The sequence below is a fragment of the Dapis hubbardiae BLCC-M172 genome, assembly GCF_050016015.1.
Classification (GTDB): Bacteria; Cyanobacteriota; Cyanobacteriia; order Cyanobacteriales; family Microcoleaceae; genus Trichodesmium.
Genome location: NZ_JBNHEQ010000178.1, coordinates 9,100 through 66,770, shown reverse-complemented (window position 1 = coordinate 66,770; position 57,671 = coordinate 9,100). Strand labels below are relative to the sequence as shown.

Below are 57,671 nucleotides of genomic sequence, written 5' to 3'. Positions count from 1 at the left end.
CCACTTCCTCATTGGCGTATTCTGCTACATGGGTCGTGAGTGGGAACTATCCTACCGCTTAGGTATGCGTCCTTGGATCTGTGTTGCTTACTCTGCTCCTGTAGCAGCAGCAACAGCAGTATTCTTAATCTATCCAATCGGACAAGGTTCCTTCTCCGATGGAATGCCTTTAGGAATCTCCGGAACATTCAACTTCATGTTAGTGTTCCAAGCAGAGCACAACATCTTAATGCATCCATTCCACATGCTAGGAGTAGCAGGTGTATTTGGTGGTTCATTATTCAGTGCAATGCACGGAAGCTTGGTAACTTCTTCCTTAGTTCGTGAAACAACAGAAACTGAATCTCAGAACTACGGTTACAAATTCGGTCAAGAAGAAGAAACTTACAACATCGTAGCAGCTCACGGCTACTTCGGTCGTTTAATCTTCCAATATGCTTCATTCAACAACAGCCGTTCCTTGCACTTCTTCTTGGGTGCATGGCCAGTAGTAGGCATCTGGTTCACAGCATTAGGAATCAGCACAATGGCCTTCAACTTAAACGGTTTCAACTTCAACCAGTCCATCATCGATTCTAGTGGTCGTGTGGTCAACACTTGGGCAGACATCATCAACCGCGCTAACTTAGGTATGGAAGTAATGCACGAGCGTAACGCTCACAACTTCCCTCTAGACTTAGCTTCTGTTGAAGCTCCTGCTATCAAGGGTTAATTTATAACTGATTGATTAAAAAAAAGCTCTCCATTTGGAGGGCTTTTTTTTTATTTGTTTGATGCAAAATTTACAGCAATTTCACCAGGCGCGTGAGGTACAAAATTTTATTATTTTAGGACTTACGCGCCTGGTACTATATATAGAGTTCATAAACTATAACGATCTAGTTTTGAACTCTATATACATGGTCTCTGTCTAAGTTCTATATTTGTTAAAGGTTGGAAGTCTGGAGCGCTCTAGAGTGGCAGTTCAAGCATCCTGCTTCTGACAGGCTGGAAGCCTGAACTGCAAAGATAGAGATTAATCTTTAACTGTACCTCACGATCCTGAAAACTGCTGTAAGATAGCTTTCAGCAATTAACAATTAATAATTACCTCTGCCTTTTAAGGAGAGGATTGACCCACAAGGAAAAAAATTTATTTCCCTTGGTTGATTAGAGATGGCGAGGAAACCTCGCCATCTCTCGACCGCTTTTTCCCCTTGAAAGGGGAGGCTAATAAAGCTGAATTATTTAATTAATAATTATTCGGTAAGATAAAGGTCGGATAAATATAAAAATTACTAATAGAATTACAAAGCCAATATTTGTTAGTTGCACAGCTCTGGCATTAATATTTGCTTCTTTCACTAAAGAAGTAAATGCACAAAATGTAACATCTGCTCCAGGAGGTAGCACAGGTTGGGAGCCTGTTTCTACTACAAATGAGTCAGATTGTGCAGCTAAAGCAGTGCAGAAAATGAGCAGTTAGCAATAGGACTAATCAAAACTCTGACTGGTGCCTCTTCACGGTATGCAAGAGGCAATGCTGTTGTTAATATTGTCTGTCATAAGGATGGTAAGTATCTTAGGGTTGATATTATATGTTTTGGTACTTGTGTGAATGACACTTATGATATTCGTTTCCAGATAGAAAAAATGCTCAGAAATGGTTGGTAAGTCAAAGTTGAAATTCAAATTAAAATTCCAAAAAATCAAAAGTTTTTTAGAATTTGGTTTTTCCAACTCCTCAACTATTCTTACTTTTAAAGACTGTTTGTAAAATAAGTATTAAGCAAAAAGTTTCAGAACTCAATCAACTAGCTTGAATAAGGCAAGGGATTGAAATAACTCTACAGAGGGAGTAGGTGACTATTCATACTCAATCAGTTAGTTGTGAATTTCTTGATAACAAATAATTGTTTTTTTGCCTATTCCCTATTCCCTCCATACCAGTTAAGTGTTCCCTATCTTCTTTTTTTATATTTCCTGATACATTCAACCTCTTATATAACATATATAGGACTTACAACACAGAGACGATATATATAGCGTTAAAAACTATAGCGCTACAGTTTTTGAAGTCTATACATAGTGCCTTTGCGTAATCTAAAATCCAGTTGAACATTTGTCATCGCTATGATAGGAAGTAATATCCTCAACTCTTGAGATTACTATCCGTTCCGGAATGCTCCGCAAACCTTCCACTCCGTTCCAATCGCAATGACTTAGATATAGTAATTATCTGGGTTTTATACAAGTCCTGATATAATTCAACTACGAAATAAGACTTACATAAAAACACTATATCTAGTTAGTGGTAAATTAAAAAGGAATTACGCCCCAGACCATATATATAGAGTTTGAAACTATAGCGCTATAGTTTTTGTTCTCTATATATAGATAGTAAATTTTGTAAGTCTTATTAAAACTATAATACCTTAATAGATGTAGTGTTTAGAACTCAAAAATTGGTAAATTCTGTGTACAGCAGTTGTAATATGAGTAGACGACAGTAGGGATGTTCCATGGAACATCTCTAAAGAGTTCTGGTTATGACTTGAGGTTATCTATCTGAAATGCTATTAAAAAACTAGGCTTTCCGGGTTCTAGTCCAGAAGTGCTAATTCAATTTATGCTAAAAAATAAGATATTAAATATATAAACTGAATTTTTATGGAATCTACTGTCAATTTTCCCACTGAGGCAAAGACACCAGAAAAATTGCCAGTGATAGAAACTTCTAATTTAGGTAAATCATACCGCATTGGCTTTTGGATGAATCAAAAAATAGAGTCTCTTAAAAATTGTAATTTGACAGTTTATCAAGGGGAGACTTTTGGACTTTTGGGGCAGAATGGTGCAGGTAAAACTACCCTACTTAAAACTTTATTAGGAATTGTTCGCCCTACCTCTGGAGCGGGAATTTTATTAGGGAAACCAATAGGCGATCGCCCAGTTAAAGAAAAAATTGGCTACTTACCAGAAAATCCTTATTTTTATGACTATTTAACTGGATGGGAATTTCTGGAGTTTGTAGCAGGATTATTTCAAATACCAACATCAATACAAAAACAAAGAATTCCAGAGTTACTCGACTTAGTTGGATTATCTAAATCAACAGCTATTAGAAAACAACTACGTCAATATTCTAAAGGAATGTTGCAAAGAGTTGGCATGGCGCAAGCTTTGATTAATGACCCAGAATTAGTTTTTTTAGATGAACCTATGTCTGGTTTAGATCCAATGGGGCGTTATCAAATCAGAGAAATTATTGTCTCTCTTAAAGAACAAGGAAAGACTATTTTTTTTAATAGTCATGTTTTATCAGATGTGGAAAAAATTTGTGATAGGATAGCTATTCTTGCAGAAGGAGAATTAATTTGTATCGGTACTTTGGATGAAATATTAGGTACAAATGAAACCTATTATGTTAAGGGTAAAAGTGGTAATCTGGAAATACTTAAACAATGGATACCAGATTTAGAATTTGAGAATAATTTTTGGCAAGGTCATTTGCAGGGAGATCCTCAAGAATTTTTAGTTAGTCTGGGATTAATGAAAGCTACACTAATTACTATGAATATAGAAAGGTTTAGTCTGGAAGAGTATTTTATGCAGCAACTACGAGAAAGGGGAGTTTTTTCTAGTTATTAAAATTATCAAACAATGGAATAAATAAAAGAGTAAACCAATCTTTACTATACTATTTCTATTTTAGGTAAGCATTCAGGTATTACCCTTCACTTTTTCCTGCGGAATGCTACGCAAATAGCTTTTCCTTATTAATAATCCTATACCAAGTAATTAATAATAAAGATTAGATAATATGCTTTTATATAGAATCTGGATAATTAGTGATCGTATCACACTCGGAGTCAGGAGTCAGGAGTCAGGAGTCAGGAGTCAGGAGAAATAAAGAATTTGAATGACATGAATTTTAAAATTATTATTCAATAGAACATCTGTATTCAGAGAAAGTAATTTTGCGATTACTTTATAACCGGATTTTATATTAAAATAACTTTTAATTTTAGCTTCATTTTTCAACTCAGATTCTTCCTTCAAAAACAATAAGTTAATAGCTGAAAGCTAATAGCTGATAACTGAATGTTTACAATTATAGTTGCAACTCTTGTAATTTTGATTTATATTCTGGGCAAAAAGAAGTTACACCTGTAGCTATGACTTTACCTGTATAAAGAGCTGCCGTTTGTAATTGCTCTTGTGTTAAACCTAACTGAAGTAGTGATATAGCTGCCTGAGTTGAAAATTCTTGAACAGAATTACCTTTCTGTAGAAAAATACAAGCATTACGAGCTGTTTCTAATGCTTTTTTATCACCCATAATATTATGTATTTCTACCTCTGGTGGAGTTAATGAACTTTTTAATAAGTTTTCAAATGATTCTGCTTGAGCACGGCTAGATAATAATACGTTTAATATTACGGTTATGCTAATAGTTAAACTTTGATATATTTTGTTCCTTTTCATCATGTTGTTATTTTTTCAGAGAATAATTTCAAAAAAGTATAGATATTTATATCTAAAGTCAAAAGTCTTAAAATCGACTTTTGACTTGAAAATGACTGGGTATTATTAACTGAACTCAAAGAATAGCAAACAATAAATTATCCCAACCTTTTTACTCTATCTTTACTCTTGACTCCCTTACTTTTTCAATTTCTTCCCTACTCCCTACTCCCTACTCCCTATTCCCTATTCCCTAAACTAGAGAGATACATTTTTTAAATGATTGCGAGGGTCAAAAGTACGATTAGCTTTGATTTTTTCATAACATTCTCTTTCTAAAGAAGTAATATTTTTTGGAGCAGTAATAATAATTCTTACTAACTGGTCAGTACGTTCCCCTGATTTTGGTTTAGGCCATCCCTTGCCCCGTAACCGCAAAGATTGACCCGAACGAATACCAGCAGGAACATTAACATTAACTATGCCATCGGGAGTTGGCACTTCAATAGATGTACCCAATACAGCTTCATCAGGACTTATTGGCACTTCACAAAGTAAATTATCTCCCTCAAACTGGTAAAAGGAGTGAGACTGAATTTCTACCTTTAAATACAAATCTCCCCTTTGCTGAGTATATGGGTCTAATTGACCTCTACCCTTAACTCTAATTTTACTTCCCGATTTAACTCCAGGGGGAATTGAAACTTCTCCACCACCCACACGTTTTTGTGTTCCCCGAAAAGCTTCCGCAAAAGTCAGAGTAATGTCAGCTTCTAAATTTAGGGAAGTTGCTGACTTACGACCATCAAAACCAGAAGCACCATCAAATCCATTACCAAATCCTCCTGGCCAACCTGTATTTGTTTTGTAGGTGTAAGTTCGTCGTCCACCAGCATTACTACTACCAGGACTACCACTACGTCCCAATAAGGTATTGATAAAATCGTCAAAGCTGGCATACTGACTAAAGTCAAATCCACTAAAATCTACGGTACTACCACTTGTTCCACCAGGCCATCCACCACCACTAGAGCCTACCTGTTTCCAGTATTGACCAAATTGGTCATATTTTTTGCGTTTTTCTGGATCTGATAAAACTTCATAAGCTTCGTTAACTTCTTTGAAACTAGCTTCTGCTTTGCGATCGCCAGGGTTCATATCTGGGTGATATTTCCGAGCTAATTTACGGTAAGCTTTTTTTATTTCTTCTGCACTAGCACTTTTAGTTAAACCTAAGATTGAGTAATAATCTTTAAAATCAGTTTTAGCCATTTATTATCCTCCTTATCTGAATATTATATTTTTGAGCAACTACTTAATGTTAATATATGATTATTTTTAAGTTTACTAATAAGCTGTGATTGACATTTGAGAGATGAACATAAAGTTAAATATGTGAGAGATTATCTATAGTCAATCTTGGCAAAAGTGGAAAGTAATAAGATAGTTTTTAGTAGTAGAAAAAATGACACTCTAGTTTCAATTGATTTGGAAACACTATATTATATTATATTATATTATATTGACACCACTATTATAGTTTACTAGGCAATATGTAATATTTGTGACTGCGGTCTAATGGTTATAGTTTCTGTAGATATATATAGGTTTAAACCTATATATTGAGGTTTACGACACTTTTTATCTAAAAACTATCCCCTGATATTGGTGAGTAATCAAGCAGACTTGATATTAAGGTTTACTTCTTTACTTTACAAGTTATCAAAGATTAATATTTAGTCAAGTTCGGTTTTTCCTGAAATACTAATAGCAATTGCCGTACTCAATTTTTGAGTTATTAGTAACCAACTTGTTTGTTTCCCAGATTTTATACCATCTGGAAAAAAGATTGTCAGGGTAGAGACTTGGTTAGCAAAACCCTTTTTTCAGAACATTTAGCTAACTTTTTAAATTTTGGTATTAGTTATTTATAAAATTATTTTATTAAATTAATAATACCTTGGTTTTAATATAGCAATCCTCAATTCGTCGTGGCAGTTTTAATAATAGTTAAAAACAGCTGAAAACTTTGAAAATTATGACTTCTGAATCCTGATTCCTGACTCCTAAGTGCCACTAAAATATTGCAACCGATTAGAGGATTGCTATAGTAATTTATGTACTTAATTCAAACGAAATCTTCTAACTCCTCTATAAGTTCCATTTCTCCTAATTACTCCCTACTACCTACTCGCTATTTAGATAAAAATGTTATTTATGCAGTAATTCATGTAGTAATTCGTTTAAGTTCATCCAATCCTTCTTTACAACTTGGGGGAGCATCTGTTAACTGGCGGTACATTTTTATTATTACTTCTTCTGGCACCTGACGCTTTCGTTGTTTATTTCTTTGTAAGCATAATTCTAATGATTTGTCAAGCCATATACCAGTTATGTGGCTAAATCCAGTTTCTCTAGCAAGGTTAATCACTTCTTTTCGTCCCCCACGTTGGGCATTAGTAGCATCATATATGGCTAGAGATGTTTGGCTGACAGCTTCGTGAAACTGCTGCTGTACTTGCTGCCACACCTGTAGCCAAGGTCCCTGAATTGCTTCGTCACCAAATAATTGAGCACGGATAGCATCAGTAGAAACTAATTGACACTGAGGATATCTAGTAAGTATTTTCTTTGCTAGAGTAGATTTGCCACTAGCTGGTAGTCCGATCAGAATAATTAGTCTGGTCATAAATTAGCAATTAGTATTTAGTGATTAGCAGTATTTAGTCATAACTACTAACCAACTAAACTACTAATACTAAACATTTACTAAATTATTGTGCCATCTGGGATAATAGCATTTTTCAAGACAACAACAATACCACTGCGAATGATGAACCCTTCTTCCTCACGTTGGGCTTCTTCTATATGGTCTTTATTGATTATTTGGACATGGCGACCAATGCGGGCATTCTTATCAATAATTGCCCCACGAATAGTCGTTTCAGCACCAATACCTAATGGAACTTTACCCTGACTTAGGCCAGATTGGCGTTCAGCAAAAGGTTCATAAAAATCGGAACCCATCAGCAGAGAATCCTCAATTACACAGCCAGCTTCTACACGGGACCGGACTCCTAATACACAATGGTCAATCCGACATTGTTTCAAAATACAACCTTCTCCCACAATTGACTCTGTAATCTGGCAGTCCAAAAGTTTACTTGGAGGTAAGTAGCGGGAGCGAGTATAAATAGGAGCTTTTTCATCATAGAAGCTAAACGGAGGTTGAGGCTGTTGAGTCAAAGCCAAATTCGCTTCATAGAAAGACTTAATAGTTCCAATATCTTCCCAGTAACCTTCAAATGGATAAGCTTGAACATTGTAGTCTTTGGCGGAATTAGGTAGAATTTCCTTACCAAAATCTGGAGCTTGGGATTCTTCCAATAGTTTGACCATCACATCTTTATTAAAGACATAAATACCCATAGAAGCAATGTAGGGTTGTTCTTTAGCAACTTCTGGACTAACTCCTAAAACAGAGGTATCCACTGCCATAACTTTTAGGGCATCTCCTTTAGGTTTTTCACTAAATTCAATAATCCGACCAGAGTCATCAATTTTCATTAAGCCAAAGTCGGACGCCCGTGCTTCATCAATGGGTAAGACAGAAAGAGTAATATCTGCCTTTGTGTCAATATGGCGTTGGACAAACTCTCGGTAGTCCATACGGTAAAGATGGTCTCCTGAAAGAATTAGGTAATAATCAACGTCCCACTCTTTGAACAACCAGATATATTTACGGACAGCATCGGCTGTTCCTTGGAACCACTCTGGATTATCTTTAGTTTGTTGAGCTGCCAGAACTTCGACAAAACCTTCACTAAAACCAGGGAAATCATAGGCACGAGTAATATGACGGTTCAGAGAAGCGGAGTTGAATTGGGTCATAACATATATTTTCTGCATTTCTGAGTTGATGCAGTTACTGATAGGAATATCTATCAAACGATATTTCCCGGCTAGGGGTACTGCTGGTTTGGCCCGCAGCTTTGTTAATGGATAGAGACGGGTGCCTGCGCCACCACCTAGAATTATACTTAGTACGTTTTTCACGGTTGAACCTCACTGCCAATAATATTCACATTCTAAGTGTCCAACGGTTAGGGATCATTGGCAAGGGGTTAGATATTTAGATATAGTCAGGTTAAATTTTGGTTATGGGTTGGCGATCGCTGATTATCTTTATATTTAATAGGTTAAATACCCCACCATTTATTATTTATGATGCTGGAAATTCCTTGAGAATAATTTTTCCTTATTAGACCTGTGGTGGAAAAGAGGGAGTAGGGAGTAGGGAGTAGGAATTAGGGGGAAAGAATTGATAATTTCTACGGGATAATTGATTTTATTTTTGATTATCACGCCTAGGTCTATTAGAATCCGGTTGAACAATGAACAATGGTCATTGCGACGATAGGAAGCAATCTCGCGTCAGCCCTGAGATTGCTTCCTTCCACGGAGTGACCGTCGCAATGACTTAGGTAATAGTAATTACTCTGACTTTATATTATACCTTTTTCAATGTTCTTTTACAAATCCTACATACCACTAAAAATTAAAATTTTTATAAGCCAAGAAGTGTAGTGAGAGTTGGTAGATAATTTTTGAGAGTAGTTGCTAGTTTGCTAGCGTCTGTCATTGCTGCTGTTAAACCTTTAAGAGCATTCAAAGCCATTGAACAAAGTTTTAGGATACGTTCTCCTGGTGTTTTTTTAGCTTCTTCTGCTATGGTTTCTACAGCTTCAAGAGCTTGCTTTTTTTGAGCTTCTGAAAGTATAGAATCATCATTAATTGATTCTTGCAAGGCAGTTAAAATAGTTACTAAATCTTCGCCTTTTTCTGTTTTAATATCCTGAAGTTGTTGGATAGTGTTGTTAATCTGACCATTGAGGTTTACCAATGCCATACTTCCTGAATTTGTGAGAGTAACATCACTCAGATGAACATCTCCAGATGTGGTTTTATCTCCACTAATTAGATCGCCACTTACTGTAGGATTTTCATTTTTGTTTTCCATAATTTCTACCTTTTCTGAAGGGTTTAATAATATATTAGGTTTATGACCTTGAATTAATAATTCATGATAATAATTATTTGTAATGCTCTGATGAATTGCCGGTTTATCTGCGGTTGGTGAAACACCAATTTGTGCGAGAACTACATTCTCATCTTTTTGCTCTATTTTCCAGCGACTTTTATTGATTCCTTGATATTTATTTGCTGTTTTATCTAGAGCAGTACCTAGAGCTTGCCAACCACCAAAATCAAAATCGTGTAAAAGTACATCTACAGTTTCTTGAAGTTCATCTATCCATTTTTCAAATTCACCATCTTTAAATTCTCCACTGTCTGGTTTAGGTTCTAAAAAACCGTGTTTGCCTTGCTTTATATAAATTCTTTTACAGTCAACTTTATCAAAGCAAGTACGACTATTTATACTCCAATCTTCTATACAGGTTTCTGTTAGACTAGCTCCGGAAAAATTTACATCTAATACTTGAGCTTTAGATAAATTTGCTCCTTCTAAATTAGCATCTGTTAAGTCTGCACCGTTTAAGTTTGCTCCTATAAGAATAGCTTCTGCTAAATTAGCCCCTTTTAAGTTAGCACCACTAAGATTTGCTCCAGTATAATCTTTGCCAGTGCCATCTTCTGGATTTGTAAGTAGTTTTCTCACATGAGGATCTTCTAAAATTGTATCTTGCAGTCTAGATAATTCTAATCCTGTAACATTTTTAAAACTAGCGCCAGTTAATATAGCTTTTCTAAAATCTGTATGGGGTAAATGTGAATTATCAAAACAAGCATCTGTTAAATCAACACCGTAAAAAGATGTTCCACCTGTGGCAGATAAAAATATAGCTATTTTTTTTATCCATGCAAATTGTGGTGAACCTCTGATAGCTTTTCTACCAATAATATAACCTGTGAGAATTATAGTTATTATTAAAATGCTTATGGCAACTTTCTCTAGTGAAACTTTTTCATCCTTAGTTAAAAATATAGCTGCAAAGATGACACTAGCTAAAGTTAAAAATTGACTTAAAGTTCCACTGGTAGTATATACAGTAGTTATCAGTAATGCAATAATTGTTGTGCCTAAATATGCTAGAGTAATACTAAATCCAAGAAATGGCAGCGATTGAATTATTATATTAGTTATATTAGTTCCTTTTTCACTGACAAACCCGAATATATTGGGAACAACGGTCAATATAAAAATTATAGAAATTCCAACTTTTTTAAAACCATTAATTACTATATAATATAGGGAAAAAAGATAAGGTATTGAAGTCATTAAGATAGCTTCCTTTGTATTTATATTAAAATTACCTATCTTTTGTAACTCTCTCAAAATTTGACTGACCACAAAACCATAAATTAGAGGTATCAAACTTGATAAAATACCTACCAATATTCCCCATAGTGTTATTAGTAATTTATGGATGTTTTTATGTCCTGCTGATGCATTACTAAATTCTTTATTTTGAATACTACCCTTAAAAGTAATATTGCGAATATTCCTTGAGTCAAACTTATTCATTTACTTAATTCAGGGGTATTTTTGATTAACAACCAAATCCCACATATCTACACCATAAATCTCTGTATTGCCAAAATGAATGATACCTCTCGCTGTTATCGTCACTAATACTGTTATCGTCACTAATAAAAGATACGTCTATGTACTCATTTCTCAGAATCTCTATAAATTCTGCTGAAGTGCCTGTCTCTTTAATAAAGTGAGCTTCATTTTGATATTTTTTCTTGATATAAAAGTCTATGTCAAACTTAAATAGAGGTAAATCTACTTCTCTTTTCTTCAGAGTATCGATATTACAATCTAAAGCACTACAAATTTTGTCAAGTTGTTTCTTAGTAGATGGCTCTTTTAATTTTTCTTTACTTATAGGTTGAGTGCTATAAAAAGTTAATACTGATACATCTACTCCAGATTTTTGAGTCAACTCTTTCAACTTTTCAGATACATCACTATCTGGATACAACTCCTCTAGCCTGTATAATATCTTAAGTTGAATTGCTCCCTTTTCAATACTTTGTGGCTCATACTCATTATTAGAAATAATCATAGTTTTTGGCGCATCTTCACCCTCAAACCATCTTGTAGGAAATTCTTCTATCCAATCTTCTGTAGGGTTCTTTGGATAAGATTCAACTTTAACTTCTTCTATCGTACTATTTTGCTCCTTTAATTGTAGAGCTTTTTTTGTCAGTTTTAGCCATGTCATAATTACTTAACCCTCAGATTTTTTGAATTATTTATTGATAGTTATATAATTATTCATTCTAGAAAGCTTAAATATGGAAAAAAATAATATTGTTACATAATTTTACAACAAGTTCAATATCTGGTAACTTTGAGTAGAATAACTTAACTCAAAAGTTTATCTATGCAAATTCAAACACCAAAATGGGTAAAACACGCCGTATTTTACCAAATTTTTCCAGACCGTTTTGTTAAAGGTCAACCGCCGACTCAAACCAGAAAAGGAATAGACAAAGGTTGGTATCCCAGCATCCTAGAAGCTTGGCATGAGTCTCCCACTATTCAAGGTTACAAAGGAGGGAACCTCTGGGGTGTCATTGAAAAACTTGACTATCTTCAGGAACTTGGTATCACCGCCATTTACTTCACCCCAATTTTCCAATCAACCTGTAACCACCGCTATCATACCCATGACTATTATCGAGTCGATCCAATTTTAGGAGGCAATGAAGCTTTAAGGGTATTGATAGATGCTGCTCACGATCGCAATATTAAAGTAGTTCTTGACGGAGTTTTCAACCACGCTAGTCGTGGTTTCTATTTCTTTAATGACATCTTGGAAAACGGTCCTTACTCTCCCTGGTTACATTGGTTCAAAATAGAAGATTGGCCTCTGTCTGCTTATGATGGTAGTTTGCCTGCTAATTATGTGGGTTGGGTAGGCAACCGTGCTTTACCTGTATTCAATCACGATAACCTAGAAGTGAAAGAATACATTATGGAAATTGGGGAATATTGGTTAGAATTTGGCATTGATGGTTGGCGGTTAGATGTACCGTTTGAGGTGAGGACTCCTGGGTTTTGGCAAGAGTTTCGCGATCGCGTCAAAGCTATTAACCCAGAAGCGTATATTGTGGGTGAAGTTTGGAGTGACTGTGTACAATGGTTAGATGGAACTCAGTTTGATGGCGTGATGAATTATTTGTTTACTGGTCCGACTATTGCTTTTACCGCAGGCGATCGCGTAGATATTGAGCAAGTTAAAGGCCGTGACTATGAAGCTTATCCAGCGATATCTGCTGTTGAATACGGTCAGAAAATGCAGGAGTTGTTGCAACTTTATCCTTGGGAAATTCAATTAACTCAACTCAATTTATTAGATAGTCACGATACAGCTAGAGTTTTGAGTATTGCTCAAGGGGATCAAGCAAGTGTTGAGCTAGCTACTTTATTATTGATGACTTTTCCTGGCGCACCAAGTATTTATTATGGTGATGAAGTAGGTTTACCAGGGAAGTTAGATCCTGACTCTCGTCGTGGTTTTCCTAATAATGAAGAATGGGATAATCAAGTTCTGGAATATCATAAACAGTTAATTGCTATTCGAAATGAATATTCTGCTTTGCGGACTGGTCGTTATAAGGTTTTGTTTGCTGAGGGAAATGTTTATGTATTTGCTCGTATTTTAGGGGATGAAGAACTTATTGTCGGTGTTAATATTGGTATAGAAGCAGCAAAATTCAATGTCAATGCTAGTAAGCTGAAATCTCAACCCAATAAAATTGTTTATGGTAGTTGTCATATATCTTGGCAAGGAGAAAATGAAGCTAGTAAATTAGAGTTAGATTTACCTGCAAGAAAAGGTTGTATTTTGGTCAAAAATTAATCTTGCTTGAACACAAACTTGATAATGACAAAATAGTTGATTTTTATTTTAGAAGGGAGGGCTATTTTATGGATTATTTATATCAACTCCCCCCCTTTATTAAACCAAACAAACATGATAGACTAATTCAGAAATATCATAACAAAAAATTGGATTATTATGACAATAGCACCCAATATTCCAGAAGAAATATCGCCATCCACTGATACCTTACTAACTTCAGAAACAGACCAAGAATTTAATTGGAGAAATTGTTGGTATCCAGTCACATTTATTCAAGACTTACCCACAAAACGTCCTTACAGTTTTTCCTTGTATGATGAACCCTTAGTTTTGTTCAGAAATAAAGATGGTAAGCTAATTTGCCTTGCAGACCTTTGCCCCCATCGTGCAGCTAAACTATCAGAAGGACAAATAATTGACGGCAAAATAGAATGTTTGTACCACGGTTGGCAGTTTGGCAGTCAGGGAGAATGTTTGCATATTCCCCAGTTGCCAGCAGATGCGAAAATTCCGGCAAAAGCTTGCATAAAATCATTTCTTATAGCAGAAAAACAAGGCATAGTCTGGATGTGGGCTGGGGAAGCAAACGTAGCTGATGAAAAACTAATCCCCACTGTGGCAGACTTAGACAACCCTACAGTCGTTAGTTCAGACTATATGATCGACCTACCTTACGATCAAACCTACTTTATTGAAAATGCTATCGATCCATCTCACCTATATATTAGCCATGAAGCTACTCTGAATAGTCGTCAACAAGCTCAACCTTTGGAAATGGAAGTTATAGAAACTTCTGCTCGTGGAATTAGAGGCAGATATCGGAAAACAAGACAACAGACTCAAAACTGGATGCAGCTTAATTTTATTGCCCCCAATTTAATTACATACAGAGGTGCAACTACCTCAGAAAAATCACAACGGGTAGGTGGAGCGGCACTTTATTCACTGCCTACAGGAAAGGGAAAATGCCGAATTATCATCAGAAATTATACTAACTCTCCCAGTTGGAAACTTAAGTGGCAACCACGCTGGATGGAACATTGGTATCGAGATAAGTTTTTGGAAGAAGATTTACCTCTAGTAGTTGGTCAGCAGGCAGCAGTACAAAGGTTAGGGCAAAGTTTAAGTTCTCTATATTTGCCGTTGAAAACTTCCGATCTATTAGTAGTTGAGTATCGTAAATGGTTGGATAAATACGGAGAATGTTTACCATATTATCTAGGTTACAACACTAAGTCACTTCCAGACCAAGAAAACTTACCAGTTAATCAAGAACCACCAGCTTTAGATCGCTTCTCACGACATACTCAAATTTGTAGTTCTTGTAGTCGCGCCCATAAAACAGCTATTCGTTTCAAGCAAATATTTGTGGGAGTGGCGATCGCTCTTGCTGCTGTAGCGATAATAACAGAAGATTTTGGTATTAAATTATTGCTTGTTGCTTTTGCTCTATGTAGTGTGGGGTTAGCAGTTGTTGCTGAGAAGTTCAAGATTAGGTTTGAACGTGCTTATACTAGGCATTAATATAAGTACATATTTTCCCAAGTCTAATATCATGTCTAATTGAATAGTTATAAGTGGATAAATATTCAGGTAAATAAATTGTGTGTGGTCCACTATAATTATGTTTATGTAGGATAAAAGGTTCTAGGAATATCTTGCTCCCATTTCAGATATTCCTTTTTTATGCTTCTAAAATTCCTACAATAATCTGGAGTAACTCTAACAAATCTGTAGGAACTCGATATAGATTTGTATCTTGTATAATTCGTTTTTTTTCAGTATCAAGAACAGCAAATTGCCAAATATTGCCCATTGATACTGCACCATATAACATAGAATAACTAGGGTTTGCTGAAAAAGTATAAGTGGTAGGAGTAGGACTCAGGACTCAGGACTCAGGACTCAGGAGGAATAGGGCATTTAGAGGAGGTTGTCGGAAGAATTATTCCTTGATTTTTCTCCCTCGCGTCACCCTAAAATCCTAACTTTTTAAGCTTTTTAGACTGAAAACCTTGCACTTTTTCCAGACCTAAAATGCTTTTACCTTTATCTGTCAATACTGTGAGATTTATTCAGCAAGCCCTAACTAGCAAATTCTGCTTGCTTTACAGCGATCAATTCTACTGCAAGCTGTGTGAAACCTCTTTGTAAGTCAGCATTTTTAGCCTCAATAACTAAAAACTGACTTTGGGTTTGGAGAAAATAATCTAATTCACCTTTTAACTGTTCGCTAACTTTTAAAGAATACCCAACCTTAATTTTAGCTTGGGTGTAGTGAATTGACTCCATCAAAACAGGACCAATCAAAAACTCCCGCCTTGCCATTTCGCTAGTTAAACTGACATAGGGTAAAATCTCTTCTAAGCGTTGTTTTAAACTCTCTAACCGTTCCAGTTGGCGATGGGTTTGGGGTAAAGTAAGCGATCGCGATTCATACCCGTAGCCAAAATAAGATAGAATGTCGTCAGGTTCAGAGTTTAATCTAAAATAGTCAGCAAAGGTATTAAGACTGAGTTGGGTCAATAACCGAAATTATAGACATATAACATAAATTATCTATATACAAAATCAAAATTTCTGCTGTGATTAAATTTTAGTAGATTTAGATAATATTAGGAAATCTTCAATAAAAGTTTCCTCCATTTAGATATAGGTTGTACAAATAAATACACCTACAAGTGTAGCTCCAATTGCGGTTGCAATAATATTTAATATATACTGAATAATCATTTTACAATCTGACCAAATTTATGCAGATCAACATTAAATCGTTAAAAATGCGTTTTTACGGAGCTAAAGACATAGACTCCATAGCTCAATTGAGTAAATTTTCCGAGCAAGAACGTCTAGGAATGAAAGCCGTCGCCCAAGTTTTACCCTTCCGAACTAACAATTATATAGTGGAACAATTAATTGATTGGAATAATATTCCTGACGATCCAATTTTCCGACTGACTTTCCCTCATCAAGAAATGCTAGACTCACAGGACTGTAATCAAATTGTTCAGCTTTTAACAGAAAATGCTCCTAAAGCTGTTTTAAAAGAGGCAGCTAACAAGATTCGTCGGCGACTCAATCCTCATCCGGCAGGACAAAAAGAGTATAATGTTCCTACCTTCAATGGCGAACCTGTCCCTGGAATTCAGCATAAATATCAAGAAACAGTCTTAATTTTTCCGACTGCAGGGCAAACTTGCCATGCTTATTGTACTTTCTGCTTTCGCTGGCCTCAATTTGTGGGACTTGATGACTTAAAATTTGCTACCCGTGAATCAGGAATCTTTCAACAATACCTGCAACAACATCAAGAAGTCAGTGATGTCTTGCTAACAGGGGGCGACCCGATGACCATGAAAGCATGGCAACTGGCCCTGTATATTGAACCTTTACTCGAACCAGAGTTTGACCATATCCAAACAATTCGGATTGGGACAAAATCTATTTCCTTCTGGCCTTATCGTTATGTCACTGATGAAGATGCTGATAATACGTTGCGCTTGTTTGAAAAGATAGTCCAACGGGGCAAGCATTTGGCGATAATGGCTCACTACGAACATTGGAAGGAGTTGGATACCCCAGTTGCTCAAGAAGCAATTCGACGGATTCGCTCTACAGGGGCGCAAATCCGCACTCAAGCACCATTAGTACGCCACATCAATGATTCGGCAGAGACTTGGGCGAAAATGTGGCAAATGCAGGTGAGTTTGGGTTGTATTCCTTACTATATGTTTGTAGAGCGACAAACAGGTGCGAAAGACTATTTTGAAATTCCCTTGGTCCAGGGTTGGGAAATTTATCGAGAAGCTATACAACAGGTGTCTGGTTTGGCGAGAACCGTAAGAGGTCCAGTAATGTCAGCGTTGCCTGGAAAAGTAGCTATTGATGGTGTTACTGAAATTGCTGGAGAAAAGGTTTTTGTATTGTCATTTTGGCAAGCTCGCGAATCTGACTGGTGCAAGCGACCGTTTTTTGCTGGTTTCGATGCAGATGCTACTTGGTTGAACGATCTTAAACCTGCTTTTGGGGAGGATAAGTTCTTTTATGAGAGTGAGCTTGAGGAAATTTTGACCCGAAGGTCATTGAAACACTAGATTTTTAAAGCTTATTTCAACCCAGCGTTGCTGAATCAAGGTATGAAAATAAAAACTTAATAATCTCAAGTATTTGTCATTCAATAGTTTACCGTTAGCGGTAGCAATGCAAAGCATTATTGTCAACAAATACAAATCATACCGAAAATCAGCAACACCATTATCTGAAATTTTGGGATGTTCCAGTTCTTTATAGAACCCATTTGGTATCTATGATCGGCAGTGTGGAGAGTGTGGGAGGTGTGGGGGGCTTACAAGGGGTTTTTTACCTTTGATGTCAAAGAAGTGTGGGGAGTGTGGGACCCACCCCTAACCACTCCCAGGAGGGGAAGTGTGGGGAGAGGGAGAAGTTTTGAGGGATTTATTGTATAAAAAAGTACATTGACTGTGGAAATTTTATACTGAATAAAAGTGATTACTCACCTCTTTCTTAAAAACCTATCCCTGTAAGGGTGTGGGCAGAGAGGAAAGTTTAGGAAGATGTAGTATTGGAGGTATTGGGAGTATTTTTTACCGAATAATTCAGGACTTACGCAAAGGTACTATGTATAGAGTTAAAAAACTATTCCGTAATAGTTTTGAGCGCTATATATAGTACCTTTGCGTAAGTTTTATAATTAATAATTATTAATTAAATAATTCAGCTTTATTAGTCTCCCCTTGGCTGCGCCGCGAGCTGTCGCTCTACAAGGGGAAAAAAAGTGTTAGGATATTTCCTTATATCCCACATTCCGTTTTATTAGCCTCCCCTTGGCTGCGCCGCGAGCTGTCGCTCTACAAGGGGAAAAAAAGTGCTAGGATATTTCCTTATATTCAATTCCCTTACGGTTTTAACCACCAGGTAATTATCCATTAATGAACAATTTCTCTAGCTAGCCTAATTCTCACAGAGAATTCCACTCCTCAAAAATCAACATCTGTGGTATTGATACATTATAGACATAAACAATAATCAAAAATCATGCTCCGGTATCCTAGTATATACATCAATTCTTTCCCCCCTAATCCCTATTCCCTATTCCCTACTCCCTCTTTTCTGGAGATACCAAATAGCTTCTATAGATATTCACAGCGATCGCTATTTTCTAAAATCATATCAAATCCGCTTAATTCGATATAAAAAAATGTTCCATCTTCAGTCATTGCCAAATCTTTCTAAATTCTCTTCCATTCGCCCGTACAGGAGGGGCGAATGGCCATTTGCCCCTACTACTCCTGACTCCTTATCTAATTACACCAATGCTACCGGATTTGATATCATACCTTAATTCACCAAAACCCAATTTAATACAGCAGTTTTCATTTGGGTAGACCACAGTAGGGACATTCCATTGAAATGTCTCTATAAGGTTTTGTTTGTGACTATGTGGTTTATCAATCTGAAAAGTGCTATAATTTAATCTAATTAAAGGAAGTAAAAATGATTCGACAAGAAGATGTTAAAATTCTTTTCAAAGAGGAACAAGCACTGAAATACGACCGAAAAGATTATCTAAAATTTCACGAAGAACTTTCATCAAAAGACCGAGAAATTACTATTTTATTTCAAGATCAACCAATTTTTGATGTTCTAGTTCCTAAAGGAGTTTTTAACCCCTATGGTGGTATAGCCGCTCAAGCTTTTATGAGCGGTATTTTAAACAAAATAATTGATGCCAAGGGCAAAAGGGTACTCGATCTCGGATGTGGTTGTGGAGTTATTGGTTTGTGTTGCCTTTTTAAAGACAGTAATAAAGTGGTGTTTTCCGACCTTCATCCCAATATTATGCCACTAAAAAATAATCTTCTAATTCGAGAACAAGATGAGGTGAAGGTACAAGATTTATGTGTGGAAGAAAAAGACCAATCATATGATTTAGTTTTTATGTCGTTTCCCAGTCGTTCGATCGATCGCCAGATGGAAGCAGATTCCTACGAAATAGGAATCTTAAGGAATGATGATCTAGTGTTTCGGGCGATCGAGCAGATAGGACGAGTATTAGCACCTGGGGGAGAATTTGTCTTTTTTTATCGGGTGTTTAACGATCGCTTCCCACTGTCTCTGGAAGTGATGTCGAAGTTAGCAGCACATTTCGACCTTACCACTCTCAAGTTACTGTGGTATTTAGGAGAGGACAACGGACATGGTTTATTGTTGTCTGTGGATAAATATTCAGGGAAATAAATAAGTGTATCACAATAATTAGGGAGAAGTCAGGAGAAAGAAGTGTTTTCATAACTAATTATCCGGACATGGTATTACTTCTGACTTAGTTAGAGTTGCTCAAAATACTCATTATAAAAACAACTTCTGACTTCATTAATTCCCTACAACCTTTTGCATATAATTTCCCCATAACTGGGCAGCTTGTCCACTGCTGCCATAAGTAGGAGAGTTATCATCATTTCCTAACCAAATTCCTGTAACTATACTTTGGTTAGGAATATATCCAATAAACCATAAATCTACTGCTCTATTAGTTGTACCAGTTTTACCCGCTTCTCCTAATCCTAGATTAGCACTACCACCTGTACCAAATTGCACAACTCCTTGGAGCATTTGAGTCATTCTTTGTGCTATGTATGGTTGCAGAATAGGGCGGTTAGCTTGAATATCTCCTTGAGGGTTTTCACAATTTGGGTCTGGGTTATAAGAATAAATGCAGCGACAAGTGTAAATATTATTGCGATCGCCACAATCACTACTATCTATAATTTTCCTAATAGTATGGGGTTTATTCGCCACTCCACGATTAGCAAATACTCCATAAGCACCTGTCATTTCTAAGACATTAACTTCACTTTGACCTAAAATCAACCCAGGTACAGCATTTAACTTAGACTTAATTCCTAAACGCCTTGCCATTCTTACCACTCTATCTAAACCTACCTGTCGAGCGACTCGCAAAGCTACTACATTCTCAGAAAGTGCCATACCTGTATACATATTTGTATTCCCGTTACGGCGTTGACAACCGTCGTAACTCACACCCATCCATCTTAGGGAATTACAAGAATATAATTTTGTTGGTGGTATTCCCCTTTCTATGGCAGCAGCATAAGCAAAGACTTTAAAAGTAGAACCTGGTTGACGTTGTGCTTGAGTTGCCCGGTTAAATTGACTTTTTTGGTAATCTGCACCTCCAGTCATAGCGATAACTTCCCCATTCCTAGAATCTATTGTGACTATAGCACCTTGAGAAAAGTTCGCATAAGAACCAACGTTATTAATGCTATCTTGCAAAGTTGTTTCTGCATGAGTTTGAATTTCAGGGTTTAAAGCTGTTTGAACAACAAAATTTCCTTCTCTAGCTAAGTCTTCTCCTAATAAATCTTCTAGTTCCCTAAATACATAACTGTAATAATAGGGTGCTATTGTACTTTGGATAATTTCTTTAGCTTTCGGATTAATTTCTATACGCGATCGCCTAGCTCTATCTGCTTCTTGTTGGTTAATCATACCTAAAGTAAGCATTCGATAAAGAACCCCATCTCTTTGTTGTATAGCTTTTTGATAATTTTGTACTGGATTAAAACTATTAGGTGCGGGTAAAATTCCTACTAATGTTGCTGCTTCTGATAAAGTTAAATCTGTTGCGCTTTTACCAAAATAAAATCTTGCAGCATCTTCAAATCCATATAAATCTAATCCTAAATAAACTTTATTTAGATAGGCTAATAATAAATCTTCTTTACTATAAAAAGCTTCTATCTTGAGAGCTACTATTGCCTCTCGTAATTTCCGACCAGCAGAATCTTCTGTACCTACATAATCTCGAAATATACTCCTTGCTAACTGCTGGGTAACTGTACTACCTCCCTCGCGTATACCATCCGAACGTAAATTTGTCAATATTGCTCTTAAAATTCCGATGGGGTCTACGCCGATATGCCAATAAAAGCGACTATCCTCAGAAGCAATTACTGCATCTGGTAAATATTTAGAAAATTTAGAGATCCGTCCTAATTCATAATGGGAATTTCTATAAGCTGGACGTAGAGGTGTTTGTCCATCACGAGCATAGATGACTACTGGGCCAGTAATTGGGTTGGGTAGGGGGTCTACCTGAAATTTTGTCCATTCAAGTAGAATGATTAAACTGACTAAAGCAGTGAATCCTGAAATGCCAAAGAAACCATAACGAAGGACTTGAATGTACCATGCAGGAGGATGGATATAACGAACTTTAACAGCATCAGCTAATGCAGGTGGTCCTAAAGTTAAGATATCGCCATGACGTAAAGCCAGACTAGAAATCTGTTTTTTCCCATTGTAGATACCATTAGCAGAGTTTTCATCTTTTATTATGTAAGGGGCGTTAGCTCCATTTGGGTTTCTTGAGATAGACAGATGAATTTTGCTAATTAGAGGATTACGAATGACAATATCACAAGCTTGGGAGGAGCGTCCGAGTAAATAGCGATCGCCCAGAAGAGAATATTTTTTGGTTGGAGTAGTTTCTGCTTCCTCTATCCATATTTCAGGTACTTTAGCATTAGGTCTCAGTGCTAGTCGAGAAAAGTTGACACTAGCATGAATAGTTTTCACCACCTGGGTAATACTACCCAAGAGAGTTTGAGGATTACGAGGAGGCTGAGAATAATTCATAACTATAGGTAGTAGGGAATAGGGAGTAGGGAGTAGGGGAGTGAGGGAGAAGTAAAAAAGTATGAATAATTAACACGCTATACCCGTTACAAAAACAACTTCTGCCTTCTGAGTTCTGACTTCTGATGACTTCTGCCATTCACCTAATTATTTGTAACATTCTTTGATCAAAATGGTATTACTTAAAATTGCCCTGATTATTTTTATAACCAGAGTAGGTAACATTCTTAGCTTCAAGTTATATAAGCTGAAACTGAGGATTTCTATAGTAGCTTTATTTAATTTTACTCATAACTCTTAGAATTTGCTGCTCAATGGCATTGGTGAAATAAGCTATGAAATTCGTATCGGAGTAAGATTGATAGTAAGTAAAAAAGCTGTTTTAACTACTAATTACTAATTCCTGAATTCTGACTCCTGATTCCTAAAAATCATACAATCATTCACCAACGCCGCTGCTCAATATACCATTACTATCAAAGCAAAACTTGATAATTATTAACTAAATATCTCCAATAATAAAAAATAAAATCAATTATCGTGTATAAATCATCAATTATTTCCCCATAGTCTGTGTGGACGTTGCATGCAACGTCCCTAATAGTCCCTCTTTTCTGGATATATCTACTAAATTTGGCGTTGCATAATCTAAATACCCATCCTTCAGCAACGCCCTAAATTTTAACTCCCCCGGCGGGAAGTCCCGCGCTCTCCTGTTTTGCTAGCGCACAACTATCCTAGGTCATGCTCCGCAAACGCACTTCGGCTGTCGCCGACATAGAAAGCGGAGCATTCCCTATACGAAAAGGCGGAGCAAGTGCGGCAGCTATTAGGGGAGCGTCGTATGGGAAAGCCGGGCGTTATCTGTGTGGTTCGTCCTAATTTTATCTACTATTATAGCTATTGACAATTACAGATATTATCACTAAAATAGTCCTTTCTTGTTACCAACACAGGGGGAGGACATCACCTCTGTCACGCGCAGCGGTCAGGGTTGACCAGACCGAAGAATACCGCGTTGTCGCGGAACGCGCAACGTCGGGAGTATGTCAATCTAATCCAGAGTCAGTTACTGCTCCAACACTGCTAGAGGAAACTAACTTAGCATACTTAGCCAATACACCTCTAGTATATCGGGGTGTCGGTGGTTCCCATACTTCACGACGCTTTTCTAGTTCCTCATCAGAAATATTTAACTGTAGTAAACGCTTATGAGCATCTATAGTAATCATGTCTCCTTCTTTGATTAGAGCGATCGCTCCACCTACTGCTGCTTCTGGAGCTACATGACCAACTACCATACCGTAAGTACCACCAGAAAACCTACCATCAGTAATCAATCCTACTTTATCTCCTAAACCAGCACCAATAATAGCGGAAGTTGGTGCCAACATTTCCCGCATTCCTGGTCCACCTTTCGGACCTTCATAACGAACTACTATAATATCTCCTGCTTGAATTTTGCCTGCTAATATTGCTTCTAGGCAAGCTTCCTCTGATTCAAAAACTCTTGCTGGACCTGTTATTTCTGGGTTCTTAACTCCTGTAATTTTAGCAACGGCTCCCTCAGTTGCTAGATTTCCTTTTAAGATAGCTAAGTGTCCTTGAGCATACATGGGATTATCCCAAGGGCGAATCACATCTTGGTTTGCAGGTGGTTGAGAAGGTACATCTGCTAACTGTTCCGCAATAGTTTTACCAGTTATAGTTAAAGCATCTGGGTGGAGTAGGTCATGTTCTAGGAGCATTTTCATTACTAAAGGTATGCCACCTGCTTGATGCAAATTTGTAGTAACATATCTACCACTTGGTTTCAGGTCACACAATACAGGTACTCTTGCCCTAATAGTTTCAAAATCATCAATAGATAATTCCACATCCGCAGCATGAGCTATTGCTAAGAAGTGTAACACTGCATTGGTGGAACCCCCTACAGCCATGATTACTGAAATTGCATTTTCGATGGCTTTGCGAGTAATAATTTGACGAGGTAAAATTTGTTTCCGAATAGCTTCTACTAATACATGAGCTGATTTTTCTGTACTATCTGCTTTTTCTGCATCTTCGGCAGCCATTGTTGAGGAGTACATTAGACTCATTCCCATTGCTTCAAAAGCTGAAGACATGGTATTTGCAGTAAACATTCCTCCACAGGAACCAGCACCAGGACAAGCTCTACGTTCTATTGCTGTTAATTCTGTTTCGTCAATTTTTCCAGCACTATATTCTCCTACCGCTTCAAAAGCACTTACAACTGTTAAGTCTTTACCATTATAATTGCCTGGTTTAATAGTACCACCATAGACAAAGATGGCTGGGATGTTCATGCGGGCGATCGCTATCATTGCTCCTGGCATATTTTTGTCACATCCGCCAATAGCCAGAACTCCGTCCATTGTTTGGCCATTACAAACTGTTTCAATGGAGTCAGCAATAACGTCTCTGGAAACTAGAGAATATTTCATACCCTCAGTACCCATAGAAATACCATCGCTAATGGTAATTGTCCCAAATATTTGTGGCATTCCTCCAGCTTCTTTCACTCCGGTCATGCCTCGCATGGCCAAATCATTAATGCCCATGTTGCAGGGAGTAATGGTGCTATAGGCATTGGCAACCCCAATAATTGGTTTGGTAAAGTCTGAATCTTCAAAACCTACAGCTCTAAGCATGGCTCGGTTTGGAGCACGTTGTACTCCTTTAGTTACTAATTGGCTTCTTATATTTTCTGGCATAGTATTTTTTGACTCTACTATCTTAATTTGACCAAAAAAATCAACTGTATACAAGCCCCCGGATTTATTCTTGGAAAAAGAAAAAGGTTTTCGGTCTTGCAAACTATTTGGTTTATCAATGGGGTCATAGTTTTGACTTTTGAAGATTATTACCCACATTCCCCACGTCAATTTCTAGGATTAAAAGTATTACAAATAACTGAAAATATCCAAGTATTTCTACTGTGTAAATTATCTTTATTAGTTTGGCTTAAAGTCAAATCATCAGGGAATAAATTCAGCATAAATACTGAATTTATTTCGACAATTGAGAACTGGCATTTCCTCTTCACTCCTGATTCCTTATTTTTTATACCAAATTCATGCTCATTGCTATACATCTTAACTTGTGATTTATTAATACAATAATAAAGTTATAAATTACCGAAAAATTAAGGTATAAAGCCTCTCCATTCATGGAAAAAAAAGTGGTTGTTTGCGGAGCATGACCTAGGATGGGATGGCGTTTTGCTTCGCAACATATAAAGCGTTTCGGCGCTTGAGCCGACATGAAAAGCGCAGTTCCTCTGTTTGCGCAGCATTCCGCAGGAAAAGAGGCAGCGGGTCTGTAGGAGCGGGTCTCGAAGAAAAAAATTCCTTGAGCGCCAATCCTTCTATGACAGAAGAGTTCAAGAATGCGCGAATTACCTCTCCTTGAAAACAAGAGGATTGACAAACAGGAAAATTTTTATTTATTATCCCCTTAAAAGGGGAGGCGCATACCCACAATATTTCGGTAATTATTAATTATTAATTATTAATTATTAATTATTAATTATTAATTATTAATTATTAACAGAGCCTACAGTTCTCCATGGAAAGTTTCTCACCTTTAGATAGCTGAAAGCCTTAACTAGCAATAGTTATTCCCAGAACTTTGCACTGTCTAGTAATTATTAATTATTACCTATGTCGTGACTGTAGCAATATTTTATGAAATTGGTATTAGACTAAGTTTTGAAGTGCAAACTATGAAACTATGGTATGGCAGTACGCAAATAGAGCTGGGAGATTTAGAAATGCTCAAACGATTGTCAGGGGTTAGTTTTGACTTCTGACTTCTGTTCGTCGCCAATCCGACAGCTCCCCTATCTGACTTGCGCGTAGCGCTATAATGTCCTGCTTTAAATATAAAATATAAAATAGAAAATAGTTTGAGGCAGAGTAAATGGAGGCTGAGGAACTTCTCAAGCAATATGCAGAAGGGGAAAGAAATTTTAAAGGTATTACTTTGGTAGGAATTGATTTAACCGGAGCTGATTTAAGTAATGCTAATTTTACTAGGGCAAACCTCCGTAATGTGATATTTAAGGATGCTAACCTCAGTGGAGTTAATTTCAGAGAGGTGAGTTTGGGGGATGCTTCTTTAAATGGAACGAATTTGAGTGAAGCGAATTTGATTGGAACAAGTCTGGTGAAAACTGATTTGACTAATGCTAATTTGAGTGGAGCTAATCTGCGGGGTTCTAATTCTAGAGAAGCTAATTTGAATCAAGCTGATTTAAGGGGTGCTAATTTAACGGAGGCTAATTTAAGTCAGGCTAATTTGACTGAAGCTAATTTGAGTGAATCTACAATGATTCGCGTTAATTTGATTAGGGCTATTTTAAGTGGTTCTAACTTAGAGTTTGCTAATTTAACAAATGCTTTGATGAATGAATCAATTTTGGAGGAGGTAAACCTGACAAATGGAATTCTGAGTGGAGCTATGTTAAGTGGTTCTAATCTTAGTGAAGCTGATTTGAGTAAATCTACTACTATTGGGGCGACTTTGAGTGAAGCGAACTTAAGTGGAGCAAAACTACGAACTACTAATGCTAGTTGGACTACTTTACGAGGTGCTAATCTCAGTGGGGCTAATTTATTTCGGGCTAAATTAAGTTGGTCAAATCTGACAGGGGCAATTTTAGTTAAAGCTGTTTTGATTGACGCAAAGCTTAATAAAACTAATTTACGAGATGCAGATATGAGAGGAGCAATTATGCCTGATGGTACAACTTTTCCCTAAAAATATTGTTGCTGTTAACTGAAAATTTTAAATTATAATAGGTGTTGTTTTTGATTCTTTATATTAACAAATATTCATAAAATTTATCTATTGTAATCGAATATAATTAGAGTATATTTACAATTTGATCAGAAATTATGGGGAACTGCAGGAGGAGATCAAAATGAATGCTGAGGAATTAAAGAGTCGATATAACCTAGGAGAACGAGATTTTCGCCAAACTAATTTAGTCGGGGTAAATTTAAAAAGTGTACACCTAGAAAAAATTAATTTGGAAAGTTCTTCTTTGGCTTGTGCAGATTTAACTAAAGCTTTTCTTTATGAATCAAATTTTTCTGATGCTTTTCTCTACTCGGCTAACATGAAATATGTCAAATTGGGAAAGGCTCAACTGGTTAATTCTGACTTGACAAAAAGCGATCTACAGGGTTCTTTTCTGGTTAAGTCAAAAGTCTGTGGTGCGAAATTAAGTGGCGCTATTTTATCTGGTGTGAATTTGAGAGCTGCTAATCTTGAAGGTATTAATCTTTGTGGCGCTAATCTTAGTGGTATTAATTTGCGTTCTGCTAATCTGAAAAATGCTAATCTTTGTTGGGCTAATTTGAGTGGTGCTCGACTAAATGAAGCATCAATACAAGGTGCTTTTATGACAGGAGTTAATCTCAGTAAAGCATATTTAATGAAGGTAGATTTACATGGAATGGATTTGAATGGAGTGAATTTTAGTGGTGCTAAAATGAAGTTTGCTAACTTATGTGGTGCAAATTTAACTGCTACAAATTTTAGTGGAGCTAATTTAATTTTTACTGACTTAAAAGCAACAATTATGAATGGTTCTAATCTGAGTAATGCTCTATTAATTTCTAGTGATTTGAGTGCCGCAGTTTTGATGAGAGCTGATTTATCTGACGCCGTTTTGAGTAAAGCTAATTTGAGCAAAGCTAATCTGAATTTAGCTAATTTGTATCAAGCTGATTTAAGTGGCGCTTGTTTACAGAATGCTTATTTGTGGAAGACTAATTTAACTAAAGCTAATCTTGATGGTGTTGACTTAAGTGGGGCTAGTTTAAGAGGAGCAATTTTGGATGGGGTTGACTTACGAAATACTAAGTTAACAGGAGCTATGATGCCAGATGGTACAATTTTCAAAACCTTGAAATAACAAATGTCAAAAACTGACATACATCACCAAACTTACCAATGGATAATTGATAATTGATAATTAATCAATTCGGCTTTATTGCCTTCTATTTCAAGAGAAAAAGCGGTCTATCTTGGGAGCTTTCGGTAGGATGGGATGGCCGGTGCCTCTTCCAGAGCATGACCTAGGAAAGTTGTGCGCCAGCAAAACGCGGAGCGACTAGAATTGCGGAGCGGCTCTGTAAGAGCGGCAAACCTCCCTATCCCTCCACCGCTTTTTATCCATGAATTGAGAGGCTTTATACCTGAATTTTCGGTAATAAAATATATAGTCATAAATCACACAGCAATTAGTTATGATAACTTGGGAGAAATAGTCAGGCAATTAGATAATAAAGCCGATGTATATGGTTGTAAGTTAATCAAAATTAACAGATATTTTCCTAGTGGGACTTACACAAAATAGCAGTAGAAAATAGGCTCAAAGATAGATAAGGAGAGTTTTTTACGTCGAAAAGATATAAATCCTTTATTACCAAGGGTTTTAGCAATTTTTAGGGGATTGACGTAATTCCCTTGTCTAGACTGACTTTGAAGCAGTTTTTATGCCAAAAAATGTCTAAGTACCACTAGTGCCTGTTCTTTCTACAGAGGAAGCTGCTCTGTTAGCTTAGCATTCTAGAGGAAAGCTCCGCTAAACCTTTCAAAGCTTTGTTCAAAATGCGGTCATGTAGTAGAAAAATTACCTCTAAAGAATGGTAAAACCTTCGCATCAAAACATTTTTCTGTTCACTTATAATCTTAAATTAGAATGGGTCGTAATTGTAATCTTTTTATTAATAAATATTGATAAAATTTAGCTGTTATAATCTAATATAATCAGAGTATATTTACAATTTATAGAGGTTTTAACTTCATGACTACAAAACTTTTTCCTTCTTCCTTTAAACCCAAATATTTGTACTCTATATTAATGAAAAATGCTATAATTTAATTATTGAAAAATATAGGAGAAAAGCAACATGAAAGGTGAGGAATTAAAGACTCGATATTCTCAAGGAGAAAGAGATTTTCGCCAAATCAATTTAGTCGGAGTAAATTTAAAAAGAGTAAATCTGGAAAAAGTTAATTTGGCAGGTGCTTCTTTAGCTTGTGCTGATTTTAGTTATGCTTTTCTCTATGAATCAAATTTTTCTGATGCTTTTCTCTACTCGGCTAACATGAAATATGTCAAATTGGGAAAGGCTCAACTTGTTAATTCTGACTTGACAAAAAGCGATCTAGAGGGTTCTTTCTTAGTGAAGTCAAATTTATCTGGTGCTAAGTTAAGTGGTGCTGTTTTATCTGGTGTTAATTTGAGAGGTGCTAATCTAGAAGGTATTAATCTTTGTGGTGCTAATCTTAGTGGTATTAATTTCCGTTCTGCTAATCTGAAAAATGCTAATCTTCGTTGGGCTAATTTAAGTCACGCTCGACTAAATGAAGCCTTAATACAAGGTGCTTTTCTGACAGGAGTTAATCTAAGTAATGCATTTTTGATGAAGGTAGATTTACATGGAATGGATTTGAATGGGATTAATTTTAGTGGAGCTACAATGAAGTTTGCTAACTTGTCTAGTGCAGATTTAACTGCTACAAATTTTAGTGGTGCTAATTTAATTTTTACTGACTTAAAAGCAACAATTATGAATGGCTCTAATCTGAGAGATGCTGTATTAATTTCTAGTGATTTGACTGCAGCAGTTTTGACGAGAGCTGATTTATCTTATGCAGTTTTGACTGATGCTAATTTGAGTAAAACTAATCTCAATTTAACTGATTTGCATAAAGCTGATTTAAGTGGTGCTTGTTTGGAGGAAGCTTATTTGTGGAAGGCTGATTTGAGTGAAGCTAATCTTGATGGTGCTGACTTAAGTGGGGCTAGTTTAAGGGGAGCAATTTTGGACGGGGTGGATTTACGAAATACTAATTTAACAGGGGCTATGATGCCAGATGGTACAGTTAATTAATCACGAGTCAGGAGTCAGAATATAAAAGGATTTTAATTTATCTTAGTTGTTTTGTTCTTACAATATATCATAAATCATTCCTGATTGTTATAGCTGATACCTCATAGCTAAATGCTTAGGTTTTAGTTAATAAGTAAATCTTCATATTGCTAGCAATAATTTGAGAATTTATATATGTTCTATTTGATAGATAGTAATGATATTAAGAAAGCTATTGAGAAATTAACTACAGCTAATTTTCTTTGGATTGATACAGAAGTTGCTGATTATAATACTCGTCAACCTAGGCTATCTTTAATTCAATTATTAGCTGAATCTCAAGATTTGCTGGGTGACGATGTTTATATTTTTGATGTTTTAAAAAATCCTGATTTAACTAACTTTTTTATCGAAAAAATTATGGTTAATCCTGATATTGAGAAGGTATTTCATAATGCTAAATATGACATTAAATTTTTGGGTAAAAATCAAGCTAAAAATATTACTTGTACTTGGGAAATGTCTAAAAAATTACCTTATTATATTTTGTCAGTATCTGATTTAAAACTGAAAACATTAGCTGAAAAACTAACTAATTTTAAAAACATAGATAAAGAACTACAAGGAAGTGATTGGGGACAACGCCCACTGACAGAAAAACAACTAGAATATGCAAAAATGGACCCGGTTTACTTAGCTCAAGTACACTTGGCTTTGTTAGAGTTAATTCAGCAAAATAATTCTGAACCTGCTACTGATAATTTAGATGAATTGACTCACAGATATCAAGAAGTTTTACATGAATGGAAATTGTTAGATTCAGAAATTTCTCATATACTTGAACGGATAAAATTAGCTATGCAGGCGCAGAATATTTCTGAAACTTCTACTTTTAAATTATCCTCTGTACAACGAACTACTCAGAAAGTTAATTTTGCTGATTTGGCAACTCTAGTAAAAAGTCAGGGAATAGATTTGGATTTTACCGAAATAATTAATAATTAAACAATTAAATAATTAGATAATTCATGCCTTGAACCCTCCCCTTTCAAGGGGAAAAAAATAAATATTTTCCTTATTTGTCAATCCTCTCCCTAAAAGGGAGAGGTAATTATCAATTATCCATTATCAATTATCCATTAATGAACATTACTCTTACTCAAAAACTACAAAAAGATTGGGGAAATATTATTGATGAACTTTCCCTAAATACAGAAAGTAGTTCTAGTTGGAAATTGACTTTTAAGAGTTTTCCAGATATTACTGAGCAAGATTACTAACAAAAATCAACAATTTCGACTTTGAAATTATCCTCTGTGGAACTAACTACTCAGAAAGTTAATTTTGCTGATTTGGCAACTCTAGTAAAAAGTCAGGGAATAGATTTGGATTTTACCGAAATAATTAATAATTAAACAATTAAATAATTAGATAATTCATGCCTTGAACCCTCCCCTTTCAAGGGGAAAAAAATAAATATTTTCCTTATTTGTCAATCCTCTCCCTAAAAGGGAGAGGTAATTATCAATTATCCATTATCAATTATCCATTAATGAACATTACTCTTACTCAAAAACTACAAAAAGATTGGGGAAATATTATTGATGAACTTTCCCTAAATACAGAAAGTAGTTCTAGTTGGAAATTGACTTTTAAGAGTTTTCCAGATATTACTGAGCAAGATTACTAACAAAAATCAACAATTTTGCTACTCCTCAAAATAGTTATAATAAATTATATCAGAACTATTCGATAACTTTGGTTTTCTCTACTCCCTGTTCTCCATTTCTACTCATCATTACTTTTTACCACTACTAATTATTTGATTTGACAAATTTGTAGACTAAGTAACTATTCTATTCTATTCTTAGTTAATAGCAAAGCTACTAAATATTGGTAGCTGAAGTATCAATAACTAAATACATATTATTGAGGAAAAGTCAAGATGATGCAAAAAGCTAAAGATATTATGACCACAGATGTAGAGACAATTAAGGGGTCAGCAACAGTAGCTGATGCTGTGAAGAAGATGAATGACTTATCTCTGCGTGCCCTAATTGTAGAACGTCGTCACGACCAAGATGCTTATGGTATTATTACAGAGGCAGATATTGTTTATCAGGTTGCTGCATACGGGAAAGACCCTAAACAAGTGCGAGTGTATGAAATTATGACTAAGCCTTGTATTGTGGTTAACCCAGATTTAGGTGTAGAATATGTGGCACGTTTATTTGCTCAGACAGGTATACGTCGAGCGCCTGTGATTAAAGATACATTACTTGGTATTATTTCAATTACAGATATTTTAAGCAAGAGTGATTTTGTGGAAAAACCAAAATCTGTATTGCTCGAAGGCAGAATTCAGGAAGCTATTGAAGAAGCAAGAAAGACTTGTGCAGAAAAAGGTGTTACTTCTAAGGAATGTGCAGCAGCTTGGGATGTTGTAGAAGAGTTACAAGCTGAAGCTGCTCATCAAAAGGCAGAAAGACTTAATAAAACCGCTTTTGATGAATATTGCGAAGAATTTCCAGACGCTGCTGAAGCCAGAAATTACGATGTTTAGTTTCAGAGTTTTACCTGTATATATATAAGATTTTTTCTTTTAGCACTGAGAATAATATCCAGTGCTTTTTTTGGCGCTTCCGATAGATATAGCTATCATCAATCAGTTTTCAGACTTTATTCAGAATAGCCCCGATAACAGATTAGGCGATCGTAATATCTACAGACTCTATAGAACCCCTGAAGGGGTTTATTTAAAATTAGAGATTGAGAGTAGGGGAGTAGGGGAGTGGGGGAGTGGGGGAGTGGGGGAGATGATGAAGTAAGTCAAAAAAATTCTACCTTTTTCCTCTATTTCTTTATTCTCCATCTCCTGACTACTGAGGACTGAGGACTGACTCAAGAGCCAAAAACCCTTACCTTTGCGGAGATACGCTTAGGGGTTCTATAGAATAGGACTTATGTATTTTTCTCAAATAAAGACTATAAACTATTGCGCAATAGTTTTGAACTATTATATATGGCTTTAGTATAAGTCCTATAGAAGAGAAAAATTACCTTTTGATAGGGTTTAGCAGTTTTTCACACCCCATCAAAAGGAGCAAATATATCTGAATTGCTCTATAAAACTGATACAAGGTGCCACATTAAGTGACAATCTGATTTTTATTTCCTGCTGTACGGACGTTGCACAGGCAAAAATGCGTTTTCCGTTCCGGAATGCTCCGCTTTCCATGTCGCGCAGCGATACGTCCCTAAGACCGTTGGCGATTACTCATCCACAAGAATAAATGGTCAAGCTGACCGTATTCTCAAATTAATACTTGCATCTCATAAGCGGTCTAGAGATATGCCACGCTCAGGGAAATCATAACTTCTAAGACTTAACGGCATATCTTTTACATGACCACAATTAGACCTAACAAATTCAGTATGTCTACCGTTAATTACTAATAGTATCTCACTGGTTACTAGCACTTAAAGTGTCTCACAGTAACATCAGTTAGAAAATTAGGTAATAGACAACCGACTAACTTTTCTAACGGATATATTCTTTCAGAATACTATTTCGATTTGGGTGTCGCAACTTCCTTAGAGCTTTTGCTTCAATTTGTCGAATCCGCTCGCGAGTCACATTAAAGATTTGTCCAATTTCTTCTAAGGTTTTCATCCGACCATCATCCAAGCCATACCTTAAACGTAATACATCCCGCTCACGGGGACTCAAACTATTTAAAACACTTTCCAAATCTTCTCGCAATAAATTTTTAGATACTTGGTCTTCAGGAGTTTCCCCATCTGACTCAATAAAATCTCCCAGTCGAGAATCTTCCTCTTTTCCAATAGGAGTTTCTAAAGATATAGGTAGTTGAGCAGACTTAGCAATAAAACGCAACTTTTCTATGGTCATTTCCATGCTAGTTGCTATTTCCTCTTCTGTAGGTTTACGACCCATTTCTTGAGAAAGAAGCTTAGTAGTTTTCTTGATTCGGGATATAGTTTCGTACAAATGAACTGGTAGACGAATAGTACGAGACTGATCGGCGATCGCTCTGGTAATAGCTTGACGAATCCACCAAGTTGCGTAGGTACTAAATTTATAGCCCTTTTCATGGTCAAATTTTTCTGCTGCTCGAATTAATCCCAAACTACCTTCTTGAATCAAATCCTGGAATGATAAGCCTCGGTTCATGTATTTTTTGGCGATGGAAACCACAAGACGCAGATTAGACTGTACCATCTTTTCTTTAGCTCTACGCCCAAGTATTAACCGACGCTTAAACTTTGACAATTCCATGTCTACAGCATTTGCCCACTCACTGACTTGGGGTTCTCGATCTAAGTTATACATTAGATCTTCTCGAATCCGCTCCAATTCCAGAAGGTCTGCAATTTTACGCGCTAATTCAATTTCTTCATCAGCTCGTAATAGTCTGATTCTTCCTATTTCTTGTAGGTAAAGGCGAATCGAGTCTTCTGTGTAATGCTTTTTTTTGCCCGCAGTGCGAGTACGAGATTTGGCAACTTTACCAGACTTTAGATCATCATCATCAGACTGAGCATCTATATATTCTTCTCTATCTCCGATTAAAATGTCTAACTCATCATTTATTTGTCTGGTTGGGGTTGGCTGAAATAAGTCGCTAGATTCTAGCTCAGGCTGAATGGTGGTTTCGATTACGTTGTTAGTCTGGATCATGTCGCGTTCCTCATGCTCCTTAGGTTGAAGAATAAATTACTTTACAGAAGTTTTCTGTCTATCTTAAGACAGTATAGCTAGTGACCAAACCTGTATGGTTTATCTTTTTTGCAGGAAACTGAGAAATTTCGTGAGTTTACCTGAAATAATATTTACCCATTTCAGGTTTACTTTATTGGTATTGGCTCTTTTTTCACAGTCTTCAGAGTCATATATTATGGCTAACGGTCGTGCCAGTATCATTTTCTACATTTGAACTACCTCAACTCAACTTCGTTATAGTTGTTTTTAGAAGTGGGATAACCCACACAACTGCTTCATAAAACTGATATAAAACGTCACAATTAGTGATGTTTTAATGTTTAGGGATGTTGCATGCAACGTCCGTACCTTCTAAGGTTACACTCTGCAGCAGGACTTCCACAGGTATCAACGGTTAAGGCAACCCGATCTCTCGATCTTTAATAATTGTATTTAGATCCCGGTCTATAGACAAACTACACTTAGGGCAATCAAAGGTCTTACCTATCTGGTAGTCCTATATAGTAATGGTGAATAGTTGCTAAAACGCTGACTATAGGGTTGCCGAAAAAATTACAATGCACCATTACTACCTAATCTTATTTCCCCTTATGCTTTGAGCCTGCCTGCCACATATCTACATTATGCTAATAACTTAAGCTGGGATGAGAGCCATTATTTATCCGACCAAAGTTGGAATTCTTCCTTTAAGTTAGCCATTATGTCAAAGGCTATCACAGGGAAATCATATCAATTTAGGCTATCTGATAATTGGTATAACCAACTTCAGCTCTAGAGCTATTAGCAATAAAAAACAATGAGACAGCTAATTTAAGGATTCATTAATCCGCGACCAACCCCACTCAATGACAACTATTTGGACATGAAGGGTGTAGTTCATAGTTATCTAGCCTTTCATCTTCACCTAATATTTATATTAGTTTGAGAATTGTCTGGGGTTTTAGTTAAACACCATAACAATATTCTTTCTTTAGTTTTTGTGAAAATATCAGAAATTTGACTACACAATTACCTATGGTTGACTATGCTACTTTATTTACAAGGTAAATAATTCAGGGAAATTGTTAAAACATAACAAATTATACCCTAGCTATAAAATCCTTTACCCAATAAAGGCACTAATATATATTTTACTTTGTACTTTCTGTCTTCAACCTCCTTTTTTTTCTAGCATTTACTCTTGTCATTACATCTCCTGTATCTATCAATTGTAAGATTTTTGGAAGATGAATGTGATTAGTTTCATGCTAGCAATAATCTATACATTAATCACCTCCACTATCATAATTATGTTGAGTTGAGAAAAATATTGTTAATTTTTTCACACATATACTAATCCTCGACACGGTTGTGTAGAAAATATTCTATTCAAAGGGCACAGGGTTAAGAATTTCAAAGTTTGTCTTTTGGGATTTTCTAGCAATGATTTCCTATTTCTATAGGACTTAATCTTAACTATATATAAATTTTGCCAAACAGCTTTTTGCTCAAGTGATTTGATTACTTTATTAAAATCTTAAGATTTTCCAGACTTTTGGTTAGTATTTTTATTGATTCCTATATTATTAAGATTTTTTTTACTATATCTGTCATAATTGTGATATTTTTTCCTGATTTTATGGATATAGATAGATTTATAAATTTAGTTTTTCCTTTGTTTCTATACTCTTTGGACTGGATAGTAAATTCAATTTTCTGGGTCAAGTTCAAATTTTTCTTTCACGATGATACTCAATACTAATTGTAATGATTAATTGGATACATCCTTAATTCAAGCTAACTCTGAAAAGCTTAATAATTTTTAGTTTAACAAATTATTTTATCAAGGCCCACTCCTCTTCTCCCACACTTATTATTTTTTGTAATTTTTATGGTCATGACAGGTCAAAATTGATATATTTATTCATATATTATATTTATTTAATACAAATTAATTAATCATTTTAATCTTATACTCACACTTTGGTATTCATCCTTGATTAGTCTTAACTGCTTTAATGAAATGTCAACACTCTAGTTTCAAAATTAGTGGGTAAAGTTAATAGTTGATTCTTTGATATGTAGTTTACAACAATTGACAAAAACTTTTCTATAGCAATCAGTCGTGATTTCTGAGAATAGGATATCAATGGTATTATCATCATATTAAACTTTATTCATGCAGAAGTTCTCACATATGATTCCTGATTGCTATATAAGGACATTTATCTAGAGCAAAATTTTCGCTAACAGATACTCCTTATCTGTAACTTAGCTCAAATTTTAGAAATTGGAGTTAAATATTACGTTAAGAGAAATTAAGTTTTTGATGTTAAGCTGTCATGGTAGATATTCATCCTCCAATTTTTATAAACATTTTCAAAGATAGCATATTAAAATTAGGCAATTCCCAAAGAGTTCAGTGTAACTGCTGAATACAAACACCATTAATTATACAGTCAAATAATCTGCTACAAATGTTGCCAGAACTTTATAGTTGTGAAGTTGTTGTACAGTTGTTAAGATGTATTTATTTTATGGAAGCTTTCTCATATTTTAGTATTTCTCTTCAATAAGGTAAACATTCAGCTATTAGGAGTCAGCAGTCAGCTCCTAGCTTTAATGAATGAAGCAAGAGTTCTTTTAACTTCTACTACATTTTCAACCCAGAATTTGAGTTGTCAACTCATATAATTTATGGGCGGATAATCAGTGAAAAAAAAATTTTGTTTGTAGAATTGCTCTAGCCGTATCTATAGTTCGGGCTGAGAGCTATACTACGAACTTTAATTATAACTATTTAACCGGACATGATATAACTTATGGGCGGAAATTGCAGAAATTATAGATTTATCTCAGGAGCTGATAGCTGATAGCTGACTGCTGAATGCTTACTCAATAAGAACCTTTTCTCAAAAATTTGATGTAATTTTCAACAAGAGGACGGGTTACTTTTCTATTTGTAATTCTTTGTCCATTATGATAATGAATCTGAGCATGGACATGATAACCTGAAGTTCTCCCTGTCAGACCTTGAATGCCAATTGGTTGTCCTTTAGTAATTCTTGTTCCTTTTTTTGGTGGCGAACCTTGAAGCAAATGACCCATTAACCAATAATAATTAGTCCCATCACACATAAGTTCAACTATTTGACCCGCACCTTGGGCAGTCCTAAAACTGCCATTTCGGCCTTGAAATCTAGTTCGGCGAATAGTTCCTTCACAAGGAGCTGGAATAGGAACTTCTAATTTACCATTTAGCTCCAGGGTAAAATCATAAGCTCCTAGAGGAGTATCATCAATGAAATAGGGAGTATGAATTACATAAGGTAGAAATTTATTTGATTTACCATAGTATGGGGTCAACAAAGGAGTAATTTTGGCGAAATTATCTTCTACCCACTCTTGCACAATGACTATTTTTTTTACTGTTTGTCCTAGTATTTTAACTCCTGTTTTGATTAAGGGAGATAACACAGTTATATATATTAAAAATATAAAGATCAAAAAAACAAATAAATTTTTAACTCTACCACTATTATGATTGTATTTTGGTTGTAAAAAAATTTGTTTAATTATGCAAAAAAATGGCAATTTATTTTGTTTTGATTTTTGTTTAAATGACTTTAATTTTCTAAATAATAGCAGATATTGTTTCATAAGCAATTACATAATTTTAATTTTTTTTTGATAACTAATAAATTAATATTATACTCATTACAGTCGATCAAAGAGATTGAGTATTTTTACCACTGAATGGTGTCATATCCCTTGATAAGTAATCTTCAATAATTGATAATTGATAATGGATAATTGATAATTACCTCTCCCTAAAACGGATAGGATTGAATAAAAGGAAAATTTTTTCTTGTTTCTCCACGGTGAGTGAGAGGCTTTATACCTTGATTTTTCGGTAATTTCTCAAAATTCATGGTTGACTTATTAACTGCTTGAGAAACTGTTTGTTAAATGAAAATCAAATCCTTGTTTGGGGTTAGTTTTTCTGGCGCAAAGCTTTCCTATGGTTATGCTGCGGATTCATGTTAACAACAGCAATTTTGCTGCCCCACAACTCCATTCAAGCTCCGCAACATGAAAAAATGGTAATATTGACCCTTGCTGACTCTAGGTGGAAGTTGTCCACCAACCCACCAATATAGCCTCTTCCATCTAACTGTGGTACAGTGATTATAGTAGATTTTATCAACAAAAATGAAACCTTAATTCCATACATCAAAAACTATTTAAAAAGATACTGCTACTGTACTTTATAAACCACAAATATACTGTATTAACTATTGTAGTGGTCTTAATGTTTGTTTGATCAACAGTATCTCAACTATTTCAGAATTTGCTTCTGTTGCAGATATTTTAAATACTGATTGAAATAAATTTTTTTTTAGGTGTTTTTTTCCAACATCTAAAACCCTTTATTGTTAATATATCTAGGAAAAATTTTGAGATTTGCTCTGATATAAAAAAACCTGATTTAGTATTATTTATTAATCAATCAAAAAATAGGATCTAGTTAGAAACTGAATGTATCAGTAAATCTAAAAAAGGGAGTAGGCAATAGGGAAAGGCAAGAACACAGAACTATTGGCTACCAGAAAATAATCTGCAAATATTGACTACAATATAGCTATAAGCAATCCGCGCTTATGTTGCGGGTAATCAAAAAGTCAATAAAAAAAACTGAAACTCCCGCCTGTTGCCTTCTGGAGCTGTTGCCTAAAAAGCAGTAAGATTTTTGACACGAATATGCGGAGGATTGCTATAGTCTTTTGTAGGGGAATAAATACTAATCTTCTCTACTAAGAGTATATGCCAGGAAATAGGCAAAATTATTTGTGTTTTTACTATTCAGTTATATGTTGATTTCTCTGTAGTTTGTTTGTTGCTCCTTATAGACTAAAAATGCACATTTATTTTGCAGAGATACTGAGATATAAGTAAAAAGTCAGGCATTAAAAAATCAGGTAAGCTAATACGCATTTAAAATGCTTATTCGCAAGTCAGAAGTTATAATTCAGAAGTAATCAGGGTTTTTCTTTCAATGATGTACACAAGAATAAGTCGTTTAAATGCACAGTAGTTGATTAAGATTATATGTTTAATTAACTATTATTTTTGGCTATTATTTAATACTCCAAATTGTGACATTATTGAGGTGAATTGGTATAACACCATGAATTAAAAAAGAATGTTACAAATAGTTTATAGTCTGAAGAAGGTAAGGAACTAAAGAATAAAAATAGTACATTTTATTCCTTAATCAGTAGATATAACTTTATACAACAAAATAAGTATTATAATTAATATTTCGTATTTGTAGCAAACATTTATCAAAGTGCTATAAGACAAATAACTCTTTAACCATTCTCAAAAACTGATATAGTATATAGAGTAAATGCTCTTGTCATCATAATATGGATTAATTTGAATTATCTTGAATTACCCACCTCCATAAAGGATGAGTTTCACCTTGATGATTAATCTGACGTACTTGTTTTTCTAAGCGCTTTTGTTCTTCTGGAGATATACCCCAAAGAATGTGTCTACTTTGCCAAACTAAAATAGCAGTTGTAGTACCAAGACACAGACCTAAACCAACAGCAGATAGTTTATTATAAGCTAGGGAATAACGTACAGAAATCCAAGTAAAATGATCTAACCACAAAGAAATTTCTCTCCGTAAACTCCATATACTTAAAGAACCAACACTACTCCAAAGTAACACAACTATCAACCATTTAAAATAGATTATTAGTCTGTAGAGTCTTTGTACTTGAACTTGTAAAACTGACTCATCTTTACACATTTTTAGGATGTTGAAAGAATAAGAAAAAAAGGCAGAAGAGAATTTTTTCTATTAGCAAAAGTTGCTTAAATTTTTTCAAGCTGTAAGAACTAATTTCTCAACTTAAGACTAGAGGTTTTTCACACAAATAGACTACAGACAAAATATAAATAAATGTTTGTAAATTTTTTAAATTTACAGCTCTGAGAATTGTGGTCTATTTGAATGAAAACTTCTATAATAGCTTGAGTTGTTTCCTAGATTTAGGTTTTGAAATTTTTAGGTTACTAGAAAAATTATTCCTGATAGCTACAATAAATTAAGTATTTTCCTGGGAATATTGCACAAACAGATCAGTTGACTAATTAGCTCTAAAAATTTAAAAGTTAGTAAGCATTCAGCTATTAGCGGTCAGCAATCAGCTTTTGAATCAATAATTCCTTCTCAGGTTATGTAAAATCCGGTTATACAGTAATTACCCTCATTACTGTTTCTTAATATAGATATTCTATTGAATGAATAGCAATTTAAAAATTCATCCTATTCAAATTCTTTCTTTCTCCTGAATTCAGAATTCAGAATTCTGAATTATGGCTCCTAACTCCGAGCGCAATAGGATAACTAATTACCCGGATTCTATATTCAAGAAGTATACTTTAGTTGTAACTTTTAATTCTCCTTGGATACTAACTCCTTCTTCCTATGAGTGAGATAATAAGTTAATAACTTATAGCTGAATGCTTACAAAAGTTATAACTTTCTCTAGTTCTGAGTTATATCTAAACAGTATTCTCTTGACCTTCTACTAATTCTGAATTTTCTTCTAAGGGGTTGGGGATAGATTCTCCAATGCGCTCGCGCCACCAAGCTAAAAGTGTACTAGCAACAAAGATACTAGAGTAAGAACCTGCCACAAAACCAATAATTAAAGCCAAAGCTAAATATTTTAAAGTTTCTCCACCAAATATTAGAATACCAACTAATGGTAATAAAGTAGTTACAGTTGTATTAATTGACCTTGTTAAAGTTTGATTTACAGCATCATCAACTATCTGATTAATTGATTCTCCTGGATAACGTTTAATTACCTCTCTAACTCGGTCATAAATTACCACTGTATCATTAACAGAAAATCCAATAATAGTTAGTAAGGCAACCAAAAATAAACTATCTACTTCTACAGCAGCTACTAAACCAAGAATTGAGAAAATGCCAACCGTAATTAATATGTCATGGAATAAGGCAACAAAAGCAAATACAGCATAATCCAACTGAAACCTAAAAGTCAGATATACAGTAATACCAAAAAAAGCGACCAGTAGAGCAGATAATCCAGAAGTAAAAATTTGTCGCCCTAAAGTCGGACCAACCGTATCAATTTGAGTAGAATTTGGGTCAAATTTGCCAAATTCTGTACTTAAAGCTGTGATTAATTGAGTCCGAGTATCAACATCTAAAGTTTTTGTGCGTATGTCAAGAGCTTGTTTCTCTTCTCCCACAACTTGAATACTTGTGTTGCCTAAACCTTGGTTGGTTGTTATTTCTCTAACAGCAGCAACTGTAATAGCCTTATTACAATTGTTGGGTATAGTGCAATCTAATTCTAGTTGTAATCGAGTACCACCAACAAAGTCTAAACTTGGACGTAAAGGCGCACCAATATCTGGCTGAGTCCAAGAAATGACCATAGCAATTAAACCACTAAGTATAATAGACCCGGAAATTCTCCACCAGAGCGATCGCTGTTTAATAACACTTATTTTCATTTTTATTGAAGCAATGAGATGTAGGATATTAGAGAATAGGAAAAATTTTTATAAGCTATAAGCTATTAGCATTTCCTTAGGAAAAGGATATACCCAAGCGAATCGCACTCTTGCTGACTCCTGATTACTGACTACTATTTCCACAGGAAAAAATAGTTCCTTCTTGTTTCAAGAAAGGAACAGAAGAGTAGGAAATAGCTAAATAAGAGAAAAACTATACTCAAGAGGTTTTATTATGATTCTTATAGCTTACATTCTGGAGGTTAATTTATCACATTATCAAAGTCGTATAAAATCAGTAAATTGCTTTTCTTGACCTTTCTCAGACTCAAATAATCAGGAAAATAGTAACTATAAATATAACATTCAGCCGTCAGCTCTCAGCTATTGCTTTTAGTGTGTATAGGAAAGCTTTATTAATGGAGCCAGATTTTTCTGACTACAAAAGTTAGCACCCTTGACCTTAAAGTCTATATTTATTTACCGAAAAATAAAGGTATAAAGCCTCTCACTCACCGTGGAGAAACAAAAAAAAATATTCCTTTTATTCAATCCTATCCGTTTTAGGGAGAGGTAATTATCAATTATCCATTATCAATTATCAATTCTTGAAATCCCCTCCTTAAGCGTAGGTTTTTCTTGCTGATTGACTGCTAATAGCTGAATTCTTACTATAAATAGTTAATTATTTACTCCAATTAGTAAACTTCATTGTCAGGATTCATATTTCAGCTATCAGTTTCATACTAAATCTCCTGGAATAAAGTTATATTCAAAAAAGTCAAAGTCTTAAGATCAATACAATTGGGAAATTTTAGATAACTAACCTATAATAACTGTATTTATTATCATAGGTTCCTGAAAAAGAAGCAGTATTTAGAGATTTAGCTAAAATTTCAATCTATTACTAATACTAAATCAGCTAACTTTAGATATCCATAAAAAATGTGCCCCTCTTTCATTTTTATTGCTAAATGCCGATCGCTAATAGGTAAATACTTACCGAAAAATTAAGGTATAAAGCCTCTCCTTTCAGGGAGAAAAAAAGAAAAAATTTTCCTTTGAAGCAATCCTCTTCTTTTCTAGAAGAGGTAATTATTAATTATTAATTATTAATTATTAATTGTTAATTATTAATTATTGAAACTTCATTTTCTCCTGAATTTTTGTCTTCATATACTAAGTTTTGCAATGCAGAATTTAGACTATAAGATTTTTGAGGTTATTTTAACTCTGGACAGAATAATTCTGGTTTGCGGAATTGGGAAAATCCAATTGTCCAAAACATCAAAGTTCGACTACAAGTAAGAGCGGTAAACATACTAATTGCCACACCAATTCCCAAAGTTAGGGCAAAACCTTTTACCAAACCAGTTCCTAACCAGAATAGAGCCACACAAGCAATCAAAGTTGTGACATTACCATCTAAAATACTAGAAAAAGCTCGATAAAAGCCAGACTCTACAGAACGATATAAAGTTTTGCCAGCTCGTAACTCTTCCCTTGTCCGTTCAAAAATCAAAACATTGGCGTCTACTGCCATACCAATACTCAGGATAAAGCCAGCAATTCCTGGTAATGTTAAAGTAACGCCCAAGATCGAAAAACTAGCAATAGTAAATAGGGCATAAATCACTAAAGCTACATCAGCAATTATGCCAGGCAACCTATAGTACCAGATCATAAATACTAAAACTAGAATTAAGCCACCTATTCCAGCATAGACACTACGCTGAATACTATCCCTACCCAAAGTTGCCCCAACAGTTCGATTTTCAACAATTTCTACAGATACAGGTAAAGCACCACCCCGCAGTTGTACAGCTAGGTCATTTGCTTGTTCAGGGGTAAATCTACCTTGAATAACTGCATTACCACCAGTAATACCAGTCTCTGCAAATTCCACACTAACTGTAGGAGCGCTTAATAATTTATCATCTAGGAAAATACCTATACTACGTCCAGTTCCTGCTAAATTTTTGGTAAGTTCAGCAAACTTCTGTCCTCCTTCAGAGGTAAAGCGCAAAGCCACATTCCAGTTATTAGATCCAGGAGCTTCTGGTTCCGCTAAAGCATCTCTTAGGTCTTGACCTTTAATACTTGCTTCTTTGAATAGTCCAGCGATCGCTTGATTTGTTTTTTGGAGAGAATCCAAATTTTTATCTATAGCTTCTTGGTCTTCACTATTTCTGAGTAATTCTTGCTCTACTAATAGTTGTCTTTGTACTTGATATTCAATTGCTAATTGTTGTTCGGTGCCTTGTAATTGTTCTCGGAAGTCGAGTTGAGCCGTCCCTCCTAAAACCCGTTCTGCTTGTTCAGGGTCATTTACTCCTGGTAGTTGGACTAAAATTTGGTCTTGTCCTAAAGATTGGACTACTGATTCTGATACACCCAGAGCATTGACCCTATTTTCAACTATTGTTAGGACTCCTTCCATAACGCGCTCGTCTATGGTAGGAATTTCCTCAGAGGTTTGTAATTGAATAGTTAGTTGTGACCCACCTCTGAGGTCTAGTCCTAAACGAATTGGAATTTGACTCAATACTGTAATTGATGCGATAACTAGAACTAAGATTAAGGCTATATAAGAATTTTGTCTACGCATAATTTAACTGTTTGAAAGCAGCATTTAGAGGATTATATATATAGATTAGATAATTAATATTTTGCTTTTGTTTATTTTTGTGAAAATTTTTAATTTTTTGATGTTTTTTGAGAGAATTTATAAAGTAAATATCAATGTCTGAGAGAATGTTTATAAATTAAATATATCTAAGTATTTCTTGACTTTGATAGTTATAAGTAGTTGTGCAAAATAAATTTCTTATTTAATAGAGGGAATAGGGAATCAATAGGATGTGTAATTAATTTTGCTTATGAACTTACTAGCAAATAAATATTTTCTAAATCTTACTTTTGACTAGAAATATAGAGTTTTTCAAGTTACTGAGGTACAGTTGTTTTTCTTTTTGTCTATTAACCTGTTTCCTGAATTCCTACTCCCTAATTCCTACTCTCTCAAATAAAAAAAAATTACCTCACTCAGAGATGAGAATTGCTATAGTTCTTAATTCTAGTTTTTTTGATTATAATTGTACAAATTAAACAATCTACTTAGCCAATCCTTCTATTACAGAATAAGTAATTATTAATTATTAATTCTTGAAAACTGATGAGAGGAATTAAGAAGGAAGAAATAAGACTGAAGTTGGAAGCATTCAGTTGGGGATTTGATGATCAGGAAGTAAGAAGCAGAAAACAAGAAGTAAAAGTTGATTTTACTCAAAAAAGTTAAAAATTTAATCAGTCTTCTTCCTTTTTCCCTCTTCCTTCTTCCTACAAGTTAAACTTTCATTGCCACCATTTTTTGTACTGCTTCAACAATTTGTTCTGGTTGTACAATTGTTAATCTTTCAAGTGTACCATTATAAGGTGTAGGAATATCTTGAGAAGACAACCGCAAAACAGGTGCATCTAATTCATCAAATAATCTTTCATTAATAGAGGCAATTAACTCAGCAGCAATACCACCTGTTCTCATGCACTCTTCAACAATAATCACCCGATGAGTTTTCTTAATAGAATTACCAATAGTTTCAAAATCTAGAGGTTTAAGAGATATTAAATCTATTACCTCTGGGTCATAACCCTGTTTTTCCAAAGTTTTTACTGCTTGGATAACATGGTGACGCATTCGGGAGTAAGTCAAAATAGTAACATCTTTTCCATTGCGTACCACTTCCGCTTTATCTAAAGGTAATAAATACTCTTCGTCTGGTAAATCCTCTTTCAAATTATAGAGAAGGACGTGTTCAAAAAATAAAACCGGATTTTCATCACGGATAGCTGCCTTAAGTAAACCTTTAGCATTATATGGAGTTGAACAAGCTACTATTTTCAAACCAGGAACAGCTTGAAAATAAGCTTCTAATCTTTGGGAATGCTCTGCACCCAACTGACGGCCTACACCACCAGGGCCACGAATAACTAATGGAATTTTGAAATTGCCCCCAGAAGTATAGCGTAACATTCCAGCATTATTAGCAATTTGGTTGAAAGCCAATAATAAAAAGCCCATATTCATGCCTTCTATAATAGGGCGTAATCCAGTTAGAGCTGAACCTATGGCCATTCCTGTAAAGCTATTTTCTGCAATGGGGGTATCAAGGACTCGTAGTTCTCCATATTTTTGATAAAGGTCTTTGGTAACTTTGTAGGACCCTCCATAGTGACCCACATCTTCACCAAGAACATATACAGTTGGATCTTTTGCCATCTCTTCATCAATGGCTGCACGGAGAGCGTTAAATAATAAAGTTTGTGCCATTTAATAGGTTGGTTATATTAGTTAGCTGGCAGTTTCTTGTATGGCCTGAGATTCAGGTTCGGGTTTCTCAGTCAATCTGCTTATTTATTCGGAGATATCCTGAGCTTTGTTTTTAATTCTCCATTCTGCCTCACTGGAGAAACAAAAATTACATTGTTTGTTCTAATTTTATACTGGTAGGATTTTACCAACATACAGTAAGTAAAGAATATCAGTCTTTGTCTGGTTGGTTTTACTTTTGGGTCATTGAGTTGGCAGAAAAAGTTTATCAATTAATATTTACCCAGAAGTAGGGAAGCCTTAAGAAAGTTGACTTTATAATGTAATTTCCAGCAACTTTTTGGCAAGGTATGTCACATTGGCAATTAGTATTCCAGGCATAGTAGTGGAGATATGGACGAGTAAACACTAATACACATCACACTTTTAGACCATCAAAATTTTAGAATTTTTAAGTTGATGGGTAGTTAAATAGTTAAATCTTGATATTAACCTTTTTATGGCTTATCTAAGTAGCTTTTTCACTAATTGTAATTGTACTTTTACTTCTGCCCTGTTTTACTCCCCTATATATCATAAAAAGTTATATTTGTCAACCTAAAATATAATAACATAATAACTATAAAAGAAAATACAAATTATATTGTTCACTAAATTTATCTATAGCAATCCTCCGCATATTCGCGACAAAAATCTTACTGCTTTTTAGGGAACAGGCAAAAGGCAACAGGTGGGAGTTTCAAGTTTTTTATTTACTTTTTAATTACCCGCAACATAAGCGGGGATTGCTATATATCTTGTAGGAGTTTGTTAATTAATTGATAATGGATAATTACCTCTTTAACAATGGATAGTGAATAATGGATAATCGATAATTGATAATTTAGAGTATGTGAACGAGTTAGATAGAAATAGGGAGAGAAAATTAGAGATTTAAAGAACTCTTTCCAATTATCCATGATCAATTGTCAATTATTAATTATTAGAAGAGGCTTTCAACCGAATTGATTAATTATCCATTATCAATTGGAAACCAAACCCCCTACAATTTACACAATTTAATTTGACATTTTAACCAGTATTCCGAGCAAAAAATTAACTTGTTTGGTAGTTATGAGCAACAAATTTTTATTCAATAATTTATAAATTGAATTTATTTCTGTACCAACATAATAAAGAGGTTAGCAGTGGAAATTTCTCTTGATAATTTGTGGAACCAAGTCTTAGAAAGACTGCAATTACAGTTAAGCAGACCGACTTTTGAAACCTGGATTAAAACAGCCAATGCTGAACAATTAGAAAATAATTGTCTAGTAATTTGCACCCCTAATCCTTTTGCTCGGAATTGGTTACAGAAATACTATATAAAAACCATTGCTGATGTCGTACATGATATTCTCGGTTACCCAGTAGAAATTTACTTAACTACTTCTATAGATGAAGATGCTGCAAAAGAAGATTCGGGACTTATATGGCCTGAGCATAAAAGTCCTGATATTCTAGAAAGTCTATCTATACAAAAGCCTAAACCAGCAAATCTTAATCCAAAATATATGTTTTCTCGATTTGTTGTAGGTCCGAATAATCGTATGGCTCATGCAGCTTCTTTAGCAGTGGCAGAGTCTCCAGGGCGAGAGTTTAATCCTTTATTTTTATGTGGTGGAGTTGGTTTAGGAAAAACTCATTTAATGCAGGCTATTGGTCATTATCGTTTAGATATTTTTCCTGATTCTCAAATATTTTATGTTTCTACAGAGAAATTTACTAATGATTTGATTGCTGCTATTCGTAAAGATAGTCTGCAAAGTTTTAGAGACCATTATCGAGCAGCAGATGTTTTATTAGTAGATGATATTCAATTTATTGAGGGTAAAGAATATACTCAGGAGGAATTTTTTCATACTTTTAATACTTTACATGAAGCTGGCAAACAAGTAGTATTAGCTTCTGATAGACCTCCAAATCAAATTCCTAGTTTACAAGAGCGACTTTGTTCTCGGTTTTCTATGGGATTAATTGCGGATATTCAAGCTCCCGATCTGGAAACTAGGATGGCAATTTTACTGAAAAAGTCTGAGTATGAAAATATGGTTTTGCCTAGAGATGTAATTGAGTATATTGCAACTAGATATCCTAAAAATATTCGGGAGTTGGAGGGTGCTTTGACTAGGGTTGTTACTTATATTTCTATTTCTGGTTTGCCTATGACTGTGGAGAATATTGCACCTATTTTAAATCCACAAACAGAAAAATTGGCGGCATCACCAGAGGCAGTTATTAAAGTTGTTTCGGAAAATTTTAATGTATCTATAGAGGATTTAAAAGGTAGTTCTAGAAAGCGAGAAATTAGTTTGGCAAGACAAGTTGGGATGTATTTGATGCGACAACATACTGATTTGAGTTTGCCAAAAATTGGAGAGGTTTTTGGAGGAAAAGACCACACCACTGTTTTATATAGTTGTGACAAAATTAGTCAGTTACAAAGTAGTGACTTAAATTTTGCTCAAACAATTCGACAGTTGAGCGATCGGATTAATTTTTCTAGTCGTGATTAGTGATAGGTTGAAGAAAATTCAGAACATTTTTAGAAGGTAAAACAGAAAAATTTGGTCGAGAGTTTAGACTCATAAATAGGTAGGAAAAAATTACATGTACTTGTAGTTGTTGTGGATTCAAAGCGGGTTTATTAAAGTATACAATATTTGAAAATTTACATTATATAACCGAAAATTTAAGGTATAAAACCTCTCCATTCATGGAGAAAAAAATCTTTTTAGTCAATCCTCTTCTTTATAATAAGAGGTAATTATTAATTATTGAATATCGCGTTTCTCAGTAAGCTGATGCTATACTTTTATGTTTACTTCCCTGTTCCCTCAAGCCCAGAATTTTGTAGCTCACGCTTTTTGGGAATTAGTAAATAATTAATTTTAACTTTTGATTTGCAAAAACTGTTTTTCCTGTGGAAAATTTGTGGAAAAATATAAAATCTACAATAAAATTGGCCTCAAACATTTCAAATTAGATAGCAAGAGTCCAAATCTGAACCTTAAGATCTGGATCTAGTATATTAAGTATGAATACTGGAAATAGAGAATATGTTATCTGGTTGAAGTATCTCAACAATTGAAGCTATCAAAAATCTCAAATTTTTTCTTGACCCAAAAATAGATTTTTCCACAGGTTTTCCACAGGGTATTTATTCGTGAAATCATTGATATAGTAAAGATTTTTTAGAGTTTTCCACATTTTCCACAGATATTAACTTGAGATTTTATTACTGATATTTTTCCTCTCATGTTAGAAATCTAGATTACTCAAGTTAAGAATGTTAGGATTTCAGTCTGAGGTGAGTTTTGTTGAACAAGCCTCTAGTTCCTTATATAAATAACTAAACTCCAATGAAATTAACTTGTACTCAAGGTGACTTAAGTAGTAACCTTTCTTTAGTTAGTCGTGCAGTTCCCTCTCGACCTAATCACCCAGTATTAGCAAATGTTTTATTAACAGCAGATTTAGAAAATCAACGTTTAGAGTTAACAGGTTTTGACTTAGTGCGATTCGTTCCTGTTAGGAGCCTTTAGAGACTAAAGGGGTATGAACAGGGTCTAACGAGGCCACCAAGGAAGAGCCTGCAAGAAGCGAGGCCACCAAAAGAAGAGCCTGTTAGATAACTGAATTGCGGATGCTGGTGAAAACCCAGCTCGTTAAGGGATAACGAACTCCCGACCTGGCCACGCCGAGTCAGACCTTTCCACTGACAGAGCGAAGCTGGCATCAGGCCCCAATCAGAGCCAAGAGAGATAGGCACACTGGGGGTAATGGGGAGACGGCATGGGTACTTTACGGAATATCCTTAAAAAGCGTCTTAAAACCCAACGGAGTTCTCAAATAAAACACTCCGAACGAACACGAGAAATCCCCGCGTCATCATAAGTCAATAGACGCATTCCCTGGGGGTCGTGTAGATGAATTGGATAGCCCTAAACCGTCAAAACAATCTGCAATTCGGAACGAAGAAAAACGCTGAGAAAGTCTCTGGAGTAAAGGTCGAAAACCAGAGTAGGTGGGAAAGCACGGAAACCTTTCCAGCGGGTAGGATGCAAGCCATAATTGCTTGCAGGGTAATCAGCGTAGAGAAATTTAGTAAGAGAGCATGCTTAGACACATGAGCAATCATAGTGAAGACTGGAGCAGCCTAAACTGGAATAAATTCCAGAAAAATCTGTTTCGCCTCCAAAAACGAATCTACAAAGCCATGCAGAATGGAGACCTCCGGAAAGTCAGAAATCTCCAACGTCTGGTGCTGAAGTCCCGCGCTGCAAGGATGCTTGCTGTACGACAAGTAACTCAGCTAAATTCTGGGAAGAAAACTTGTGGGATAGATGGGAAAAAGTCCTTAAACTTTAGAGAAAGGCTCAATCTAGTCCTGAAACTAAAAAGAGCAAATAATTGGGAACATCAAGGACTAAGAGAAGTGAAAATCCCAAAGAAGAACGGGAAGATGAGAACTCTCAAAATACCAACCATCGCAGATAGAGCTTGGCAATGTCTTGTCAAATATGCTCTAGAACCAGCCCACGAAATAACATTCCATGCCCGAAGCTACGGATTCAGACCCGGTAGGAGTACACAAGACGCACAACAATTCGTCTTTAACAACCTAAAAAGTCGGGTAAAAGGCTACGAGAAAAGGGTAATCGAATTAGACATTGAAAAATGTTTCGACAGAATTAACCACAATGAGATTATGAAGAGAGTAATTGCTCCTCAACAAATCAAAATGGGGTTATGGGAATGCCTAAAGGCAGGAGTATCACCAGAATTTCCAGAGCAAGGAACACCTCAAGGTGGAATAGTATCACCACTCTTGGCCAACATAGCATTAAATGGCATAGAGGATATCCATCCTTCGGTGAGATACGCGGACGACATGGTGTTTTTCCTCAAACCAAAAGACGACGCTGAGAAGATTTTAGAAAAAGTACAGCAATTCCTAACTAAGCGTGGAATGAATGTATCGGCGGAAAAGACAAAGATTACACGGACAACGGCAGGTTTTGACTTCTTGGGATGGCACTTCAAGGTGCAAAAAAACGGAAAATTTCGTTGCACTCCCTCAGAGGAAAACTACGAAAATTTTCGCAAGAAAGTTAAAACCATAGTCAATAATTCTGTATTAGCCACAGCCACGAAAGCTAAGAAACTAGGCCCAATAATTAGAGGCTGGAGGAATTACCACCGCTATTGCAGGATGGACGGTTCAAGGTTTAGCCTATGGTACTTAAACCACGATGCCTTCAAGACTTTTATCAAAGATAAAAATAAAGGTAAAAATGAAGCCATAGAACTCGTCAAGCAAGCATTTCCGGCGGTGCCATATTCAGAAAATAAGTTTGTCATGGTCAAGGGCAACAAATCTCCCTATGACGGAGACTCTATTTACTGGAGCAAAAGAAACTCTAAACTCTACGACGGGCACACAGAAAAAGCGCTAAAACGGCAAGGCTACAAATGTGGACACTGTGGAAACTACCTGGACGGCAACGAAAAGGTAGAACTGCATCACACCGACGGCAATCACGACAATTGGAAGCCTAAGAATCTCTTAGCAGTACATGAGTCATGTCACGATTACATCCACATGGGCAAAAGGCCACAAGCCTAAGATTATCTAGGAGCCTATTGCGGTGAAAGTCGCACGATGGGTTCTGAAGGAGAGGTGCGGGCGGTAATACACCCCATCGACTCTAACAGTTTAGGTATTCGTTCCAGTTTTCCAGCAGTTGTAGAAACTGGTGGAAGTTTTACTTTACCTGCCAAATTATTTAACGATATTGTTTCTAGACTACCAGACGGTAATATTACTATTGATGATGATGAAGGAGAAGCGATCGCTACTCTTACTTCTACATCTGGACGTTATCAAGTCAGAGGTATGGGAGGGGAGGAATATCCTGAGTTACCTAATGTGGAAGATGGGGAAGTTGTAAATTTACCACCGGAAGCTTTGATTAATGGTTTGAAAGGAACTTTGTTTGCCACAAGTCCCGATGAAACTAAACAAGTATTGACGGGAGTAAATTTAAAAGTACAACCAGATGGTTTAGTATTTGCTGCGACGGATGGTCATAGGTTGGCAATAGTTGAGACTGAAAGTGTAACAGCAGAGGATGAGGAAGAAACTGAAGAGCTTGAGGAAGTTGCAGAGTTTGAAGCAACTATTCCAGCAAAAGCTTTAAGGGAAATTGAACGAATGATTGGGATGGGTAAATCTGATTCTTCTGTGGCGTTGAAATTTGATGAAAGTCAGGTAATTTTTGAGTTGGGAGAGCAACGTTTAACTAGCCGAAAATTGGAGGGTCAATATCCAGTTTACCAACAATTATTGCCTAATAAGTTTACTAATCAAATTAATGTGGATAGGAAACAATTTTTAGGAGCGGTGGAAAGAATTGCTGTTTTAGCTGACCAGAAAAATAACATTTTGAAGTGTACGATTGATAATGTTAATCAGGAGATTTCTTTATCTGTGGATGCTCAAGATGTGGGAAGTGGTAGAGAGTCTATGGCAGCACAAATTTCTAGTGATGAGCCGGAAGAAATTGCTTTTAATGTGAAATATTTGATTGAAGGTTTGAAGGCTATTCCTTCAGCTTCGGAGATTTCTATTCAGTTAAATACTGCTACAACTCCAGTGGTTTTAAATCCTTTAGGTGGGTTGAAAATGACTTATTTAATTATGCCTGTTCAGTTGAGAAGTTAGCTGTATAAAGTTATTTTAAAATCGTAAGTTTATCGTGGCAGATTGGATTATTTGATATGTCTAAATCTGCCATATTTTTTGATTTAAATTTATCCTAAATTAGGTTGACACAGAAGCTTTATTCTGAGAAATTTTGGAATCCAGATTGGTTAGATTAGAGAGGGATTTGAAAAAGCTACTTTTGAGAACCAAATTTGCTATTTTTTTTAAGATAGGAGAAACCGAGAAACTTGTATTGACAATAGTTAATTGGTTAAAATATCAAGGGTATAATTTCATAAATTCAGGAAAAAATTTCATCAAAATAGGTTTATTTTTAGGTAAAAACAAATAAAATATCCATAATTTTATCATTTAATAGCAGTTAATTTACCTATAGCAATCCTAAATAGGTTGCAGTTAATTAAAAAGTAAATAAAAAATTTGAAACTCCCAACATTTAGGTGTTACCAGCTAAGTTTTCCCTAAAAAGCAGTAAGATTTTTACCACGAATAAAATAGGATTACTATATATAATTAAGAAATAGGTAAGAATTTAGCTAGTTAGCATTTAGCTTTTCCTAAATGATACCAAAACAGCTTTTAAATATATTCAAGCAATCACCAAGGTTAGCTGATGACTAATTTAATTTGGAAGTTTAATTATCCTTGGAGATTAATTTCTCCTTTAGTGTGATAATAAGTAGGGGTTAACAGACACTCCTACAAGCTGATAGCTTTTTCGCAGCATTATACAGGAAATTATTGCAGAAATACAATTAACTAAGGTGCGATAAAATATGGTTAATGAATTAAGGGAAGGTGACAATCTAATTTCTGTTAATTATGACAGTTTGTTAGAAAAAATTTTAAAGAAATTACCAGAACAAAATCTGTTTAAAATATCGACCGACCGCCGACGTTTACTGATAAATATTGATGAGGTAGCTGCATCTATTGCTACTACAAATATTCAAAATCCTCTAAGCACTACGAAAGGTGTTCGTGTTGCTAGTATAAATTTTGTAGACAGAGAAAGATTTTTGGCTCAAATACGAGAAATAAAAGACTATTTGATAACTAATTTAGAATCTACAGAAGGAATAGGAGATATTGCTAGTTTTGTCGATAGTTTAATTGTTAATTTAACAGATTTTCAGGGGACTGGTAAGAAGCTTGGTTTATCTTATCCTTTTGATGAAAAATATACAGACTTGCAAAAACAAGAGTTAATTTTAGATTCTCAACTTCCTGGTAGTAATTCTTTGTTAAAATTCCATAAACTGACAATTACAGTGGGAAATATTACGGCATTTCAGTCTCAGCTAGATACAGGAATTAAACGGAGTATTCAAAAGAATTTTGATTCCGAAGACCCAGAAGATATTGAAGATATTTATCATCTTTTAGAAAGAAAAATTGAGGATAGAAACTCAGATTTTAACCAACTGCAAAGACTAGTAGATGAGGAAACGTTAGGTAAGTTAAAAAAGGAAGCGAAAATTATATATTTAGAACATTTATTAGAGAATATTGAGACTAATGATAAGCCAGGAGTCATTTATCTAAGAGATTTAATTCGGCGTTTGAAATTAATTGAGCAATATATTAATGATGAGTCTAAAGCTGATGGATATTATGATGTTTCTTATGGTGGAGAAAGTTTTAATTACCGGGATATTTTTGCCCGTGCTGAAGTTTTTGATGCACTGCCAATTATTCCAATTATTGATGGTAATTTGGGAGAAACTACAAATAGAGAAACAGGAGAAACTCAATTTGTTTTGGGTTTGAAAATGAAGTTGGATGGGAAAGTACAAGCTAGGGGTGGAAAAGAAGTTTTTGATTATAATTTGGAGATAATTACTCATAATAATTCTGAGGAAAATGAGGCGTTAAAGGCTAATCCAGAGAAAAAGAAAACTTGGGCAAGAAAAATATTGACGCGAGCTTTTTTATACTATTTTGTATTTTCTTGCCCAAATCCAAATGGAAAGAATTATCATTCCGATGATGAGTTAAATTATAAGCCTATCCCTAAATTTGATGAAAATGTTTTGCCTGTATTGAAAGGAGATAATGATGATGAAAAAGATAAGATTTTTCGGGGGTTGATAGAAGGATTTAAGAAATATGGAGTGAAGCAAAAAATCGAGAAATTAAGGGGTTTAGTCAGAAACTTTTTAGACAGAGGGAAAAAATTACCTAACTGTATAGAAAGACGGGAAATTTGTATTAACAAACGAATTATCAAAACTGATGATGATAGTTTGTTTCAAGGTAATTTTTTTCACGATGATTTAAGAGAGAATTATAAGAAATGTCTGAGGTATATTTTTCTGGTTGAAGAAGGAGTAAGTAATCGAGCAGTCTGTCAACTACCTGCAAGTATTAAGATAGAAGATATTCGTTATTTTGAAGGAAGCGATCGCCAAAGTTTTCAGTGGGAATATGATGTTGAAGGAATTAAAACATTGCCTGTAATGTGGATACCTGATACAGATACTTGTCGGCGAATTTATCACGAAAATTTTGTGCAGAAAGGATATAAATTTATGCTGTTTAGTTACAATAATGAACGTTTAAAATCAGGAAAAAATCAATTAAATTCGACTCAAGCATTTATCTATCGTTTTACTTGGATATTGTTATCTTATCTTTGTTTACTAATTTTATTAGAGCAATATTCAGGAGAAGAAAAAGAATTATTTATCCCAATGGTGCGACTCCATGAAGGAACCCATGAAAATCCTTTTCCCGCTGAAAAGTTTCTGGCTAATCTTGCCAAAACATTAGCTTTTATTTTTAGTAAAAAATATCGCTGTAACTCTCAAGGTTTCCGGGTTAATAAACCACCTAGTTCTTTCAATATTAGAAATGGTTTAAATTCCCTATATTCTGTATTGCCTAAAAAGTTTAGCTTTAATCATAATTCTGACTCTACTTTATTAGACAAACTGGCAATTATTATTGTCTCTAGCAAACTGAGCGATTCTAGAACAGGTAGTCAAAATCGTAAAGATAGAATTGCCAATTTATTTGGAGAAGTAATAACTATTCAACGGTTAGAAAATGGCAGTGTAAAAATTCAACCTTTGACTAAATTTTTTGATAACTATCAACTCCGAAAGATGTATGAAGAACCACCTGTTTTAATGGATAAAATTAGCGAACTTTGCTTAGAAGGATATCAACACTTTTTATATGTGGCACAAGCACCTTATACCAGTAAATTACATATTACTCAACAAGAAGAGGAAGAAAGACTATATTTTATGTCACCTACTATTATTAAGACGATGAAGCAAAACCGAGATGACATTAAAATATATCCTGTACTTTTTGATAAATATTATGTCCGAAAAATGGAAAAAATCAAAAAAATAGGAGTAAAATCCTTGTATATTCAAGACACTAGACAATTAATGAATATTGCTGAAGATAGTAGTCAAAAATCAGTGGTATTTTTCAATTTGTTTAGTAATGGAATTCCTGTGGGTGGGAAAAAAATGGAAGATGAGCGATTTTATAATGGCGTTATTTCCTATTCTACTCTGTTAGGAAGATATTATTCTGGAGTAATGGATGATGAGGATATTCGGCAAGGTTTGGTTTATGATAGTTCATTGAAAAATGATATTCTTCAATATCTGACTTTTTTCCATTTTTCCAGGTTTGAAAAACAGGATAAAGATAGTAGTAATTTAAGTTTAAAATTAGACCCTTATGAAAATATTATTGGCGATGAAGCCTTGGGAAGTTTGGCAATTTTTCCTCAGATGACAGAAAGTATTGAGTTTAATGCTTTGGCTTTTTTGACAGAAGTTAATGATGCTGTTGATGGAGTTGTTTTTTAACAGGAGGTTGGGGAAATAAATCTTAGATAAATAGTAGAAATATTTGAACTTATATCAATTTTTAGTAGGGGTTTGGTCTCCAAACCCTTTTATCTAAACCTCTTCCACACTCCCAACTTCAGGAGAAAACTTGATTCCGAAGCGAGTTATTTTTGTATTTGATATTAATGACAGAGTTAGTAGGAGTAAATTATCAGTTTTTGTGACTATTACGATCTGAAAAAATCTTAGTTAATGAGCGATCGCTAAAAATTTAGCAGCTTTCTCAGGAGTAAAATTTAATATGGAAATTTCTGAGACTATCTATATCTAAGAGTCAGGAAAAATTTGTCTTTGCCAGATATATCTCTCCCAACTAGACTTAGACATTTTCGGGAAAATTATCAAATTTTCTCTCAAATTCCCAAAGTGGAAAATTTTGAGACTATCCATATTTAAGAGTCAGGAAAAATCTGCCTTTGCCAGATATATCTCTCCCAACTAGACTTAGACATTTTCGGGAAAATTATCA

At 35.0% G+C, this 57,671-nt stretch carries 34 protein-coding genes and 1 pseudogene (1 of these 35 running past the window's edge); 18 read left to right on the top strand and 17 right to left on the bottom strand.

The features are described 5' to 3' along the window. Positions 1 to 712 carry the 3' portion of a photosystem II q(b) protein gene (gene psbA, locus ACP6PK_RS16195; protein ID WP_426559649.1) on the top strand. It extends 350 nt beyond the left edge of the window, so the window shows 712 of its 1,062 coding nt (coding positions 351-1,062); the start codon falls outside the window, past its left edge; it ends in the stop codon at positions 710 to 712. A gap of 515 nt (positions 713 to 1,227) precedes the next feature. On the opposite strand, the gene ACP6PK_RS16190 is transcribed toward psbA, so the two are convergent. Then, on the bottom strand, positions 1,228 to 1,392 hold the full coding sequence (locus tag ACP6PK_RS16190; RefSeq protein WP_426560807.1) for a hypothetical protein: 165 nt from the start codon (positions 1,390 to 1,392) through the stop codon (positions 1,228 to 1,230). A gap of 1,257 nt (positions 1,393 to 2,649) precedes the next feature. Between ACP6PK_RS16190 and ACP6PK_RS16185 the strand changes: the two genes are divergently transcribed. Next, positions 2,650 to 3,630 carry an ABC transporter ATP-binding protein gene (locus ACP6PK_RS16185; protein WP_426560805.1) on the top strand — a complete coding sequence of 327 codons (981 nt, stop codon included), beginning with the start codon at positions 2,650 to 2,652 and terminating at the stop codon, positions 3,628 to 3,630. Between the two features lie 463 nt (positions 3,631 to 4,093). Here the strand turns inward: ACP6PK_RS16185 and ACP6PK_RS16180 are convergent, their stop codons facing one another. From ACP6PK_RS16180 to ACP6PK_RS16155, 6 genes are all read right to left on the bottom strand, one after another. Then, positions 4,094 to 4,471 (bottom strand): hypothetical protein, encoded by a 378-nt coding sequence (locus ACP6PK_RS16180; RefSeq protein WP_426560803.1) that lies wholly within the window; start codon positions 4,469 to 4,471, stop codon positions 4,094 to 4,096. Positions 4,472 to 4,705: 234 nt separating this feature from the next. Then, entirely contained in the window at positions 4,706 to 5,719 is a 1,014-nt protein-coding gene (locus tag ACP6PK_RS16175; RefSeq protein WP_426560801.1) for a DnaJ C-terminal domain-containing protein, read from the bottom strand. A 955-nt stretch (positions 5,720 to 6,674) separates the two neighbouring features. Further along, the gene (locus tag ACP6PK_RS16170; RefSeq protein ID WP_426560799.1) at positions 6,675 to 7,136 is read right to left on the bottom strand and encodes an AAA family ATPase; all 462 of its coding nucleotides are present in this window, start codon (positions 7,134 to 7,136) and stop codon (positions 6,675 to 6,677) included. An 80-nt stretch (positions 7,137 to 7,216) separates the two neighbouring features. Further along, positions 7,217 to 8,503, bottom strand: coding sequence for a glucose-1-phosphate adenylyltransferase (locus ACP6PK_RS16165; protein ID WP_094675289.1), 1,287 nt, complete (start codon positions 8,501 to 8,503; stop codon positions 7,217 to 7,219). Between the two features lie 511 nt (positions 8,504 to 9,014). Beyond that, a complete protein-coding gene (locus ACP6PK_RS16160; RefSeq protein WP_426560797.1) occupies positions 9,015 to 10,994 on the bottom strand; it encodes a pentapeptide repeat-containing protein in 1,980 nt (659 codons plus the stop codon). Positions 10,995 to 11,019: 25 nt separating this feature from the next. After that, complete coding sequence (locus tag ACP6PK_RS16155; RefSeq protein ID WP_426560795.1) at positions 11,020 to 11,700, bottom strand: hypothetical protein; 681 nt, start codon at positions 11,698 to 11,700, stop codon at positions 11,020 to 11,022. A gap of 162 nt (positions 11,701 to 11,862) precedes the next feature. Between ACP6PK_RS16155 and ACP6PK_RS16150 the strand changes: the two genes are divergently transcribed. Beyond that, entirely contained in the window at positions 11,863 to 13,344 is a 1,482-nt protein-coding gene (locus ACP6PK_RS16150) for a glycoside hydrolase family 13 protein (RefSeq protein ID WP_426560793.1), read from the top strand. A 159-nt stretch (positions 13,345 to 13,503) separates the two neighbouring features. After that, the gene (locus ACP6PK_RS16145) at positions 13,504 to 14,871 is read left to right on the top strand and encodes an aromatic ring-hydroxylating dioxygenase subunit alpha (RefSeq protein WP_426560791.1); all 1,368 of its coding nucleotides are present in this window, start codon (positions 13,504 to 13,506) and stop codon (positions 14,869 to 14,871) included. A 160-nt stretch (positions 14,872 to 15,031) separates the two neighbouring features. On the opposite strand, the gene ACP6PK_RS16140 is transcribed toward ACP6PK_RS16145, so the two are convergent. Next, on the bottom strand, positions 15,032 to 15,184 hold the full coding sequence (locus ACP6PK_RS16140) for a hypothetical protein (RefSeq protein ID WP_426560789.1): 153 nt from the start codon (positions 15,182 to 15,184) through the stop codon (positions 15,032 to 15,034). Between the two features lie 248 nt (positions 15,185 to 15,432). After that, positions 15,433 to 15,873 (bottom strand): hypothetical protein, encoded by a 441-nt coding sequence (locus tag ACP6PK_RS16135; protein ID WP_426560787.1) that lies wholly within the window; start codon positions 15,871 to 15,873, stop codon positions 15,433 to 15,435. Between the two features lie 254 nt (positions 15,874 to 16,127). Between ACP6PK_RS16135 and ACP6PK_RS16130 the strand changes: the two genes are divergently transcribed. Both ACP6PK_RS16130 and ACP6PK_RS16125 read left to right on the top strand, forming a co-directional pair. Next, the gene (locus tag ACP6PK_RS16130; protein ID WP_426560785.1) at positions 16,128 to 17,441 is read left to right on the top strand and encodes a KamA family radical SAM protein; all 1,314 of its coding nucleotides are present in this window, start codon (positions 16,128 to 16,130) and stop codon (positions 17,439 to 17,441) included. A 1,420-nt stretch (positions 17,442 to 18,861) separates the two neighbouring features. Then, positions 18,862 to 19,605 (top strand): methyltransferase, encoded by a 744-nt coding sequence (locus tag ACP6PK_RS16125; protein WP_094672669.1) that lies wholly within the window; start codon positions 18,862 to 18,864, stop codon positions 19,603 to 19,605. Positions 19,606 to 19,740: 135 nt separating this feature from the next. On the opposite strand, the gene ACP6PK_RS16120 is transcribed toward ACP6PK_RS16125, so the two are convergent. Then, the gene (locus tag ACP6PK_RS16120) at positions 19,741 to 22,029 is read right to left on the bottom strand and encodes a PBP1A family penicillin-binding protein (RefSeq protein WP_426560783.1); all 2,289 of its coding nucleotides are present in this window, start codon (positions 22,027 to 22,029) and stop codon (positions 19,741 to 19,743) included. A gap of 1,049 nt (positions 22,030 to 23,078) precedes the next feature. After that, on the bottom strand, positions 23,079 to 24,764 hold the full coding sequence (gene ilvD / locus ACP6PK_RS16115; protein WP_426560823.1) for a dihydroxy-acid dehydratase: 1,686 nt from the start codon (positions 24,762 to 24,764) through the stop codon (positions 23,079 to 23,081). Positions 24,765 to 25,971: 1,207 nt separating this feature from the next. Here ilvD and ACP6PK_RS16110 point away from each other — a divergent pair. The 7 genes from ACP6PK_RS16110 to ACP6PK_RS16080 all read left to right on the top strand — a co-directional run bounded on the left by ACP6PK_RS16110 (position 25,972) and on the right by ACP6PK_RS16080 (position 32,502). Beyond that, positions 25,972 to 26,811: a pentapeptide repeat-containing protein gene (locus tag ACP6PK_RS16110; RefSeq protein WP_426560781.1), complete on the top strand. Its 840-nt coding sequence runs from the start codon at positions 25,972 to 25,974 to the stop codon at positions 26,809 to 26,811. Between the two features lie 163 nt (positions 26,812 to 26,974). Beyond that, a complete protein-coding gene (locus tag ACP6PK_RS16105) occupies positions 26,975 to 27,973 on the top strand; it encodes a pentapeptide repeat-containing protein (protein WP_094673973.1) in 999 nt (332 codons plus the stop codon). A gap of 1,000 nt (positions 27,974 to 28,973) precedes the next feature. Further along, complete coding sequence (locus tag ACP6PK_RS16100) at positions 28,974 to 29,960, top strand: pentapeptide repeat-containing protein (RefSeq protein ID WP_426560779.1); 987 nt, start codon at positions 28,974 to 28,976, stop codon at positions 29,958 to 29,960. Between the two features lie 174 nt (positions 29,961 to 30,134). Further along, positions 30,135 to 30,944 carry a ribonuclease D gene (locus ACP6PK_RS16095; protein WP_426560777.1) on the top strand — a complete coding sequence of 270 codons (810 nt, stop codon included), beginning with the start codon at positions 30,135 to 30,137 and terminating at the stop codon, positions 30,942 to 30,944. Between the two features lie 137 nt (positions 30,945 to 31,081). Then, positions 31,082 to 31,219 carry a hypothetical protein gene (locus ACP6PK_RS16090; RefSeq protein ID WP_426560775.1) on the top strand — a complete coding sequence of 46 codons (138 nt, stop codon included), beginning with the start codon at positions 31,082 to 31,084 and terminating at the stop codon, positions 31,217 to 31,219. Between the two features lie 272 nt (positions 31,220 to 31,491). Beyond that, complete coding sequence (locus tag ACP6PK_RS16085) at positions 31,492 to 31,629, top strand: hypothetical protein (RefSeq protein ID WP_426560775.1); 138 nt, start codon at positions 31,492 to 31,494, stop codon at positions 31,627 to 31,629. Between the two features lie 255 nt (positions 31,630 to 31,884). After that, positions 31,885 to 32,502: a CP12 domain-containing protein gene (locus ACP6PK_RS16080; protein WP_426560773.1), complete on the top strand. Its 618-nt coding sequence runs from the start codon at positions 31,885 to 31,887 to the stop codon at positions 32,500 to 32,502. A 978-nt stretch (positions 32,503 to 33,480) separates the two neighbouring features. On the opposite strand, the gene rpoD is transcribed toward ACP6PK_RS16080, so the two are convergent. The 6 genes from rpoD to ACP6PK_RS16050 form a co-directional block, all read right to left on the bottom strand. Continuing rightward, positions 33,481 to 34,641 carry an RNA polymerase sigma factor RpoD gene (gene rpoD / locus ACP6PK_RS16075; protein ID WP_426560771.1) on the bottom strand — a complete coding sequence of 387 codons (1,161 nt, stop codon included), beginning with the start codon at positions 34,639 to 34,641 and terminating at the stop codon, positions 33,481 to 33,483. Between the two features lie 2,916 nt (positions 34,642 to 37,557). Next, positions 37,558 to 38,139: a M23 family metallopeptidase gene (locus ACP6PK_RS16070; protein ID WP_426560769.1), complete on the bottom strand. Its 582-nt coding sequence runs from the start codon at positions 38,137 to 38,139 to the stop codon at positions 37,558 to 37,560. Positions 38,140 to 40,096: 1,957 nt separating this feature from the next. After that, the gene (locus tag ACP6PK_RS16065; RefSeq protein WP_426560767.1) at positions 40,097 to 40,483 is read right to left on the bottom strand and encodes a hypothetical protein; all 387 of its coding nucleotides are present in this window, start codon (positions 40,481 to 40,483) and stop codon (positions 40,097 to 40,099) included. A gap of 758 nt (positions 40,484 to 41,241) precedes the next feature. Continuing rightward, positions 41,242 to 42,228 carry a protein translocase subunit SecF gene (secF, locus tag ACP6PK_RS16060; protein WP_426560765.1) on the bottom strand — a complete coding sequence of 329 codons (987 nt, stop codon included), beginning with the start codon at positions 42,226 to 42,228 and terminating at the stop codon, positions 41,242 to 41,244. A 1,222-nt stretch (positions 42,229 to 43,450) separates the two neighbouring features. Then, complete coding sequence (secD, locus tag ACP6PK_RS16055) at positions 43,451 to 44,836, bottom strand: protein translocase subunit SecD (RefSeq protein ID WP_426560763.1); 1,386 nt, start codon at positions 44,834 to 44,836, stop codon at positions 43,451 to 43,453. A gap of 738 nt (positions 44,837 to 45,574) precedes the next feature. After that, entirely contained in the window at positions 45,575 to 46,558 is a 984-nt protein-coding gene (locus ACP6PK_RS16050) for an alpha-ketoacid dehydrogenase subunit beta (protein ID WP_094674711.1), read from the bottom strand. A 1,187-nt stretch (positions 46,559 to 47,745) separates the two neighbouring features. Between ACP6PK_RS16050 and dnaA the strand changes: the two genes are divergently transcribed. The 5 genes and pseudogenes from dnaA (at position 47,746) to ACP6PK_RS16025 (ending at position 57,160) form a co-directional block, all read left to right on the top strand. Next, positions 47,746 to 49,113, top strand: a complete 1,368-nt coding sequence (dnaA, locus tag ACP6PK_RS16045) for a chromosomal replication initiator protein DnaA (protein ID WP_426560761.1) — start codon at positions 47,746 to 47,748, stop codon at positions 49,111 to 49,113. Positions 49,114 to 49,959: 846 nt separating this feature from the next. Beyond that, a pseudogene (locus ACP6PK_RS16040) lies at positions 49,960 to 50,112 on the top strand (DNA polymerase III subunit beta); the annotation flags it as partial. 602 nt (positions 50,113 to 50,714) lie between these two features. Next, positions 50,715 to 52,226, top strand: a complete 1,512-nt coding sequence (locus ACP6PK_RS16035; RefSeq protein ID WP_426560759.1) for a group II intron reverse transcriptase/maturase — start codon at positions 50,715 to 50,717, stop codon at positions 52,224 to 52,226. Positions 52,227 to 52,262: 36 nt separating this feature from the next. Continuing rightward, the gene (dnaN, locus tag ACP6PK_RS16030) at positions 52,263 to 53,324 is read left to right on the top strand and encodes a DNA polymerase III subunit beta (protein ID WP_094674721.1); all 1,062 of its coding nucleotides are present in this window, start codon (positions 52,263 to 52,265) and stop codon (positions 53,322 to 53,324) included. A gap of 779 nt (positions 53,325 to 54,103) precedes the next feature. Continuing rightward, a complete protein-coding gene (locus ACP6PK_RS16025) occupies positions 54,104 to 57,160 on the top strand; it encodes a hypothetical protein (RefSeq protein WP_426560756.1) in 3,057 nt (1,018 codons plus the stop codon). Positions 57,161 to 57,671 lie beyond the last annotated feature (511 nt).

What these genes read in the sequence shown, in the direction of transcription:
- ACP6PK_RS16185 (WP_426560805.1), top strand. Translation starts at nt 2,650, where the DNA reads ATGGAATCTACTGTCAATTTTCCCACTGAGGCAAAGACACCAGAAAAA.
- ACP6PK_RS16180 (WP_426560803.1), bottom strand. Translation starts at nt 4,471, where the DNA reads ATGATGAAAAGGAACAAAATATATCAAAGTTTAACTATTAGCATAACC.
- ACP6PK_RS16175 (WP_426560801.1), bottom strand. Translation starts at nt 5,719, where the DNA reads ATGGCTAAAACTGATTTTAAAGATTATTACTCAATCTTAGGTTTAACT.
- ACP6PK_RS16170 (WP_426560799.1), bottom strand. Translation starts at nt 7,136, where the DNA reads ATGACCAGACTAATTATTCTGATCGGACTACCAGCTAGTGGCAAATCT.
- ACP6PK_RS16160 (WP_426560797.1), bottom strand. Translation starts at nt 10,994, where the DNA reads ATGAATAAGTTTGACTCAAGGAATATTCGCAATATTACTTTTAAGGGT.
- ACP6PK_RS16155 (WP_426560795.1), bottom strand. Translation starts at nt 11,700, where the DNA reads ATGACATGGCTAAAACTGACAAAAAAAGCTCTACAATTAAAGGAGCAA.
- ACP6PK_RS16150 (WP_426560793.1), top strand. Translation starts at nt 11,863, where the DNA reads ATGCAAATTCAAACACCAAAATGGGTAAAACACGCCGTATTTTACCAA.
- ACP6PK_RS16145 (WP_426560791.1), top strand. Translation starts at nt 13,504, where the DNA reads ATGACAATAGCACCCAATATTCCAGAAGAAATATCGCCATCCACTGAT.
- ACP6PK_RS16140 (WP_426560789.1), bottom strand. Translation starts at nt 15,184, where the DNA reads ATGTTATATGGTGCAGTATCAATGGGCAATATTTGGCAATTTGCTGTT.
- ACP6PK_RS16130 (WP_426560785.1), top strand. Translation starts at nt 16,128, where the DNA reads ATGCGTTTTTACGGAGCTAAAGACATAGACTCCATAGCTCAATTGAGT.
- ACP6PK_RS16125 (WP_094672669.1), top strand. Translation starts at nt 18,862, where the DNA reads ATGATTCGACAAGAAGATGTTAAAATTCTTTTCAAAGAGGAACAAGCA.
- ACP6PK_RS16120 (WP_426560783.1), bottom strand. Translation starts at nt 22,029, where the DNA reads ATGAATTATTCTCAGCCTCCTCGTAATCCTCAAACTCTCTTGGGTAGT.
- ilvD (WP_426560823.1), bottom strand. Translation starts at nt 24,764, where the DNA reads ATGCCAGAAAATATAAGAAGCCAATTAGTAACTAAAGGAGTACAACGT.
- ACP6PK_RS16110 (WP_426560781.1), top strand. Translation starts at nt 25,972, where the DNA reads ATGGAGGCTGAGGAACTTCTCAAGCAATATGCAGAAGGGGAAAGAAAT.
- ACP6PK_RS16105 (WP_094673973.1), top strand. Translation starts at nt 26,975, where the DNA reads ATGAATGCTGAGGAATTAAAGAGTCGATATAACCTAGGAGAACGAGAT.
- ACP6PK_RS16100 (WP_426560779.1), top strand. Translation starts at nt 28,974, where the DNA reads ATGAAAGGTGAGGAATTAAAGACTCGATATTCTCAAGGAGAAAGAGAT.
- ACP6PK_RS16095 (WP_426560777.1), top strand. Translation starts at nt 30,135, where the DNA reads ATGTTCTATTTGATAGATAGTAATGATATTAAGAAAGCTATTGAGAAA.
- ACP6PK_RS16090 (WP_426560775.1), top strand. Translation starts at nt 31,082, where the DNA reads ATGAACATTACTCTTACTCAAAAACTACAAAAAGATTGGGGAAATATT.
- ACP6PK_RS16085 (WP_426560775.1), top strand. Translation starts at nt 31,492, where the DNA reads ATGAACATTACTCTTACTCAAAAACTACAAAAAGATTGGGGAAATATT.
- ACP6PK_RS16080 (WP_426560773.1), top strand. Translation starts at nt 31,885, where the DNA reads ATGATGCAAAAAGCTAAAGATATTATGACCACAGATGTAGAGACAATT.
- rpoD (WP_426560771.1), bottom strand. Translation starts at nt 34,641, where the DNA reads ATGATCCAGACTAACAACGTAATCGAAACCACCATTCAGCCTGAGCTA.
- ACP6PK_RS16065 (WP_426560767.1), bottom strand. Translation starts at nt 40,483, where the DNA reads ATGTGTAAAGATGAGTCAGTTTTACAAGTTCAAGTACAAAGACTCTAC.
- secF (WP_426560765.1), bottom strand. Translation starts at nt 42,228, where the DNA reads ATGAAAATAAGTGTTATTAAACAGCGATCGCTCTGGTGGAGAATTTCC.
- secD (WP_426560763.1), bottom strand. Translation starts at nt 44,836, where the DNA reads ATGCGTAGACAAAATTCTTATATAGCCTTAATCTTAGTTCTAGTTATC.
- ACP6PK_RS16050 (WP_094674711.1), bottom strand. Translation starts at nt 46,558, where the DNA reads ATGGCACAAACTTTATTATTTAACGCTCTCCGTGCAGCCATTGATGAA.
- ACP6PK_RS16035 (WP_426560759.1), top strand. Translation starts at nt 50,715, where the DNA reads ATGCTTAGACACATGAGCAATCATAGTGAAGACTGGAGCAGCCTAAAC.
- dnaN (WP_094674721.1), top strand. Translation starts at nt 52,263, where the DNA reads ATGGGTTCTGAAGGAGAGGTGCGGGCGGTAATACACCCCATCGACTCT.
- ACP6PK_RS16025 (WP_426560756.1), top strand. Translation starts at nt 54,104, where the DNA reads ATGGTTAATGAATTAAGGGAAGGTGACAATCTAATTTCTGTTAATTAT.